This is a genomic window from Terrabacter sp. Ter38 (genome assembly GCF_024519435.1).
Lineage (GTDB): Bacteria > Actinomycetota > Actinomycetes > Actinomycetales > Dermatophilaceae > Terrabacter.
Genome location: NZ_JALJRZ010000010.1, coordinates 112,214 through 169,551 on the forward strand (window position 1 = coordinate 112,214; position 57,338 = coordinate 169,551).

Below are 57,338 nucleotides of genomic sequence, written 5' to 3' on the forward strand. Positions count from 1 at the left end.
TCATGAGCACAGCAGCCACCCACGAGGCGCGATCGGCGCGACCCGAGCAGCCCGGCGCTGCCGGGCGGGCCGGGCTGCGGTCCGTGGGTGCGGGTGCTTGGGAGGGCTCCGACGGGGCCGGCTCGGTCGACGAGCTGGGGCTGGTCGACGCGCTGTCGTCGATGGCCGAGACCTTGCGGCAGCTGACCCGGGACTTCCCGATGTGGTCGCTGCCCGAGGCGCAGGTCGGTGAGGCCGTCGGCCACGTCCACGCCGTGCGCGAGCTGAGCCAGTCCCTGACCGCGGTCCTGGCCCGTGAGGCCGATGCCCGCGGTCTCGGGGCCGCCGACGGGCTGAGCCGTGCCGACTGGCTTCGGGTGCAGGCCGGTGCCGGCGTGGCCGGCGGGGTGCTCGACGGGTCGGGTGCGGCCGCGGTGACGCGCGTCGGTGCAGCGATGAACGAGCCGCGCTGGGCTCGCCTGGCCGAGCGCGTGGCTGCGGCCGAGGTCCCGGTCGCGCATGCGGCCGCGATCATCCGCTTCCACGACGACGTCGCCCGGATCGCCGATCCCGACCACCTCGCCGACATCCTCGACTCGATGGTCGAAGCCTGCGACGTGCTCACCGGACGCGAGCTGGCCCGGCTCGTCGCCCACGCGCGCGCCACGCTGAAGCCGCCCGCCGAGCGCGAGGTCGAGGAGGCGGGTCTGCGGCTCGGGCGCGCGTTCCGCAAGGTCCGGTCCTGTGCCGGGTTCACCGTCTTCGAGCTGCGCCTGGAGCCCGAAGGCGCCGCGATCGTCGAGGCAGCCATCGACCGACTCTCCCGGCCACGCCCCGACCTTGTGCCCGATCTCGGGCTCGACGGCGCCGGCGGTGGGGGCGCGTTGGGCGATTCGGGCCGGCGCTCGGGCACGGGCGCGGGGGAGGTCGATCCGCGCACCCCGGCCACCCGGCGAGCCGACGCGCTCCTCGAGATCATCGGCCGCGGTGTCGCCGCACCCGAAGGCGTCACCCGGTCGCCGCGCACCACGCTCGTGGTCACGATGTCCCTCGACGCGCTGACGGACTCCCTGCGCGGGGTCGGCCTGCTCGACACCGATGCGGCCCTCTCGCCCGGCGCCGTGCGACGGCTCGCGTGCGAGGCAGGCATCGTCCCGATGGTCCTCGGCGGCCGGTCCGAGCTCCTCGACCTCGGCTACACCCAACGGTTGTTCAGCCCCGCGCAGCGTCGGGCGCTGGCCGTCCGTGACGGCGGCTGCAGCTATCCGGGATGCACCGTCCCGCCCATGTGGTGCGAGGCGCACCACGTCACCCACTGGCTCCACGGCGGACCGACCGACCTGTCCAACGGCGCCCTCCTCTGCGGCCGGCACCACACCGTCGTCCACCAGCGGGGCCTGTCTGGCAGCGTCACCACGACCGGCGTGAGCTGGCACCTGTAGGTGGCTCGCCCCACACCCCGGCCACCGCGGCCGGGGCCAGCGGCGTGCCACTCACGTCTGCCACGAATCCCGCTGTGGCTGAGTGCACCACGTGGTCCGCCCGCCCCGCCACGAGGGCGAGGGGGGCGGCATACGTGCTCGTCCGTCGGCGACCGCTGGTAGGCGGTCGGGAGGTCAGTCCTTCGTCATGCCGGTCTTGATGAGGTCCATGACCGAGCTGTCGGCGAGGGTCGTCACGTCGCCGACCTCGCGACCTTCGGCCACATCGCGCAGCAGGCGCCGCATGATCTTGCCGGAGCGGGTCTTCGGCAGCTCGCTGACGATCATGATCGAGCGCGGCTTCGCGATCGGGCCGATCTCCTTGGCCACGTGGTTGCGCAGCTCCTGGACGAGGTCCTTGCCCTCGCCCACCTCGTCGGCCTCCTCGACGAACTCCTGGCGCAGGATGACGAAGGCACACACGGCCTGCCCCGTCGTCTCGTCGTTGGCACCGACCACGGCGGCCTCGGCGACCTTCGGGTGCGACACGAGGGCCGACTCGATCTCGGCCGTCGACAGGCGGTGGCCCGAGACGTTCATGACGTCGTCGACGCGGCCGAGCAGCCAGATGTTGCCGTCGGCGTCGTACTTCGCGCCGTCGCCGGCGAAGTAGTACTTCTCGCCGAACCGCGACCAGTACGTCTCCTTGTAGCGCTCCGGGTCGCCCCAGATGCCGCGCAGCATGGACGGCCACGGCTTCGTCAGCACGAGGTAGCCCACCTGCTCGGGCGTCGTGAACGGCTTGCCCTCGTCGTCGAGGATCTCGGCGCTGATGCCGGGGATCGGCTTCTGCGCCGAGCCGGGCTCGAGGGTCGTGACGCCGGGCAACGGGCTGATCATGATCGCGCCGGTCTCGGTCTGCCACCACGTGTCGACGATCGGGGCACGTCCCCCGCCGATGTGCTTGTGGTACCAGAGCCAGGCCTCGGGGTTGATCGGCTCACCGACCGACCCGAGGAGCCGCAGCGAGCTCATGTCGAACTTCGACGGGATGTCGGAGCCCCACTTCATGAAGGTGCGCACGGCCGTCGGAGCCGTGTAGAGGATCGTGACCTTGTAGTCCTGGATGATCTCCCACCATCGCCCTTGGTGCGGGGTGTCGGGGGTCCCTTCGTACATCACCTGCGTCACGCCGTTGGTGAGCGGCCCGTAGACGATGTACGAGTGACCCGTGACCCAGCCGATGTCGGCGGTGCACCAGTAGACGTCGGTGTCGCGGTGGACGTCGTGGACGACGGCGTTCGTGTAGGCCGCCTGCGTCAGGTAGCCGCCGGTCGTGTGGAAGATGCCCTTCGGCTTCCCCGTCGTACCCGACGTGTAGAGGATGAAGAGCGGGTGCTCGGCCTCGAAGGGCTGCGCCTCATGGGTCGGCGCGGCCTTCTCGAGGGCCTCGTGCCACCAGACGTCGCGGTCGTTCCACGCGGTCTCCTGGCCGGTGCGCTTGACGACGAGCACGTGCTCGACCGACGTGTCGTCGTGGTCGAGGGCCGCGTCGACCGCCGGCTTGAGGGCCGACGGGGCGCCGCGGCGGTATCCGCCGTCCGACGTGATGACGACCTTCGCCTTGGCGTCGTCGATGCGCGAGTGCAGGGCCTCGGCCGAGAAGCCGCCGAAGACGACGGAGTGCGGGGCGCCGAGACGGGCGCAGGCGAGCATCGCGACCGCGGCCTCGGGGATCATCGGCAGGTAGATCGCGACGGTGTCGCCCTTGCCGACGCCGAGGTCGGCGAGGGCGTTGGCTGCGCGCTGCACCTCGACGTGGAGGTCGGCATACGTGATGTCGCGGGTGTCACCCTCGGGCTCACCGACGAAGTGGATCGCGACCTTGTCGCCCCGTCCCGCCTCGACGTGGCGGTCGACGGCGTTGACGCACGCGTTGAGCTCGCCGTCGGCGAACCACTTCGCGAAGGGCGGGTTGCTCCAGTCCAGCGACTGCGTGAACGGCGTGCTCCACGTGAGGTAGGTGCGGGCCTGATCGGCCCAGAATCCGTCGTGGTCGGCGGCGGCCTGCTCGTAGAGGGCGGCCGTGCCGTTCGCCTGCGCGGCGAAGTCGGGCGGCGGTGGGAAGGTCAGTCCCTCATGGACGAGGTTCTCGAGCGGCTCTTCGCTCACGGTGTCACCCTTTCGCATCGACGATGGTGCGGTCGCGCGGCCCGTGCCCGTGTCGGCGGGGCTACGCGCTTGATGCACAACTCAAACGCAGGCTAGTTCGCGCTTCAAGGGTGCAGTGAGCCGGGTCTCATCGCTACCGGCGAGTAGCCCGCCGAGCGGTCCGGGACCGAGGACGAGCGGTCGGGCCCGGGGGCACCCGCGCCGGGCGGACGGCATACGTGGGCCACCCGGGGTGGGGTCGTGTGTCGGAGCCATCCGGGGTGGGTGGTCGTGACGAAGATGGGGTGTGACCGACTGGACCTATCGCCTCGTCATCCGCGCTGCCCTCGGGGTCTTCGCGGCGCTCGGCCTGCGCATCGACGTGCGGGGAGCGGAGCACCTGCCGCGCCAGGGCGGCGCGGTCCTCGCCGGCAACCACGTGGGCTTCCTCGACTTCCTCTTCGTCGGTCTCGTCGGACGGCAGCGGGGACGGTTCGTCCGGTTCCTCGCCAAGCAGGGCGTCTTCACCCCACCGGTCGTCGGGCCGGCGATGCAGGCGATGGGTCACGTGGCCGTGGACCGCCTGCACGGTGAGGTCGCGCTGCGCCACGCTGTCGCCAGGGCCGGCGCCGGGGAGGTCGTCGGGGTCTTCCCCGAGGCCACGATCTCGCACTCGTGGGAGCTGCGGCCGCTCCGTCCCGGTGCGGCCGCCGTCGCGACGTGGTGCCAGGTGCCGCTCGTCCCGGTGGCCGTCTGGGGCAGCCAGCGGATCCTGACGGTGGGCGGCCGGTTCAGCCTCCGACGTGGCACGGCTGTCACCATCGTCGTCGGCGAGCCGCTGACTCCCGCCCCCGATGCCGAGCCGTATGCCGTCTCCGAGCAGCTGCGGGAGCGCCTGCAGGCCGTTCTCACCCAGGCCATGGACGCCTACCCCGACCGCCCCCGCGACGATGCCGACCGCTGGTGGCTCCCCGCCTCCCGTGGCGGCAGCGCGCCCGGTCTCGCGGAAGGCCTGCGCCTCGACGAGGAGGGGATGCGTCAGGCAGACCTCGCCGCCGAGGCGCGGATCCAGCGGTCCCGCAAGGGCGCCCGTCTCACGCCCCTTCGACGCGGTCGCATCGCGACGGGGCGGGCTCACGCGTCACGGTCGGCGATCCGCGACAGCGCCTCGTAGTCCGCCCGGTCCCTGGCCGAATCCTGCTCGTCGTCCATGCGCGGCCGGCTCTTGTCCTCGAGAGGCGTGTGCTGCCGACCGCTTCCGCCACGAGCAGCGTCCAGTGGGGAAGGTCGTCGCCGGTCTCAGTAGCTCATGCCCATCACCGCCCGCACGGTCGCCAGGGTCCGCTCCGCCACCGCGTTGGCCCGCGCGTTTCCCTCGTGCAGCACCGACGTGAGGTATGCCGGGTCGCGCGCGAGGTCGGACCGCCGCGCCCGGTGGCCGGCGAGGGACTCGTTGACAGCGTCGGTGACGACACGCTTGAGCGCCTGGGCGCCGCCGTCGCCGACTCGATCAGCCACCGACTCCGGCGCCTCGTCGAGGAACAGTCCGGCGATCGTCAGCAGGTTGGCCACGGCGGGACGATCCTTGGGGTCGAAGGTGATCCGGCGCTCCGAGTCGGTTCGCGCGGCCCGGACCCGGGCGGCCGTCTCGTCGGCGGTGTCGCGCAGGTTGACGACGTTGCCCTTGCTCTTGCTCATCTTCGTGCCGTCCGTGCCGAGGAGCAGCGGAACCTCGCTGAGCAGGGCCTCGGGCTCCGCGAACACGCTGTGCCCTGCGGCATACCGCTGGTTGAAGCGGCGCGCGATGGCGCGGGTCTGCTCGAGGTGTGGCAGCTGGTCGCGGCCGACCGGCACGATCCTGCTGTGGCAGAAGAGGATGTCGGCCGCCTGGTGCACCGGGTAGGTGAGCAGCAGACCTGACAGCGGCCGCCCGTAGGACAGTGCGAGCTCGTCCTTGACCGTCGGGTTGCGGCGGAGCTCCGCGTCCGTGACGAGGGACAGGAACGGCAGCATGAGCTGGTTGAGGGCCGGCACCGCGCTGTGCGTGAAGATCGTCGTCCGGTCCGGGTCGAGGCCGGCGGCGAGGTAGTCGAGGACGAGTCCCTGGACGTTGGCCCCCATCTCGCCGACCGAGTCGCGGTCGGTGATGACCTGGTAGTCGGCAATGACGACGAAGGTCTCGACTCCCTTGTCCTGCAGCCTGACCCGGTTGCGCAGGCTGGCGAGGTAGTGGCCGATGTGGAGCGGCCCGGTGGGACGGTCACCCGTCAGCATCCGGAAACGAGCGGCACCCTCGGTGCTGTTGCCGTCGCTTCCGGCGGCGTGCTGGTCGATGAGCGCGTCGAGGACGGCGCTGCGCTCCAGCGCCACGGCATACGTCGCGCTCTCGTCGGTGTCGCCCGAGCCGAGCGGAGCGTCGGGGCGGGTCGGGCTGCTGGTCATGCTGCTGGTCATGCTGCTGGTCATGGTCTCTCCTCGTGTGGTGGGTGCCCACAGGAGAGACCTCGCCACACGTCCTGGACATGCGAGGAGCCGCCCGTGGGCGGCTCCGGATCTCGGGTTGGTTCGACGGGCCGCCTCAGATGGGCAGCCACCACGCGCGGATCGGTGCGACGGTCGAACTCATGTCAGTGAGGGTACTCACGCCCCGGAGGGCTGTCGAACGCCGGGATGTCGGCCCGAACGCTCCTACGCTGGGCCGGTGCCTGATGCCCAGCCCTCCCGGACCGAGCTGCTCGACCAGCTCGCCGCGCTGACCGACCTGCCCGACGTGCGCGCCCGCGCCGACGCGGCGCGGGAGGCCTGCACGGCGCTCCGCTTCCACGAGGCCCTGCGCCGGCGCATCCCCGAGGCCTCCGCCGAGTCCCGGGTGCGCGGCGCCCAGGCGAGCGCGGCCCTCGACGGCGCCGAGTTCCCCGTCGACCTCGTGCGCGAGCTGATGAGTGGCGCGCGCGACTGGCCCGACGACCTCGACCCCGGTCTGCGCACCCTCAAGGGCGCCGTCTCGGCCACCGCGGAGAGCGAGCGCGTCGCCGCGCTCGTGCGCACCGCACCGCTCCAGGCGCTGGCTCGACTCCACGTCGCCGCCGCGTCGCCGGTCGTGGGTGGTGACGCCCTCGGCCGTCCGCGCATCGGTGACGAGGGATGCACCGAGCTCGTCGACCTCGGGCCGGCGCCGGCACCGACCGTCGTCGCCGCGCGCCTCGCGTCCCTCTCCGACGTCATCGTCGCCGCGGCCGGCAGCAACCGCGTCCCGGCGTCCGTGGTCGCCGCGCTCGTGCACGCAGAGATCGCCGCGATCCGCCCGTTCGTCCACGGCAACGGGCTCGTGGCGCGGGCCATGGAGCGCGCGCTCGTCCAGGCCCTCGGGCTCGACCCGACCGGAGTCGCCGTCCCCGAAGCCGGCCACGTGGCCAACGGTGGGCCGGCCTACCTCGGTGCGCTGACGGCATACGCCCAGGGTGGCGCCGCAGGCGTCGGCCTCTGGCTCGCCCAGGCGGGGGAGGCCATGGTCCGCGGGGCTTCGGAGGGGGAGCGGATCAGCGACGCGGTGCGCGCTGGTCGACTCAGCTGACCACCACATGAGCCACCTGAGCCCTGGCTGACAGCCCGGAAGCGGCGATTCGTGCGGGATGTCCACAGGGGTGGACAGTTTCTTGGTGCTGCGGCGACGAGGGGGGTGTCGCCACGCCGACGTCGTGGAGTAGAACGGACTCAGGAACCACATCGCCGAGAGGCGTAGATCCGGATCCACGCAGAACAGATGTCTCGAGAAGAGGCCGAGTACCCACGCGAGAGCAGTTCCCTTGGAACAGTCCACCCCCGGGCGCACAACCGGGGCGACACTATCGAGAATGCACGCCTGGTAGCCCGGAGCTTCTCTGGAGGCCCTCCGACCGTTGGTCGGGGGGCCTCCGCCTCGTGTGGGACGTTCTGTCGTCGCCTGCGGATCTCAACGTTCCTGTTTGTGTCGTGACAAATCAGGAGAAATCACTGCGTGTCGTGACTTCTCGGTTTGCAATCCTCAGGACTAACGTCCAGCATTGTTGGTGGTGCTCCCCGCATGGGTTCGAGCGCCGACGCGATCTGGCCCCTCCCCCCCGGTGCCAGTCTCGTGAGGTGGCCTTCGTCTTCCCCCGGACGAAGGCCACCACTCTTTTCGGGGCCAGCGTGTGCCCGGGTTCGTGCGGCTGCGTCGGCTTTTCCACACCCCCGTGCGCGTGGGGACGGGTATCCACCGGCTTGGGTATGCCGCTGGGCCGGCTCCGCCCGGTGCGTGACGGTGGGCGCATGGGAAACGTCATCGCCTTCGTTCCGGCCTCTGGTGGGGTCGGGTCCTCAACCCTCGCGGCCGCCGTTGCCGTGCGCGCCGCCGCGGCCGCGCGCTCGGTCGTGGCCGTCGATCTCGACCGCGTCTCAGGGTCTCTCGACGTCGTCTTCGGCCTCGAGCAGGAGCCGGGGTGGCGCTGGCCGGAGCTGGCCGACGTCGCGGGCGTCGTGGACGGGCTCGGGCTGGCCGACGAGCTCCCGGTCTCGTGCGGTGTGCCCGTGCTCTCGGGGAGCGGCGGCTCGGGCTGGGTCGCACCGCTCGACGAGGAGGGCGACGGCTGGGTGCAGAGCCTGCCCGACGTCGTGGCCGGCCTGGCCGACGCGCACGACCTGACGGTCCTCGACCTGTCCCGAGACCCGTCCGTCCTGGCCCGCGTCGGCCTGCTCGTCGACGCGGTCGTCGTCGTGTCCGGCACCCAGGTGCCGCAGCTCGCGGCCACCTCCGCGGTCGTGTCGGGCGTGCGCGGCCTGCTCGGACGTCTGCGTGACACCGGGCAGGCGTGGGAGCGCAAGCCGCTGCTGCCCATCGAGCCCTGGGTGGTCCTGCGCGGAGGCCGCATCGAGCCCGACCTCGAGGACCTCGTCATGGATGGGCTCGACGTGCCGCTCGTGGCCACGGTCGGCGACGACCGGCGCCTCGTCGCCGAGGTGGCCGAGGGGCTGCCGCCGGGTGCGCGAGGGCGTGGCGAGGTCGTGCGTGCCGCCGACGAGCTGCTGCTGCGTCTCACCGACCAGGCGGTCGCTGCATGAGCGTCCAGTCACGGCCCGGCGGGTCGCTGACGCCGGCGGTGTGGCAGCGCGTCCGTGACGGCATCGGTCCCGACGGCGCAGCGGTGGCCGAGGTGGCGACCCAGGAGCGTGGGGCGCTCGGAGCACACCGCGTCGCCGAGACCCGGTCGGCGCTGGCCTCGCGGGTGCTCGGCGCCGGACCGCTCGACCCCTGGCTCGCCGAGCCGGGCGTCACCGACATCGCCGTCAACGGCGACGGACGCATCTGGGTCGACCGCGGTCACGGCATGGAGTGGGTGGGCGAGCGACTCGATGCCGACGACGCACGGGGTCTCGCCGTCCGACTGGCCGGCATCGCGGGGCGCCGCCTCGACGAGGCCAGTCCCTGGGTCGACGGGCAGCTCCCGTCCGGCGCTCGCCTCCACGCGATGCTGCCGCCGCTCGTCGACGTTGGCCCGCACATCACGATCCGGGTTCCGCCCGGGGAGCCGGTGTCCCTGACCGAGCTGTGCGGACGCGCGATGCTGCCCCCGGAGTGGCTGCCCGTGCTGCGCGCCCTGGTCGCCCGGCGGCTCGCGTTCGTCGTCTCCGGCGGCACGGGGGCGGGCAAGACCACCCTCCTGGCGGCGCTGCTCGGCTGCAGCGACCCGGTCGAGCGGCTGCTCGTCGTCGAGGACGTCCGCGAGCTGACGGTCGACCACCCGCACCTCATCCGGCTCGAGGCACGACCGGCCAACGTCGAAGGCGCAGGCGAGGTCACGTTGACGACGCTCGTACGGCAGGCGCTGCGCATGCGTCCGGACCGGATCGTCGTCGGCGAGGTTCGTGGGGCCGAGGTCCGGGAACTGCTGGCCGCGCTCAACACCGGCCATGAGGGCGGGTGCGGCACGGTCCACGCCAACGCCCCGGCCGACGTCGTGGCCCGGTTCGAGGCGCTCGGTGCCTTGGCGAACCTGGGGCCTGAAGCGGTCCGCGCCCAGCTGGCGGCCGCCATCGACGTCGTCGTGCACGTGACACGCGACCGCGCAGGCCGGCGCGTCGCCTCGGTGGCGGCGCTGTTCCGCCGCGACGGCAACCCCTGCATCGTGCCCGCGCTCGAGTGGGACGGCCCCGGTCAGGAGCCTCGATGCGGTCCGGCGTGGTCAGCGCTCGCGGGTCGGCTCGGGCTGGAGTCGGAGCTCGTTCGCCCGACCCCGGCGACTCCGGCACCAGCTCTGACCCCGACCGCGGCCCCGACCGCGGCCCCGGCCACATCGACCGCCTCGGCCCCACCGGCCGCCTCTGCCCCACCGACCGCCTCTGCCCCACCGGCCGCCTCGACCCCACCGGCGGCCTCGGTCACGGCCTCGATCGCGGAGGCGTCGTGAACGCCGGCGCCGTCGGGGCGCTCGCTGCGGTCCTGCTCGGTCTGGCCGTGCTCGTGTGGCCGGGCGGGGTGTCCGCTCGGGCAACCACGGTGAACATCTGGGGCCGTGAGTCCCCGGTAGGTGAGGAGGGCGCCGGGCTCTCCGGGGGCTCGGCTGGCGGGCCCGGTGGTGGGCCGGGGCGGCGCACCGCTCTCGGCCCGGCCGCCCAGGGGTTCGCAGCGGGCGAAGGTGGAGCAAGCCTGTGGCAGCAGGACCCGGTCGACCTCTACCGTCGCTGGCGTCTTCGCCAGCGGCCGGGAGGGCTGGTCGACGACGTCCTCGACCTGCTGCGCGGCATCGGTCCGGCTCTCGGGGCCGGTCTGACACCGAGCCGCGCCATCGAGCTCGCGGCGACCTCGACGCTCGGTGCCGAGCGGGTCCAGCTGGCCCGCCGGGACCATGCCCGACAGGCCCCACGGTCTCGGGCGCGCAGCAGCCGGCATACAGCCTCGGGCGCGGGTACCGGCCGGCCCTGGTCGTCCGGCGGAACCGCCCGCCGCGATGAGCGGCCGACCGCCGACATCGACCGGCTCGTCGGCAGCCTTCTCGACGCGAGCGACCGTGCCGAGCCGACCTCGCCGGTCTGGGCCGAATGGGCCGCTCGCAGTGCATCTCCCGATCTGGCGCTCGTCGCGGCTGCCTGGCGCCTGTCCGAGACCACCGGCGCTCCGCTCGCCTTCGCGGTCGACCGTGCGGTGGGTGGGCTCCTCGACGCTCGCACCCGTCGGGGCAAGGTCGCGGTCGCCGTGGCCGGGCCCCGTGCCACGGTCACCGTCCTGACCCTCCTGCCGCTGACCGGCCCGATCTTCGGGCTGGCCTGCGGCATCGACCCGGCGACGCTCTACCTCGGGTCGCCGATCGCGACCGTCTCTGTCGTGGCCGGACTGCTCCTCGTCTGGGCCGGTCGGGTCTGGTGCTCCCGGATGGTCCGGCGGGCGGTGCGAGCATGACCGCACTCGTCGCTGCTCCTTCCGTCGCGACTGTCGTCGCTACCGCCGTCGCCGAGGCGATCGCCGAAGCCGGCGCCCTCACCGACGTGGTGCGCAACGCGCCTCTTCTCGGACTCACCGCAGGCTGCCTGGCTGCAGGGTCGGTGCTCGTCCTCCTCGGAGGTCGCGGTGACCGGGCCGCCCCTGGCCACGAGACATCGGGCGTCCCGGTCGGCTCGAGTCCGACAGACCCGAGGGCCCCCACAGCGCCCACGCACTCGACCGGTTCGACGGGCTCGCCGGGTTCGACCGGCTCGACCGGCTCGACCGGCTCGACCGGCTCGACCTCCGCGACCCGCTCCACCGACCCGACCGGTTCGACCCACCCGACCCGTCCGGCCTCCGCGGTTGGCTCGACGGATCGCTCGCCGGCCGCGGACAGCGGCGGCTTGCTGCCGGCTCCGGCCGGCAGCAAGAAGGACGACGGGAGACGGGTCACCGACGCCGAGGTGTCCTCTGCCCTCGCACTGCTGGCCCTGGCCTACCGGTCGGGTCTGCCGACCTGGGACGTGCTCGAGGCGGTGGCCACGGGGCTGACCGGGCGCGCGTCCACAGACCTGCGGCAGGTCGCGGCTGCCCTGAGGTGGGGAGCGACCGAGGCTGACGCCTGGGCCTCCGTCGGGCACGCGTGGTCGCCAGCCGCGCGCGCCGTGGCCATCGCCCACCAGGCAGGCGTGCCTCCCGGCGCGATGCTGCTCGCAGCCTCGGACGACCTGCACTCCGCTGAGCTCGAACGCCTGGAGGTCTCGGCGGCCAAGGTCGGCGTCCGCCTCGTCGCGCCGCTCGGTCTCGTGCTGCTCCCGGCGTTCTGCCTGACCACGGTGGCGCCACTCGTCATCGCTCTCGCGGGCAGCCTGCTCGCTGCCTGACGGAGCTCACCCCATCCCTCCACCAGGGGACACAGCGTCCCGGGCACCCCGTCCGGGCGAGGAGAGGAGAACCCATGACCCATCAGCTGATCCGACGACTCACCCGTCGCCGGGTGATCCCGGGACGCCGCGACCGCGGGATGACGACTGCGGAGTACGCCGTCGGCATCATGGCGGCCTGCACCTTCGCGCTCGTGCTGCTCGGAGTCGTCAAGTCCGACGCGGTGCGAGGAGCCCTGGCCGGCATCGTGCAGAGCGCCCTCGGGATCGCGGGGTGAGGTCGCGACGCCCTCGACCCGCACCGGATCGGGAGCGCGGGATGGTGACGGCGGAGCTCGCCGTCGCCATCCCGTCGGTCGTGCTCCTCCTCGGCTTCTGCCTCGTCGCGATCAACGCCGCCGTCGACCAGATCCGGTGCGTCGACGCTGCCCGGGTCGCCGCACGGGCAGCGGCCCGTGGTGACGACTCGGGACGGGTCCGTGCCCTTGCCGCCGAGACGGCGCCGACGGGCGCTCGCGTGCAGATCTCCGGCGTCGGTGGGGGAGTCCGGGTCGTCGTCTCGGCACGCACCGGCGGCTGGGGTCTGCTGCCCGGCTGGGAGCTCAGCGCCGCAGCCGTGACGCCCGTCGAGTCAGCGTCATGACGACTCCCCACGTCCGTCCATCCCTGCGACCGGTCCCGCCCTCCGAGGTGCCGCGGACCCAGCTGGGGCAGACATGGCACACCCCGCAGGCACGGCCGAGCGTCCCGTCCTGTCCGACTGTGCCGATCGTGCCGACACGTCCGACAGGCGAGCGGGGCGCAGCGAGCATCCTCGCCCTGTCGGTCGTGGCCGTGGTGCTGGTCCTCACCATGGGCGGTCTCGTGGTGGCGTCCGTGGTGGTCGCCAGCCACCGGGCTCGGGTCGCCGCCGACCTCGGCTCCCTGGCCGCCGCATCGGCGATGCAGGACGGTGCGGACTCGGCTCAGGCGTGTACGGTGGCGCAACAGGTGGTTCGGGCGAACGATGCTGCGACACAGTCGTGTTCGTCGTTGGGAGCAGACGTCGATCTGCGTGTCACGGTCCGGGCCCGGTTGTGGCCCGCGCCTGCAAAGGCCCGCGCCCGTGCGGGTCCCCAACGCTGACGGCCCGACGGCTGACGTGCGGCACGATGACGGCAGAAGCCTGACGGCCGAACGACGACGGTCAGACGCCGACGGTCGGACGTCAGCGGTTCTGCCAGGCGTCCGGGGCGGCGAGCAGCTGTCGCACCCGGTCCGGTAGGTCGCCGGTGCGGAGATCCTCGAGGGAGGTGTCGTCGAGCACCTCGCGCAGGCTCGCACGGACGGCCACCCAGAGGCTCGGCAGGTGGGTTGCGACACCTTGGTACTCGGTCTCGTGCGGTCGCAGCCCGCGCACCTCGGCGAGCGGACCGTCGACGGCCCGGAAGACGTCGCCGACGCTGATCTCCCCGCGCGGCCGCCCCAGGACATAGCCGCCGCGAGCACCGCGACGGCTCAGCACGAGGTTGCCGCGGCGAAGGTCGGCGAAGATCGCCTCGAGGAACTTGCGCGGCAGCTCCTGCCGGGTCGAGAGGCTGTCGATGCTGATCGGGCCCGAGCCCTCCGCGTCCGCCTCGGCGAGGATGAGCATCGCGCGGACCGCGTAGTCGACTCGTGCCGAGATGTCCACGCATGCAGTCTGCCGCACCAGCGGTGACCTCCGCTCCAATCGGCTCGACCTGCGACGTGGCGCCGGCGTCCGGAACCGCGGCAGGACGACAGCTGGCTGTGACGGGGTGCGCACTCGATGGTCACGACGGGCCGGGTGTGACTGAGGCGGCGAGGTGTCGTCCCCTCGCCGCCTCAGTTCACTCGGTGACCCGAGCCGCCCGCCCACGCCGCTCGGCGACACGAGGGGCTTCACGGCATACGTTATGCCGTCGTTCACGCCCGTGCGAGATCTGTCCCACGTTGGCCCAGCGGAGCTGGACGTCCGGGCGTCAGATCGCGAGGGCCGGGTCGTGGTCGACGACGCTCGATCGCCCGACGGCGCGGGCGTGGATCGTCTCCCCCTCGCGCAGCTGCAGCTCGGCGGCGTCCCGCCGGGTGATCTGCGCCGCGAACCGCTCGCCAGAGTCAGCGCGCAGGTCGACCCTGACCTCGAAGCCGAGGGGCACGACGCGCTCGACGACGGCGTCGATGACGCCGGGGGAGTCGGGCACCTTGGCGTCGAGGGCGAGAGCCGTCGCGCGGTCGCGCTCGAGAGCGATGTCGTGTGGACGCACGAGCTGGCCGCCGAGGTGCGCCACCGAGCCGAGGAAGCTCATGACGAAGTCGTTGGCGGGGCGCTCGTAGAGCGTGACGGGATCGCCGACCTGCTCGATGCGTCCCTGGTTGAGTACGGCGATGCGGTCTGCGACGTCGAGCGCCTCCTCCTGGTCGTGCGTCACGAGCACCGTCGTCACGTGCACCTCGTCGTGCAGCCGGCGCAGCCACTGACGCAGGTCGGTGCGCACCTTCGCGTCGAGGGCGCCGAACGGTTCGTCGAGCAGCAGCACCTGCGGGTCGACCGCGAGGGCCCGGGCGAGCGCCATCCGCTGGCGCTGTCCGCCGGAGAGCTGCGCCGGATAGCGGTGCTGGAAGCCGTCGAGCCCGACGATCTCGAGCAGCTCGTCGACCTTCTTGGCCGTCTCGGCCTTGGGGCGCTTGCGGATGGTCAGTCCGAAGGCGACGTTGTCGCGGACCGTCATGTGCTTGAAGGCGGCGTAGTGCTGGAAGACGAAGCCGATGCCGCGTCGCTGCGGGGGCTCGTCCGTGACGTCGCGCCCCTCGATCGTCACGGTGCCGGAGTCGAGCTCCTCGAGACCGGCGATCGAGCGCAGCAGCGTCGACTTGCCGGAGCCGCTCGGCCCGAGCAGCGCGGTGAGCGAGCCGCTGGGGATGTCGAGGCTGACGTCGTCGAGAGCAGCGAACGCGCCGTACTGCTTCCGGGCGCTGGTCACGGTGATCATCGGTCGCTCCTCTTGCGGTCGAGCAGGGTCATGAGCAGCAGCACGACGAGCGCGATGCCCATGAGCAGGGTGGCGGCGGCATACGCGCCGTAGGTGTTGTGGTCGTCGATGTAGCGGGAGTGCACGAGGAGCGTCAGGGTCTGCGAGACCCCGGGAAAACCGGAGCTCACCATGATGACCGCGCCGAACTCGCCGAGGGCCCGCGCCACCGTCAGCACGACGCCGTAGGTCAGGCCCCACCGGATGGCGGGGAGGGTGATGCGCCAGAACGTCTGCCACCCGTTGGCCCCGAGCGTCGAGGCCGCCTGCTCCTGCTCCTGGCCGATCTCGTGCAGCACCGGCTCGACCTCGCGCACGACGAACGGCAGGGTCACGAAGATCGTCGCGAGCACCATCCCCGGGATGCCGAAGATGACCTGGAAGCCGGCCCGGTCGAGCGCACCGAACCACCCGTTGACACCCCACAGCATGATGAGGGAGACGCCGACGACGATCGGCGAGACGGCGAACGGCAGGTCGACGACGGCCTGCAGCAGCCCTCGTCCGCGGAAGCGTCCCCGCACGAGGGCCAGGGCGGTCGCGACGCCGAAGACGACGTTGACCGGCACGGTGATCGCCACGATGAGCAGCGACAGGTTGAGCGCCGACTTCGCCGCGGGTGTCGAGATCGAGGCGATGAACTCCGAGAGCCCCGGCTCGAACGTGCGCCAGAGGATGACGCCGATCGGCACGCCGAGCAGGACGAAGAGGTAGCCGAGCGCGACGACGCGCAGGGAAAGGCGGGTGCCCCGGGAGACCCTCATGCGTCACGCTCCTCGCGCCGCTGGCTGCGGCTCGACACGACGCGCAGGAGCAGGAGCGTGACGAACGCGATGGCGAGCAGCGCGACCGAGACCGCGGCCGCGTTGAGCGGGCGGTCGATCTCGATCTGCTGCTGGATGTACTGCGAGGTCACCTGGGTCTCGCGCGGGATGTTGCCGCCGATGAGCACCACCGAGCCGTACTCGCCGATGGCGCGGGCGAAGGCGAGTCCGGTGCCGCTGAGGATCGCCGGCGCCAGGGTCGGCAGCACGATGCGGCGGAACGTCGTCCCGGTCGTGGCTCCGAGCGAGGCCGCGGCCTCCTCGACCTCGCGATCGGCCTCGATGAGGACGGGCTGCACCGAGCGGACGACGAACGGCAGGGTGACGAAGAGCAGCGCGACGACGAGCCCCCAGCGCGTCGCGTTGAGCTCGACCCCGATGGGGCTGTTGGGCCCGTAGAGGGAGAGCAGCACGATGCTCGCGACGATCGTCGGCAGCGCGAACGGAAGGTCGATGACGGCATTGACGAAGCGCTTGCCGCGGAACTCGTCCCGGACGAGCACCCAGGCGACGAGCGTCCCGAGGACGGCATTGACGAGCGCCACGACGGCCGAGGCGAGCACGGTCACCCAGAGGGACGCGAGCGCGGCGGGCGCGGTGACGGCCTCCCAGAACCCGGCGAGGCCTTCGTCGAACGCCGCGACGGTCAGCGCCGCGAGCGGCAGCAGGACGATGACGCTGAGCCACAGCGTGACGATGCCGATGCCGAGCGGTCGGCGGAGCCCTCTGAGGCCCTTGCCGTGGCGTGCGGGTCGTGGGGCGCCTCCGGACCCCTCACCCCGGCCGGCGGCGTCGCCGCCACGAGGGCGTACGCCGTCCGACGCGTCCAGGCCCGGACGCGGCGGCAGGGGCGCCGCGTCCGTCTCCGGACGCGTGCCCCTGCGCTGCTGGTCGGTGTCAGACGTCACTGCGTCGCCTGGTCGTAGATCTTGGCGATGTCACCGACGTCCTTCTTGAAGAGCGTGCTGTCGACGGTCTTCCAGCCGCCGAGGTCGGCGATCGTCCAGAGCTTCGCCGGGGCCGGGAACTTCGACGCGTACTCCTGGGCCACCGTCGTGTCGACCGGCCGGAAGCCGGCCTCGGCGAGGAGCTTCTGCGCCGCCGGCGTGTAGAGGTAGTCGTTGAACGCCGTGGCCGTGGCGAGGTTCTTGCTGCCCTTGAGCACGGCGGCCGGGTTCTCGATCTTGAACGTCGTGGGCGGGGTGACGTGCTCGACGGGGTCGCCGTTCTTCTCGACGAAGAGCGCCTCGTTCTCGTAGCTGAGGAGCACGTCGCCGCTGCCCTGGAGGAAGGTCTCGGTGGCCTCGCGGCCCGACTTGGGCTGGACCTTGACGTGGTCCTTGACGAGCGCCGAGACGTAGGCGAGCCCGGCGGCCTTGTCGACGCCGCCGTTGCTCTTGGCGGCGTAGGGGGCCAGGAGGTTCCACTTGGCCGAGCCCGACGAGAACGGGTTGGGCGTGACGACCTCGATGCCGGGCTTGAGCAGGTCGTCCCAGTCCTTGATGCCCTTGGGGTTGCCCTTGCGCACGACGATCGTCACCACGGAGCCGAAAGGAATCCCTTTGTGCTCGTTGGCATTCCAGTTCGGGTCGACGAGGCCGGCGTCGACGAGGCGGGTGATGTCCGGCTCGACCGAGAAGTTGACGAAGTCGGCCTCGGCTCCGGCGGCGACCTTGCGGCTCTGGTCGCCCGAGGCGCCGTAGCTCTGCTGGAACTGCACGCCCTGACCGGCCTTCGTCTTCTGGAAGGCGGGGATGACGACGTCGAAGCCCACCTTCGGGACGGCGTACGCGTAGAGGTTGATGGTGCTCGTCGCGGCGCCGTCGGCGGCCGCGGTGCCCGGACCCGCGGCGGTGTCGCTGGCCCCGCCGCCGGCACACGCGGTCAGACCGAGGGTCGCGGTGACGGCGATGGCGGCGAGGGCGATCGAGGGGCGGCGCATGTCGGGCTCCTGAGGGGTGCGGTCCGGATCGGGGTCGCGCCGCGGGGTGCGGCGGGCCGGGTCGGTCGGCAGCCGACGGGTGGCTGCTTTCCTATCCGTTGCATGGGAGTTTCGAATAGCGATGCGTTACCGGTCAAATAACTCGACATTATGTCTCAGAGTGTGGTCGGCCACCCCAGGGCGAGCATGGTCGGGACGGGGACGCGGCGTCCGGGCGCTCAGTCGCCGGGCGACAGCGAGCGCACGCGCAGCACCGGGCCGACCATCGACGCCGTGGCCACGTCGGTGGGGGCGTCCCCGCTCACGGTCACTCGCGCGCCGGGCTCGACCTCGAGCACCCACCCGGGCGGGAGCAGCAGCTCCCACGTCGTCCCGTCGTCGGCGTCCAGCACGAGAGGCTGCATCTCGACCTCGACCCGGCGCAGCGTCCCACGCACGACGACCGAGGGGGCAGGCCGGCCGGCGGCGCCCCCCGTGATCCCGACCCACGGTCCGGCGCCGGCGCCCGCCGGAGGACCCTGCGCATCGGACGGGCCGGACGGGCCGGACGACCCAGACGGGCCCGGACGCCCCGGACGCCCCGGACGTCCGGGTCCGGTCGGTGGCCGGTTCACGGCGCGCCCCCGGCCCCTGGGCCCGCGTGACGCAGGACGAGGTCGAGCAGGGCCACGGCGCCGCGCTTGTCGAGGGGCTCGTTGCCGTTGCCGCACTTGGGGGACTGGATGCACGACGGGCAGCCTTCCGGGCACTCGCACGAGGCGATGGCGTCGCGGGTCGCGTTGAGCCACGGGCGGATCCGTCGGTAGCCGCGCTCGGCGAAGCCCGCGCCACCGGGGTGCCCGTCGTAGATGAGGATCGTCGGCAGTCCGGTGTCCGGGTGCAGCGCCGTCGACACGCCGCCGATGTCCCAGCGGTCTGCCGTCGCGAAGAGGGGCAGCATCCCGATGGCGGCGTGCTCGGCCGCGTGCGCGGCTCCGGGTATGCCGTCCTCCGCCACCCCGGCCGCCGTGAGGTCTTCGACGGGCATCGTCCACCACACCGCCTTCGTCGCGAGCGACCGCGGCGGCAGGTCGAGGGGGTGCTCGCCGAGCACCTCTCCGCCGGGCAGGCGTCGCAGGAACGAGGTGACCTGGTGACGCACGGTGACGTGGCCGAACGAGCACCGGAGCGGCCCCCACTGCTCGTGCTCGGTCTCGTGGACGATCTGGAAGTCGCTGACCGACTGTGCCTGGGTCGTCCATCCGGGGTCGCCACGCACCGCGAAGGCCGCGTGGTCGTCGAGGTCGAGCTCGGTGACCACCCACGTCTGGCCCTGGTGGAGGTGCACGGCGCCAGTGTGCACCTGAGAGTGGGCGCTCGCGTCGTCGACGGTGCCGACGACGCGCCCGGTGCGGGTCTCGATGATGCGCACGGGCTCGCCGGCACCGCGCAGCGACAGATGGTCGGCGGGCCGGTCCTCGCGCCCCCAGAACCAGCCCCGCGGTCGCTTCTTGAGGATGCCGCGGGCGACGAGCGCGTCGAGGAGGACGCGGGTCTGTGGCCCGAAGATCTCGACGTCGGCCTCGGTCACGGGCAGCTCAGCGGCCGCCGCGGCCAGGTGCGGACCGAGCACGTGCGGGTTGTCGGGGTCGACGACCGTGGCCTCGATGCCGCGGCCGAAGATCGACTCGGGGTGGTGCACGACGAACGTGTCGAGCGGGTCGTCGGCTGCGACGAGCACGGCCAGCGAGCGCTCTCCGGAGCGGCCGGCGCGCCCGGCCTGCTGCCACAGCGACGACAGCGTGCCGGGCCATCCCGCGAGGATCACGGCGTCGAGGCCGCTGACGTCGACGCCGAGCTCGAGGGCGTTGGTGGCCGCGAGGCCGAGCAGCTCCTTCGCGCGGAGAGACCGCTCGAGGTCGCGTCGCTCCTCCGGGAGGTAGCCGCCGCGGTAGGCGGCGACCCGGTGCTCGTCCGTGACGGACACGCGCTCCTTGGCGATGCGCGCCACGACCTCGACCCCGGCGCGGGACCGGGCGAAGGCCACCGTCTGCACGCGCTCGCGCACGCACCCGGCGAGCAGCTCGCCCGTCTCGGTGATGGTGCTGACCCGCGACGGTTGCCCGGTCTCGTCGACGAGCAGCGGGGGCTCCCAGAGTGCGAAGGTCATCGAGGCGCGAGGCGAGCCGTCCCGCGTCAGCGGGGTCACCGGCATACCGAGGAGCCGGGAGGCGTGCTCCTCCGGGTCGGCCACGGTGGCGGACGCGAAGACGAAGGTCGGCTCGGAGCGGTAGCGCGCGGCCACCCGTCGGAGCCGTCGCAGCACCGCTGCCATGTGGGCGCCGAACACGCCCTTGTAGACGTGGCACTCGTCGACGACGACGTAGCGCAGCGCCCGCAGGAACGAGCTCCACCGCTCGTGCCCGGGCAGCAGGGAGTGGTGGAGCAGGTCGGGGTTGGTGAGCACGAGGTTGGCGTGGTCGCGGATCCAGCGCCGCTCGTCGGTGGGGGTGTCGCCGTCGTACGTCGCGGGGCGCACCGCGGGCAGCGCGAGCCGGTCGATGCGGCTCAGCTGGTCGGCGGCGAGCGCCTTGGTGGGGGAGAGGTAGAGCGCGGTGGCGCCGCGGCCGTTGGGTGCGCCCGCCCCGGTGATGATGTCGCTGAGCATCGGCAGGTGGTAGCCGAGGCTCTTTCCGGAGGCCGTGCCCGTGCTGACGACGACGTGATGTCCGGCGTGGGCGGCCTGTGCCACCTCGACCTGGTGCGACCACGGCGCCTCGATGCCGGAGGCGAGCAGTGAGCCGAGGAGCGTCGGGTCGACCCATTCCGGCCAGGCCCCGAGCACGGCGCGGCGAGCCGGCACCTCGTGCACGTGCACGAGCCGCTCGGGACGGTCGCCGACGAGCGTGCGCAGGAGGTCCTCCGGCACGGGTCCCGCGGGCGCTGACTCCCCGTTCATGTGGAGCAACCGTATGCCGTCGGGGTACGGTAACCGACGAGCGGGGCATGTTACTGCGCGGTCGGTCACGCGGGGGGAACGTGACGGATGGGGAACGGTCAGCACGACGCCAGGACCGGACCCGCGAAACCGCGATCAGAAGCTGTGCACGTGTGGGCACAAGGAAGGGGCACAGGTGGATCTCTCGATCACCCGAGCCGACCATGGCGAGCAGACCGTGGTCCACCTCGGCGGCGAGATCGACGTCTACACCGCGCCGCTCGTGCGCGAGAAGCTCGACGAACAGATCCAGAGCGGCCGCACCAAGCTCGTCGTCGACCTCACGGACGTGACCTTCCTCGACTCGACGGGGCTCGGGGTGCTCGTCGGCCGCCTCAAGCTGACCCGCACGCGAGGCGGGTCGATGCTCCTCGTCGGCACCGACGACCGCGTCCTCAAGGTCTTCTCCATCACGGGCCTCGACAAGGTCTTCGAGATCCACCCGACCCTTGAGGCGGCGCTCGCCTCGAGCGCGGCCGGGGCGGGCACGCCGGGCGAGCAGTCCTGAACGACACCCCTGTCGTCGACGGGTCCCTCGTCGCGCTGCTGCGTGCGGACCTCACGGCGGCCGGTTTCACCGTCGACGGCGTCGCCGAGCGTCTCGGCTCGGTGGCGTCCGATGCGCTGCACCGTGAGCAGCCGCTGCCGGCACTCCTCGCGACGGAGTCCTCGGTCACGTCCGTGGACGACGCGTGCGGCGTCCTCGTGCGCCTCTTCACCCTCGGCCGACCCGTGCGAGCGTCGGCCCTGGGCGCCGCCCTGCCCTCGCTCGGGGTGGACGGGGCCGTGCGCCTCGGACTCGTGCGCCTCGAGGGCGGGCGCGCCGGCTTCGCCGCCGATCGGTGGGCGCCTCCCGAGCGCGACGTCGTCGCGACGTGCGACCTGCGTCCCTACGGCGACGACGCCCACGACTGGTGGGTCGCCTCCGACCTCTCCGAGCTGGTCGTGGGTGGGCCGCTGCGTCCCGACCACGTGCTCGGGATCGGGGGTGCCTCGACCACCCTCGCGTCGTGGACCGTCCGACGTCCCGCCGACCGCGCGCTCGACCTCGGCACGGGCTGCGGCGTGCAGGCCCTGCACCTGACCGGCCACGTCGGAGCGATCGTCGCCACCGACATCTCGGAGCGGGCCCTGGCGTATGCCGGCTTCAACCTCGCGCTCGCTGCCTCCGAAGGCGCCGGGGCCGTCCCCGACGTCCGGCTGCTCTTGGGCGACCTGCTCGATCCCGTTGCGGGGCAACAGTTCTCGCTCGTCGTGAGCAACCCGCCCTTCGTCATCACACCCCGCGACGAGGGTGTGCCGCTCTACGAGTACCGCGACGGCGGTCGAGCCGGTGACACCCTCGTCCGCTCCCTCGTGCGCCAGGTCGGCTCAGTGCTCGAGCCTGGCGGCGTTGCGCAGTTCCTCGGCAACTGGGAGGTCACGGCCGGGCGCACGTGGCGCGACGTCTGGGGCGACTGGCTCGACGAGCAGGCCAGGGACGGGGTCGCCCTCGACGCCTGGGTCATCCAGCGAGAGTCGCAGGACCCCGCCGAGTACGCCGAGCTGTGGGCCCGCGACGGCGGTGCCCAGCCGGGCAGCGAGGCCCACTCCATGATGTATGCCGCGTGGCTGCGCGACTTCGCCTCGCGCGGTGTCGAGCAGGTCGGCTTCGGGGTCGTCACCCTTCAGCGGCCGGCGACCGACCGTGCGACCTGGCGCTCCCTCGACGAGGCCCACGGTCCGGTCGCGGCGCCGATGGGACCGGCCGTCGACGCGGGGCTTCGGGCCCGCACGTGGCTCGCCGAGCACTCCGACGACGGCGTCCTCGACGTCGCGTGGTCGTGCGCCCCCGATGTGACGGAGGAGCGGCACGGGGTCCCGGGCGCCGAGGATCCGAGCGTCATCCTCGTCCGGCAGGGCGGCGGGCTGGGACGCGTCGTCCGCGCCGGGACGCTGCTGGCGGCATACCTCGGCGTGGCCGACGGCGACCTGACGGCCCGGGCGGCTCTCGATGCCATCGCGACGGTGCTCGGCCTCGACGCCGCCGAGGTGCATGCGGAGGTGCTCCCGCAGGTGCGCGACCTCGTGGCAGACGGCCTGCTCGTCTGACGTGCGCAGGCCGACCCCGGGGGCTGGTCTCGCCAAACCACTTGTGAGTGAGCGCTCACTCATTCATGATGGTCTGCGTGTCGACACGTGTGGAGGGCCAGCGCCCCGGTCAGCGGGCGGCCCCGATGAACCCCGACGACCGCCGGGACGCCCTCATCGAGGTCTTCGTCCGGCTCGCCCACCGTGAGGGGCGCAAGCCGACGACGAGCGAGATCGCCCAGGAAGCCGGCGTCGCGGAGGGCACGATCTTCCGGGTCTTCCCGACCAAGGAGGTCCTCGAGAAGGAGGCCGTGCAGGCGGCGTTCTGCCCGGCCCCCGTCCGGCGTCGCATCACGGCCATCGACCCCGAGGCGTCGCTGCGCGACCGGCTCGTCGACTTCACCCGCATCATGCAGCTGCGCTTCACCGAGGTCTTCGGCCTCATGGGTGCCCTGGGCCTGAGCCAGCCGCCCAACCGCGGACCGCACCAGGCCTGCTACGACGCGGGGCGGCACCTTCGCGGCCACGCCGACGAGGAGGAGCACGAGGCCGCCCACCAGCCGCTGCTCGAGGCGATCAACCAGCTGCTCATCCACGACGAGGACCACCTCGTCGTCCCCGGCAGCGACCTCATCCACCGCATCCGGCTGCTCACCTTCTCGGGCAGCCACCCGGGCATCGCCGACGGGCAGGTGCTGACGCCCGAGGAGATCGTCGACACCGTCCTCTTCGGACTCGTACGTCGGCATAGCCCCACCGGGAGCGGCCTGTCCATCGCCGAGCTCCACGCGCAGCTCGGCGGCGACCCGCGGTTGCTCGCCGCCGACGAGGGGTCGCGGCCGTGACAAACCAGTTGACCCTCACCCCACGTGAGTCCCTAGCGTTCCCCAGCGACACCACCCCACCCGTCGCGCACCGAAAGGCACCGACATGCTGATCCGACTGCTCCGCAGTCACCTGCGTCCCTACTCGGGCCAGATCGTGCTCATCTGCCTGGCCCAGCTCGTCAGCACCATGGCCTCGCTCTACCTGCCGAGCCTCAACGGCGAGATCATCGACCAGGGCGTCGCCAAGGGCGACACGGCCTTCATCATCAGCCACGGCGGCATCATGCTCGCGGTCAGCCTCGTGCAGATCGCCGCCTCCGTCGCCGCCACCTTCCTCGCGGCCCGCGTCGCGATGGGGATGGGCCGCGACATCCGCGGCAACGTCTTCGGCACGGTCGTCGACTTCTCGGCGCAGGAGGTGACGCGCTTCGGGGCCCCGACCCTCATCTCGCGCAGCACCAACGACGTGACCCAGGTCCAGATGGTCGTCTTCATGGGCTTCGCCCTGCTCGTCACGACGCCGATCATGATGGTCGGCGGCATCATCATGGCCCTGCGCGAGGACGTCGGGCTGTCCTGGCTCGTCGCCGTCGCGGTGCCCCTGCTCGGCCTCGTCGTCGGCCTCGTCATCTCGCGGATGGTGCCGTGGTTCGGACGGATGCAGACCTCGCTCGACGGCGTCAACCGCGTCATGCGCGAGCAGATCACCGGCATCCGCGTCGTGCGCGCCTTCGTCCGCGAGGAGCACGAGGAGGCCCGCTTCGCCGAGGCCAACGGCCTGCTGACCAACGCCGGGCTCCAGGTCGGCCGCCTCATGGCGCTCGTCTTCCCGATCGTCATGGTCATCTTCAACCTCTCGACCGTGGCCGTCATGTGGTTCGGTGGACACCGCATCGCGTCCGGCGACATGCAGATCGGCGAGCTGACGGCCTTCCTGTCCTACCTCGTCCAGATCCTCATGGCCGTCATGATGGCGACCTTCATGGCCACGATGATCCCGCGTGCCGCCGTCTCGTCCGGCCGCATCCAGGAGGTCCTCGACACCGACTCGTCCGTCGTCGAGTCCGTGCAGCCCCTGAGGATGGCGCCATCCGCCGCGGGCCTCGAGCTCGTCGGTGTCGACTTCCACTACCCGGGGGCCGAGGCGGCCGTCCTCCACGACGTCAGCTTCCGGGCGGACCCGGGGCGGACGACGGCCATCATCGGCTCCACGGGTGCCGGCAAGACGACGCTCCTCGGCCTGATCCCGCGCCTCTTCGACGCGTCCGCAGGCCGCGTTCGGGTCGGCGGCGTCGACGTGCGCGACCTCGAGCTCGACGACCTGTGGAGCAAGATCGGTCTCGTCCCGCAGAAGCCCTACCTCTTCAGCGGCACCGTCGCGACCAACCTGCGCTACGGCAACCCCGAGGCCACCGACGACGAGCTGTGGGACGCCCTGCGCATCGCGCAGGGCCAGGACTTCGTCGAGGCGATGGGCGGCCTCGACTCGGCCATCGCGCAGGGCGGCACCAACGTCTCCGGCGGCCAGCGCCAGCGTCTCGCCATCGCCCGGGCCATCGTCAAGCGCCCCGACATCTACCTCTTCGACGACTCGTTCTCGGCCCTCGACCTGTCGACCGATGCGCGCCTGCGCCGGGCCCTGCGGCCGGCCACCTTGGGCAGCACCGTCGTCATCGTGGCCCAGCGCGTCTCGACCATCGTCGACGCAGACCACATCATCGTGCTGGAGGACGGCCGCGTCGTCGGCCAGGGCACGCACGACCAGCTCCTCGACTCCTGCGTCACCTACCAGGAGATCGTCGAGTCCCAGCGCAGCGCGGAGGAGGCGGCCTGATGGCCGAGGGAGTCAAGACGGCCGAGGAGAAGGCCGCAGAAGTCCGCCGCGGACCCGCACGCCGGGGCGGCCCGCCCCACATGCAGATGGGCCAGCCGGGCGAGAAGTCGCTCAACTTCGGCCCGTCGGCCAAGCGCCTGCTCGGTCGGCTGCGGCCGCACCGCGTCAAGGTCGTCGTCGTCCTCGTGCTGGCCGTCTCGAGCGTCGCGCTCAGCTCGATCGGGCCGAAGATCCTCGGGCGCGCGACCGACCTCATCTTCGCCGGTGCCATCGGCAGCACCATCCAGGCGCCGCCCGGCACCACCAAGGAGCAGGTCGTCGACAGCCTGCGTGCGCAGGGACAGGCGACGTATGCCGACCTGCTGAGCAACGTCGACTTCACCCCGGGCGTGGGCATCGACTTCGACGCCCTCGCTCGCGTGCTGCTGGTCGTCGTCGCGCTCTTCGTCGCCGCGTCGCTGCTCATGTGGATCCAGGGATGGATCCTCCAGGGCGTCCTCCAGCGCACGATGTACGACCTGCGCCAGGAGGTCGAGGCCAAGCTCAACCGGCTGCCCCTCCCGTACTTCGACAACCAGCCCCGCGGTGAGCTGCTGAGCCGCGTCACCAACGACATCGACAACGTCGGCCAGTCCCTGCAGCAGACGATGTCGCAGCTGCTCACGTCGCTGCTCACGGTCGTCGCCGTGCTGGGCATCATGTTCTGGATCTCCTGGGAGCTCGCGCTCATCGCGCTCGTCTCCATCCCGATCTCGATCGTCGTGACCGGCCTCATCGCCAAGCGCTCGCAGAAGCTCTTCATCCAGCAGTGGCGCTACACGGGTGAGCTCAACGGCATCGTCGAGGAGACCTTCACCGGGCACGGGCTCGTCAAGGTCTACGGCCGCCAGAAGGAGACCCAGGCGAACTTCAAGCAGAAGAACGACGAGCTCTTCGAGGCAGCCTTCGGCGCCCAGTTCATCAGCGGCATCATCATGCCGGTCATGATGTTCGTCGGGAACCTCAACTACGTCGCGATCGCCGTCGTGGGCGGCCTCCGCGTCGCGTCCGGCACGATGAGTCTCGGTGACGTCCAGGCCTTCATCCAGTACTCCCGGCAGTTCACGCAGCCGCTGACGCAGGTCGCGTCGATGGCCAACGTGCTCCAGTCCGGCGTGGCCTCGGCCGAGCGCGTCTTCGAGGTGCTCGACGCCGACGAGCAGGAGCCCGACGCCGCCACACCGTCCCGCATCGACGACCCGCACGGAGCCGTCGCCTTCGAGTCGGTCGCCTTCTCCTACACGTCCGAGAAGCCGCTCATCGAGGACCTCGACCTCTCGGTGCAACCCGGTCAGACGGTCGCCATCGTCGGCCCGACCGGCGCCGGCAAGACGACGCTCGTCAACCTCATCATGCGGTTCTACGAGCTCGACGGCGGACGCATCACCCTCGACGGCGTCGACATCCGCGACCTGACCCGCCACGACCTGCGCGCGCGGATCGGCATGGTGCTGCAGGACACGTGGCTCTTCGGCGGCACGATCCGCGACAACATCGCGTACGGCCGTCCCGGTGCCACCGACGAGGAGGTCATCGCGGCCGCCAAGGCGACCTACGTCGACCGCTTCGTGCACTCCTTGCCCGACGGCTACGACACCGTGCTCGACGACGAGGCGTCCAACATCTCGGCCGGGGAGAAGCAGCTCGTCACGATCGCGCGCGCGTTCCTCTCCGACCCGGCGCTGCTCATCCTCGACGAGGCCACGAGCTCGGTCGACACGCGCACCGAGCTGCTCGTCCAGCACGCCATGGCGGCGCTGCGGTCCGACCGGACGAGCTTCGTCATCGCGCACCGTCTGTCGACGATCCGTGACGCCGACCTCATCCTCGTCATGGAGGACGGGCGCATCGTGGAGAAGGGCACGCATGCCGAGCTGCTCGCGACCGGCGGCGCCTACGCGACGTTGTATGCGGCCCAGTTCGCGGGTGCCGCGGCCGACCTCGACGAGACGGCGGGGGTACCCGGCGCTGCGGACGGCATACCGGAGATGGCGACTGTCGGGGCCGGTGCGCCCGGCCCGGCCGGCGGACCCGGCGTCCCGACGCCCGACTCGGCGGTGCCGGCCGAGCCGAAGGGCGACTGAGCCCGGGGCGCCGGACCAAGACGAGCGAACCGCGCGCACGACAGGCCCCGCCGTCCCGATCGGACGGCGGGGCCTCTCGTGCGCCGCTGGGGCCTAGGCCGGGTGGTCCGAGGCTTGTTAGCGGCTGGTTAGGGACGGGATGGATCGTGGCGGCACGCCCTCACGGGCGGGCCGGTCCGATCCAGCGGACCGGCCCGATCACACGCCACCACAAGGAGATCGACGATGAACACCCGAGCTCGAAAGACCACCCTCCGCACCCTCGTCACCACCTTCGCCGTCGCGGCCGCCACCGCCGGCGTCGTCCCGATCGGCGCGGTCTCGTCGGCCGACGCCGCGAGCGCCATGGTCACCCACGCCCGCAACTACATCGGCACCTCGCAGGGCCAGTGCAAGGTCTTCGTCCAGAAGATCTACGCCGAGGTCTACCCCAACACCCTCGGCACGGGGTACTTCCAGGCCTACATCAACGCCGGCTACCACCAGGTCTCCAAGGCCAACGTCGTCCCCGGCGACATCATCCAGGAGACCGACTCCGGCTCGCACACGACCGGCATCCACACGGCCATCGTCTCCGGCGACCCGGCCGGCGCCGACATCCGTGTCATCGACTCGAACTTCGTGGCCCCCAACAAGGTCGGCGAGCACGCCTACAACCCGACGACGCACGCGTCCTCGCACGGCGGCGTCGCGTACTACTGGCACAAGGGCTGACACTCGACGAGCCGGCGCGCGACCGGCGGACCGGTGGTGCCGCGGAGACCGAGCGTCTCCGCGGCACCGCCGTGTTCTCGTCGTGTTCTCGTCGTCCGCGTGTGCCCGGACAGGCAGGAGGCCACGACGCGATGCGTCGTGGCCTCCCGTGTCGTCGGGTCGAGCCGGGTCTCAGAGCCCCGCGACGTACTCGCAGGGACCGTTGGCCGAAGGGGCGCGACGGCACCAGGCGTCGGCCGGGGCGGAGCCGGCGTGGCTGGCCGAGCCGGCCGAGAGACCGAGGATGACCGCGGCAGTGACCGCGGCGGCGATGCGGATGGCATTCTTCATGAGACAGTCCCCTTGGCTCGTCCAGGGCCTGATGGGTGCCCTGCTGATGATCGCCATTCAAGTGGGTCGCGCCAACAAATCCCTAACAACGCGGCGACGAGTTCTCGAACGTGAGTGGCGGGAGGCGCAGGGCCGCGGTGCCGAGCCCGAGCCGGGCCAGGATGGCGTCGGCCTCGCCTTCCGCGTCCTGACCCTCATCGCCGTCCTCCGCGTCGGCAGGCCCCTCCGTCCGGTCGTCCGGCCGCGGGAGGCGCGCCAGGCGTGCCAGGTCGCAGGCGAGCTGCAGCTCGTCGCCGTCCTCACGGCGGCCCTCGACGAGCAGTCGGCCGCGCTTCGTCGCCGACGCCAGGTCACCGGACGCGACGTCGAGGTCGACGGCCAGACGGAGGCAGTCGAGGTCCTCCCCGGCGGGGGCGCGGGCGTCGAGCTGGGGACGGGCCGCTCCCAGCTGCTCGCGGGCGCGGTCGAGGTCGCCCCGGAGCAGGTGCGCGCGGGCGAGCGCGAGCCGGCAGTGCGCCGCGCCGAGCTCGTCCCGCAGGCCGTCAGCGATCGTCACAGCCTCCGTGAGGAGCACCTCCGCCTCGTCGGTGCGGCCGAGATCGAGCAGCCCTTCGGAGCGCGTCACGAGCCAGATGCAGGTGCGCCGCGCCGACCCGCCGTGGCGCGCGGCCTCGACCGTGGCCGCGAGGAGCGGGTCGCCCTCGGCGGGACGGCCCATGTTGCGCAGCACCACGCCGCGTTGGCCGAGGGCTGAGGCCCGGCCCGGCTCGTCCCCGCGCTGCGCGGCGAGGGTGGCCAACGCGGCATACGCCTCGAGCGCCTCGTCGAAGTGGTTGAGCACCATGGCCGCCCAGCCCGCCTGGGCCATCGCGGCCTGTTCGAGCGCCGGGTCACCGAGGGTCTGAGCCGTGGCGAGGCGACGCGCGGCGACCTCGGGCAGCTCGGCGTAGCGCCGCTCCTGGGCGAGCACCCCGAAGAGCGCTCCGAGCAGCTGCGCGAGCAGCCCCTGGTCGCGCGTCTCGGGATAGTCGTCGAGGGCGAGGCGCAGCACTCGCTCGCGTTCGTCGTCGTAGGCACGGATCGTGAGAAAGGTACGCAGCGCGAGGGCAAGGCGGGCGGCGAGCTCGCGCTCCTCGAGGGCGACCGCGCCGAGCACCGCTGCCGTGAGGTTGATCCGCTCGGCCTCGAACCAGTCGCTCGGTGCCCGGACCGGGGCCGAGGTGAGCGGCGCGTCCGGGGTCGTGGTCGTGCCCGACGTGGTGTCCGGCGTGGACCGCGACGTGGTGCCCGTCGTCGCTCCGTCCGGGCTCGGGTGCCCCGCGCCGTCGGACGTCAGTTCGGCCTCCGCGACGCTCGCGAGCTCGAGCCACGCGCGGTAGAGGCGCAGGGCGAGGGCATCGCGCTCGGCCGCCGCCTCCGAGGCGACCAGTCGCTCGCGGGACAGCTCGACGACGAGGCTGTGCACCCGGAAGCGGGCCTGGCCGGCTGCGTCGCGGCCGCTCGGCTCGACGAGGTGGCGGTCGATGAGCTGGTCGAGCGCGTGGCGAGCCGCCGCCCGCGACTCTCCCTCGCCCATGAGCAGACGTGGCACCCACTCGGGCCACTCTCCCGACGTGACGCCGAGCCGGGCGAACAGGCGCGCGGCCGGGGCGGCGAGGTCGCCGACCGAGGCGCCGATGCTGGCCCGGACGTCGATGTCGCCCACCGAGAGCTCGTCGAGCCGCGCGTGCTCGCCCGACAGCCGGTCACGCAGCTCGCCGAGCTCGAGGTCGGCGTTCGTCGCGAGCTTGGCGCCGGCGACGCAGAGGGCGAGCGGAAGGTGGCCGCAGAGGGCGCTGATCTCCGCGACGACGGCGTCGTTCCCGGTGGGGGGACCGGCCGGACGGTCGGGGCCGGCCAGTGCGACGATGAGGCCGGCGGCATCATGCGGCGCGAGCGGGGGCACCGTGTGCCGGCGGACGCCGACGAGCCCGGCCAGCTTGCTGCGTGACGTGACGATGGCGCCCGATCCGGGTCCGGTGGGCAGCAGGCGCAGGACCTGTGCCTCGCTCACGGCGTCGTCGAGCACGACGAGCAGCCGCTTGCGGTCGATGGTGCTGCGGTACAGCGAGATCCGCTCGTCCGGGTCGGCAGGGATCGCCGACGGGTCGACCCCCAGCGCCCGGAGGAAGCGGGCCGCGATGTCGTGCACGTCGGCGGTGCCCCGAGGCCCGTGCCCGAGCGCGGCGTGGAGCGTTCCGTCGGGGTACGAGCCGCCGAGTGCGTGGCCGGCAGCGAGCGCGAGGGCGGTCTTCCCAACACCACCGACGCCGACGAGCACGACGACGGTCGGTCGCCCGGCACCGGGGAGGGAGGCGGTGCTGCCTGCCGTCTCCGCCGGGGCGCTCTCCGTGCCGAGCGAGGTCCCGAGGCGCTCGGTGATGGTCGACAGCAGCTCGTCCCGGCCGACGAGCGTCCAGGCCAGGGCCGGCAGCTCGCGCGGGACCGGCCGGGTCACCGCGGTCACCGCGCCGGTGCTCCGCGGCGTCGCGAGCGCGTGTCCCTCGAGGATCGCCACGTTGAGGACGGCGAGCTCGGCGCCGGGACCCACCCCGAGCTCGTCGATGAACTGGCGCCGCAGCCGGCGGTACTCCTCGCCGGCCTCGCTCCGCCGACCGGTCGCAGCGAGGGCACGGAGCCGATGGGCGTGCAGGCGCTCGTTCCAGGGGTCGAGGTGCAGCTGGCTCGCCGTGGCCGCCAGCACCTGGTCGTGCTGGCCGGTGGCGGCGAGCGACTCCACGAGCAGGTCGATGGCGGCCACCCGCTCGTCGTGCAGCGACTGCACGAGGGTCGCGACCTCGGTGTCGGGGCTCGCCGGGGCCGCGTCGCTGAGCGGCGTGCCCCGCCAGAGGTCGAGAGCTCCCGTCAGCGTCCGGGCGGCGGCGTCGGGGGCGCCGGCCTCGGCAGCGAAGCGCGCGTCGGCGACGAGTCGCCGGAACGTGACGACGTCGAGGTGGTGCCGGGCCATCCGGAGCTGGTAGCCGAACGGCCGCGTTGTCACGAGATCCCGGTCGTGCGCGGACAACCGGCGCCGGAGCCCGGCGATGAGGTTCTGCAGCTGCTGCTTGGCCGTCGGGGGAGGCTCGGTCCACAGGGCGTCGATGAGCCGCTCCGTGGGCACGAGCCGGTCGGCGCCGAGCAGCATCATCGCGAGGACGAGGCGCTCGCGACCGCTGCCCAGCGGCACCTGTGCCCCGGCGTCGGAGAGCACCTCGACAGGCCCCAGCACCCCAAACTCCACGGGTCATTGATACCGGACGCCGAGCGTGGCAGGGCAAGAGCAGCGGCCGCCGGCGCGTGCGGGTGCGGGCGTGCCAGACGACCCCCGGGGCGCAGAGGGCCCGGAAGGGGAGGTCGGCCGCGGTTAGCCGAATGTTAGGGAGGCGCCGAATCGTGTCCGGGGTCAAGCACTTCCGGCTGCGAGCGGCATACGGCTGCTCACACCCACCGACCGACCGGGTCGGCCGACCCGGTAGCGACAAGGAGACACCCATGAAGCCCCAGCCCACCCGCCGGGCCGTCCTGCGCTCGGCGCTCGCGACGGCCGTGCTCTCGACCGCCGTCCTCACGGCCGGCCCTGCCGTGACGGCGCAGGCCGCCCCCAACGACCCGATCAGCCGCGCCGACGTCATCGCGCGCGCCAAGAACTGGTTCGACCGCAACATCCAGTACAGCCAGTCCGGCACGGCCACGGGTCCCGACGGTGTCTACAGCTGGCGCCGCGACTGCTCCGGCTTCATCTCGATGGCGCTCAAGCTCGGCCCCACCGGCCTCAGCGCGCCCAACACCACCGCCCTCGCCGGCTCCACCTACAGCTCCGGCATCAGCAAGGCGAACCTGAAGCCGGGCGACTACCTCGTCGACGCGGGCAACCACGCGGTCCTCTTCGAGAAGTGGGCCAACACGGCGCACACGCAGTTCTGGCTCTACGAGGAGTCCAACCCGACCACCGACATGGAGCACCGGATCGCCAGCCTGAGCACGTACTCCGGCTACCTGGCCCGACGCGCCGACAACATCCGCGACTGACCCCTCCGGGACGAAGCAGCGCGACAGCCCGACGGCGCCCACCCCGATCCACCCGGGGTGGGCGCCGTCGTCGCGCCGCCCGTCGCCGCGGGGCTTGCGGCGTGGCGGCTACCAGCCCGTTCTCTCCAGCGTCTGGCGGATCGAGTCCCGGATCGACACCATGTCCCAGTTGAAGGGGTCGGTGCGTCCCGACGTGCTCGTCTCCTTGTGCGCGCGGACGAAGGTGTGGTCCCCGCCCAGGGCTCCGACGATCCGGGCGGCAGCCAGCACGGCGGCCGACTTCTGGGCGCTCGTGGCGTACTGGGTGGGTTCGGCGGCCGTCGCGGCATACTCGATCTCGAGGCCCACGTAGAGCGCGCTCGCGTCGCCCGCGGGCACCGGGCCGCTCGCGCGCGCCCGGCCGGCGTGGTCGGCACGACCCGCAGCCACGACCCAGCACTCGGCGTTCCGGTCGACGAGCACGTGGCACCTCGGGCCGGGTGACGCCGCGACCGGGCCCTCGCCGCGCAGGGTGGCCAGTGACGGCGCAGGAGCCTCGGGGGACGCCGCGACCCCCGTGTGGTGGAGCAACACGCCCACCGGGGCGAAGTCGCCGGGTCGCGCGCGCGAGCGCCAGCCGTCCGTCTCGTGGACCGTGAGACCCGCGTCGGTGAGCGCCTCAGCCAGCCAGCTCAGGGCGGCGGACGGCGGCCCGAGCAGGGCCGACGGTCGGTCCGTCTCGGGCGACAGCGGTGCGGCCGGAGCTCCGCCGGCTCGCGGCGCAGTGGGCATGGAGGCCTCCTTCGATCGCGGCCGGACTCTCCGGCGACGATCGAAGCCTCTCGACCGCCAGTAACAAGGCCCTAACCGCGTCTGCCGCGCTGCCGCGCTGCGACCCGTGCTGAGCCTCGGACGCTGCGGCCCGGTCAGGGCTCGAGCAGGACGGCCCCCGGGCCGTGTTCAGCCAGCACGTCGGACGGGTTGTTGAGCGCGCACGTGCGCAGGCTGAGGCAGCCGCAGCCGATGCAGGAGTCGAGCTGGTCGCGCAGCTTCTCGATGCGGCGGATCTGCTCGTCGAGCCGGCCGCGCCAGGCGCGTGAGAGGCGGGCCCAGTCCGTCGCCGTGGGGGTGCGCGCGTCCGGGAGCGTGGACAGGGCCGCACCGATCTCCTCGAGCGACAGCCCGACCCGCTGGGCCGCCCGGATGAACGACACCCGGCGGATCGTGGCACGCTCGTAGCGGCGCTGGTTGCCGGTGGTGCGCACCGAGCTGATGAGCCCGAGGTCCTCCCAGTAGCGCAGCGCGGAGGTGGCCGCACCGGTGCGCTCGGCAACCTGCCCGATCGTCAGGCCGGACACCTAGGAGATCCTCGCCTCGGCCAGGCGGGTGAGGATCTCATCGACCGTCTCGTCCGGCGTCTGCTGCGAGCTGTCGAGCCACAGCCCGATGTGCGGCGTCTCGGTGCGCACCTTGTGGTCGAAGTCGCGGATCGACCAGAGGTCGCCGTAGCCGACCTTGACGCGTTCGGACTCGCGCTGCATCACGGTGCCGACGTCGGGCGCGAGCATGACGAGGCTGAGCGGTCGCGCGGTCAGCCGGTCGAGGAAGGGCTGCAGGGTCGTGCCGACGAAGAGGTCCTGGACGACGACGGTGAAGCCGGCCGCGGCGTACTCGTCGGCGGAGTGGCCGCGATGGCATGGCGCAGCGCCAGCTGCCGCTCGGCCTCGGGGTCGCCGTGCGGAGACATGTCGACGCGGCCGCGCACGACGACGCGGCGGAACTCGTCACCGCGCAGGTGCACAGCGCGCGTGAAGCGCTCCGCGAGGAGCTGGGAGACGGTCGACTTGCCGGCAGCCATGACGCCGGTGACGACGATGACCTGCGGGATGTCGACGGCGGTGTGGAGGGGCCGGTCGCTCACACCGCACCACCCTAGGCGCCTCCGGGCGAAAAGTCGTCAGAGTTCATGTGACGTTCAAGTAGCGGGCAGTGCTCAGGCGTAGGCCTCGACCTCGTCGGGCGTGGCACGACGCACGACGACGCGGGTCCACGCGCCGACGTAGAGGCGGTCGTCGTCGCCGAGCTCGGTCTTCGGGCCGACCGCGATGGCGCGACGGGGGAGCGGTCCCGACGCAGGGCCGACGAAGGTCCCGTTGGAGCTGCCGAGGTCCTCGACGAACCAGCGCGAGCCGTCGGTCGTCAGCTGGGCGTGCCGGCGGCTGACGCCGGGGTCGGACGAGAGGTCGATCTCGGGGTTGGTGTTCTTGCTCGTGGACACGCGACCGAGCAGGACGCTGCGGTGGCGCAGCGGCATGATCGTCGGCAGACCGGGTGAGGGACAGGGGTCCTCCGCCTCCTGGGTCTGGTACCAGTCCGGGTCGACCCAGACCTCGGCCAACCACTCGAACGACGTGGTCGCCTGCTCGGCGGCGGCGCCGACCGCGGGGACGCCGGCAGGGCCGGCGGCCGCAGTGGCGACGGCCTCACCGTCGGGCTCGGTGTCGGCGAGGTCGCCCGGACCGGCCGACGGGTCACGCGGCATCGCGCCGGTCGTGAAGTCGTAGCCGCAGGCCTCGCAGAAGAGCGCGCCGTCGGGGTTCTCCGTCTGGCAGTTGGGGCAGACGAGTCCCGCCGGTGCGGCCGGGTCAGCAGGAGCCGGGGCCGCGTGGGCTGCGGCGGCCGGAGGGTCGAGGTCGAGGGAGGAGCCGGACGTCCCCGCGCCGCTCGCTGCCTCGGACGGGGCGCCCGTCGGGTCGGCGGTGCCCGCCCCTACACCGCCGCCTGCGGCCGGCTGGGCGCTCACATCGATGGGTGAGCCGCAGGTGTCGCAGTAGTCCTCGGCCTCGGACGTGTGCCCGTTGGGGCAGACAGCGCTCACCGGCGCACCCTGCTCGTCTTCGTCGAGGCCGTGTCGAGCGACATCTCGTCGATCTTCGAGGCCCCCTTCTTGAGCCGGACGGTCCCGGTGTCGGCGTCGTCGATCTCGACGACCTTCCGCAGGCGCGAGGTCATCTCCTCGTTGCCGGTCTGGTCGGCGAGCTGGACGGCCCGACCGAGCTTCGAGGTCGCGACGTCGTCCTGGCCGGCCGCCTTGGCCGCGAGACCCTCCTGGATGACGGTGGCGAGCTCGGCCTGCCCCGTGTAGGCGGCGACCGCAGGGTCGATGCGGGTCGTCAGGGAGTCGTCGTTGCTCCATTTGGCCTTGACGAGGGCCTGGGCGACAGGGTCGCCGCCCAGCGAGAACTGGACCCGGGCCGCGAGCTGCTCCTGGCCGAGCGTGCGGGCCGGGAGGCGGACAGCCACGTGGTAGTCGCGGCTCTCGTCGGACCACGCCCCGGTCGGGTAGGCGCCGGTGAGCGGGTTGACGACCGTGCGTCGCGACGTGAGGTCCTCGAGCGTCGGCGACACCTGCTTGACGAAGAGCAGCTCGGCACCCTGCGGCACCCACACGCGCAGCTCGGAGTTGGCGACGCCACGAGACATCGAGGCACGCATCATGGCCTCGAACTCCGCGGCCATCTCCTCGGGCGCCGGGATGAGATCGACGGTGCCGAGCAGCGCCGAGGCGATGCCACGCACCTCGTCGACGCGCCACTGGTCGCCCACGCCGCGGCAGTCGCACTGGAACGCGCCGACGCAGCTGCGGACCGCGGCCTGCAGCGACTGGGGCGTCTCGCCCTCGTTGACGCCGTCGGTGAGCAGGATCGCGTGGCGCTTGGTCACGTGTGGCACGGTCTCGAAGATCTGCCGGGCGAGGGTGAGCCACGTGCCCATCGCCGTGCCGCCGTTGGCGCGCAGGCCCTCGATGGCCCGGTTGGCCTCGCCGCGGGTGTGTGCCGACATCGGCACGAGCGCGCCCTGGTGGCTGTAGGGGTAGACGATCTGCGCCGTGCCGTTGCCGGACACGATCGAGAAGAGCGTGCCGTCGACGATCTCGGCGAGCGCTGCCTTTGCGGCCTCGCCGGCGGCCTGGACGCCGCGGCGGCCCATCGAGCCGGAGGTGTCGATGAGGATGACCTCCGCCGCCGAGCCGGGGTCGGCGAGCCCGGCCGAGGCGCCGGCCGACGCACCTGCCGAGGCGCCGGTGGAGGTGACGCGGACGATCGCGTGCACGTCGGTGCCCCCGTCGGGCAGGAACTCGTTCTGGAACACCTCTGCCGTGAAGTCAGCCATCGGTCGGGTCCCCTTCCACCGGCGCCGCCGCTGCGGTCGCCTCGGTCGTCGTCGTGCTCGATCCTCGCCCAGCCAGTCTGGCGAGGGCAACCGTGATGTTGTCGCGTCCACCCTGCTCGTTCGCGAAGTCGACGAGGGCCTGGGCCACCGTCGTGGGGGTGGCGTCGTCGAGTCGTGCCGCGGCGTCGGTCAGCAGGGTGCGCAGCGCCTCGGCCTCGGAGCAGTAGTTCCACAGCCCGTCGGAGCAGACCATGAGCCAGCCGGGCGTCGCCGTCAGCGTCGTCAGGTGCGGCGTGAGGTCGTCGGGGGCGTCCTTGCCGAGCCACCGTGTGATCGAGTGCGCGTGCGGTCCGGTCTCGGCCGTGAGCCTCGGGACGCCTGCCGCCATCTGCTCCTGGGCGAAGGAGTCGTCGCGGCCGAGCTGACGCGCGGGCTCAGCAGTGTCGTCGGGCAGCCAGTAGACACGGCTGTCGCCGACGTTGCCCGCGACGATGACGTCGTCCTCGACGACAGCGGCCGCGAAGGTGCACGACGGCGGGTTGGGGACGTCCTCGACGACGGAGGCCGCGACGGCCTCGTTGGCGCGGGTGACGGCGCTCGTCAGCGCCCGCCCGGCACCGGCCGCCCAGGCGTCAGGGGTGCCGACGCCCTTGGGAAAGGGTTGGTCGAGGACCGCCCGGGCGGCCGTCGCGGCCGCGAGCGAGGCGATGTGCGAGTCGGTGGCCATCGAGACGCCGTCGCAGACGACGAGGACCGCGCGCGACCCCGCCGGCTCCCTGGCGCTGAGGGACATGGCGTCCTCGTTGCGGGCGTGGCGCTTGCCGATGTCGCAGACGCCGCCGACCCAGGCCGTCGGGGACTCGACGAGGTGGTCGCGCGGGTTGGGCGGCGGGGTGCCGCAGTGGTCGCAGTAGCCGTCGACGATGTGGCCCTCGCCGCAGGCGTGGCACGCGAGGTCGTCCGCCACGGGGGCGACGGCGGCCGACGGGACCGCCCCGGTCCAGCCGACGTCGAGTGGGGACTCCTCGCCGGCGGGCGCGGTCTGCGGTGTCGCCGAGGCGAGGACGGTGCCGTCCGAGACGTCGGCCGGGGGCTGCGGCCCGTTCGAGGCGCGGGCCGCGACGACGAGGTCGGCACCGCACGCCTCGCAGAAGGTCGAGTCGGCCGGGTTGGCGGCGCCGCAGGCGGGACAGTCCCGCGATGCGGCGGCACCGGACGAGGCCGCTGACGAGGCCGCTGACGAGGCCGCGGACGAGGTCGTGGGCGAGTCCGTGGGCGAGTCCGTGGGCAGCGGAGCGGGCCCTGCTGCTCCCGTGGTCGGGATGTCGGTCACCAGAGGCTCCAGGGTCGGATGGCGTTGGCCTCGTCCACGAGGGGGACGCGCTCGGACAGGTCGGGGGTGCGCTTGGCCAGCTCGCGCAGGGCCTCCTCGAGCCCGACACGCAGGCCGTTCGGGGTGCCCTTGTGCTCGCCAAGGCGGACGTCGGCCTTGTTGCCACTCTTCTCCACGGTGACGAGCGCCTCACGGTAGATCAGCGTCGTGAGCTCGGCTCGGCGCCGCGCCGACAAGGAGGTGTCGTCGAGCGTGCGCAGCGCCTCGGCGAGGTCGGGCAACCCCCGGTTCGCCTTGGTGAGCAGCTCGGCGAGGCCGGCGCGTGCCGTGCGGTAGGCGCTCGACTGGACCGGGACGAGGCGGTATGCCGCCACGGCCCCCTCGACGTCGGACCGCGCGGCCCGGATGCGAGCGAGGCCGAAGGCCGACATGGGGACGTAGGTGGCGTCGGTGCGCGCGCACGCGACGTAGAGGTTCTCGGCCACGGCGGCGTCACCGGCCTGCTCCGACGCCTGCGCCAGCGCGAGCTTGGGCGCGAGCTCCCCGGGCACCTGTCCGTAGACGGCGTTGAACGCGGCCTGCGCGGCGCGTGAGTCACCCCGCTCGAGCGCGGCCAGGCCCTGGATCCACACGGCCCGCCACTCCCACGGGTCGGCGCTCAGCAGCTCGCCGGCCGTCGACTCGGCGACGTCGGGCTGACCGGCGTCGAGCGCGGTGCGGGCCTGCTCGAGGAGCACCTCCGTCGTGCGCACGGCAGCCCGCTTGAGCGTCGCGAGGCGTTCCTGCGGTGAGCCGGAGACCGTGGTCAGCCAGCCGGTCTGCGGGTCGTGCGGGTCGCGGCGCATGGCCGGGAGGTTGCGCCAGTCGTCGGGCTCGACGCCCGGCGTCGGCACGTCGAAGAGCAGGGAGCTGACGGTGGTCGTCGCGGCGCCGGACCCCCGGTCGAGGGCCACTACCTCACGGAGCACGCCGACCATCTGGGAGCGCAGCTCGTCGGCCGACACGAAGCGGTCGTCACGGTTGGGCGCGCACGCCTTGGCGACGAGTCGGTAGAAGGAGTCGTAGCGCTGGAAGACCGGCACGGTGTCCTGGGCCGGGAGGGTGTTGAGGAAGGTCGTCTGGTAGCCACGGAACTCCATCGTCAGCACGACGAGCGTGCGTCCGATCGTGTAGATGTCGGAGGCGGCGGAGACGCCGAGCTCGGCCACCTCGGGGGCCTGGTAGCCGACGGTGCCGAAGATCGCCGAGTCGTCGTCGTCGGCGCGGCGCACGCCACCGAGGTCGATGAGCTTGACCTCGTCGCCGACCTGGATGATGTTGTCGGGCTTGAAGTCGCAGTAGACGAGCCCGAGGTCGTGGAGGTACTGGAACGACGGCAGGATCTCGAGGATGTAGGCGAGGGCCTGGTCGACGGGCAGCGGGTCGTACGTCCCGGCGGCCTGGAGGCGCTGCTTGAGGATCGACTTGAGCGACGTGCCGCCGACGTACTCCATGACGATGTAGCCGGCGTCGTCGTGCGTGACGAAGTTGTAGATCTCGACGATGCTCGGGTGCGACACCTGCGCGAGGAAGCGCTGCTCGGCGATCGCGGCCGCGAGGGCGTCGGGGTCGGCCGAGTTGAGCAGGCCCTTGAGCACGACCCACCGGTCCGAGACGTTCTTGTCGCGCGCGAGATAGATCCAGCCGAGGCCGCCGTGGGCGAGGCAGCCGGCCACCTCGTACTGGCCCGCGACGAGGTCGCCCGCCTTGAGCTTGGGATCGAAGGAGAACGGGTGGCGGCAGTTGGCGCAGAAGCCGGTGGTCCGACCCGGCTTGCCCTCGCGGCCGCGGCCGACGGGCTCGCCGCACTTTGGGCAGAAGCGCTTGTTCTCGGGCACGGACGGGTTGGTGAGCAGGGCCTTCTCGGCGTCGATCTCGGGTGCCGGGCGCACCGACGTGATGCCGCCACCGAGGCGGGCCGAGCGCAGGCGCTGCGAGCCCCCGGTGCGGCGCGTCGCGATGGACCCGGCCTCGCGGGCACGCTTGGAGCCCAACGCTGCCGACGCGAGGTTGCTCGAGGCAGCCGAGCGCGTGGAGATCTCGGGGCCGACACCACCGGTGGCCGCTGTCGCCGCGGTGGCCCCGGCCGTGGGGGCGGCGGCCGACGGCGCGGAGGGGGCGGCATACCCGGCGACACCGAGCTGGTCGGCCGGGGTGCCGCAGACGTTGCAGTAGCCCGCGTCGATGGTGCCCGTGCATCCGGGCTGCTGGCAGGCGCCACCCTCGGGGATGGACGGCCCGGGGACGGCGGCCACGACCCGGGCCGGTGCGCTGACGGCGGTGGCGGGGTTGGAGCCGGCCGCCATGCCGCACACGTCGCAGTAGCCGTCGACGATCGTTCCGGTGCAGCCCGGCTGCGTGCAGTTCATGGGCGGGGCCTCTGGGGTCGGGGTGCGGAGGGACGGGGGGCGGCGCGACCGGCACGGGGCTGCGGGCGGGTGGCCGCGTCGACGTAGGCCGAGAAGGCCGCGGCGAGGGCGCGGGCACGGGAGATCGGCAGCGGGCGGGCGGCGAGCGTCTCGTCGAGGCGGCGACGGAGCTCGGCCACGTCGGCTCCCGCCTCGGGAGTCAGCGTCGCCGCGGCGGCCATGGCGCCGACCGCACCCACGAGCCCGACGACCTCGTCGCGCTCGGCCAGCCCGGCGGCATACGTCTCGTGGGCGAGGTCGAGCGCCCGGGAGACCCGCTCGAGCTTGTCGCGGTATGCCGTCAGCTCGGCTGCCGCCTGCGGCACGGGTCCGAGCGCACGGACGTTGGGGATCGCGAGGTGTGGTGCCGGCGTGATCGCCTCGAGGCAGGCCCGTTCGAGGGCCCGGATGGCGGCGGCGCGCGCGTCGAGCTCCTCGACCTGCTGCTGGGTGCGCACCCGGCTGCGCGCGGCGGAGGCACGTTCGGCGGCGGCCACGATGAGGTCGCGCTCGAGCACGGCCACGTCGATCTCGAGGGGGCCGATGATCCCGCCGACGTCGGCGCCACGACGGGCGCGTTCCACGAGGTCGTCCATCCGGCGGTCGAGCCGCGCGAGCTTCTCGGTGGCGTCGTCACGCTGCGTGCCGGCCGGGACCAGCGGTATCTGGTCGCGGGTGCGCTCGATCCCGGCACGCACCACGGTGATCCGTTGCGTCGCCTCCGCGGCCCCGGGGGCGAGTGAGGCTCGCGCCTGGAGGGTGCGGGTCAACGAGTCGAGCAGCCGGCACGCTTCCGGGAGGCTCACCGCGAGCGAGCCGCTCGACGGCAGCGCGAGGTGCTCGGTCGTGTTGGAGTCGAGCCGTCCGTGGATGAGGGTCGAGAGCCGCTCGGCCTCGACGGGACCGACGCGGCCGCCGTCGAAGGTCGTCTCGAGGAGGGTGAGGCGGTCGCTGACGGCCTTCCAGAAGGTCAGCGCCACCGTGAGGTCGGTGGTGATCGCGACCTGCTCGGCCTGCGAGAGCTTGAGGACCGCGCGGTCGACCTCGCCGAGGTCGGCGCGACGCTGGGCGACCCACTCGCGCAACGCGTTGAGGTAGGTCTGGGCCTCGGCGGCCTGGACGGGCACGCCGAGCCTCCCGGGTGCCGTCGGTGCGACGGTGCCCGGGTCGGGGTGGCTCTGCGGCACTGCGCTCATCGTCCGTAGACCGGGGTCGGGGGTGCGGGCGCGGGCCCGAGCGGCCCGGCGAGCCAGCGGTTGTAGATCGTCTTCCACTCGCCGTCGGCCTCGAGGTCGGCGATGACGCGGTTGACGTAGCGGGCGAGGTAGACGTCGGCCTTGTTGAGGCCCAGGCCGTAGGGCTCGACGGTGATGGCCTTGGCACTCGTGACGACAGTGTTGGGGTCCTGGGCCGCGAGGCCGGCGAGCACCGTGTCGTCACCCGTGATGGCGTCGGCCTTGCCCTGCTGGAGCAGCACGAGGCACCCGGTGTGCGTGCCCGCCGTCACGACGACCGGGCCCTTGACCTCCTGGAGCTTGGTCAGGGATGTCGTGCCGGTCGGAGCGCAGACCCGCTTGCCCTTGAGGTCGGCGAGGCCGAGGTCCTTGGCGCCGGGCAGGGCCTTGCTGACGAGGACCTTCTGGCCGGAGTGGTAGTACTCGGCCGAGAAGCCGATGTCGTTCCAGCGGCCGCACGTCATCGACATGTTGCGCGCGACCATGTCGATCGGGCGGTCGGGATCCTTGAGCAGCGGGATGCGGTCACCGGCGGTGATGACGCGCAGCTGCACCTTGTTCGGGTCGCCGAAGATCGCCTTGGCGACGGCCCGGGCCATGTCGATGTCGAAGCCCTCGATGCCGCCGGTGAAGGCGTTGCGGGCGCCGAAGAGGTAGGTGTCGGCCGAGACGCCGACGGTGATGAAGCCCTTGCTGATGATCCGGCGCATCGACGCGTCGGTGATGTCGCCCCTGCTGGGAAGGCTCGGCAAGGGGTCGTAGGACTGAGTCGCGTTGGTGCACGTCGCCGCGGGCACGGCGGGCGCGCTGCTCGACGGCTTCGGTGCAGGGGTCGTCGGCAGCTGGGTCTCCGCGTACGTGACGCCGGAGCATCCGGCGAGGGCGCCCAGCCCGGCCACGGTGACGAGGACGGAGAGGCGACGCCGCAGCGTCGAGAGCATGGTGGTCATCGGTACTCCTCGATCCGCTGGCCGACTCCTCGGATGATGAGCCACGATGCGACGAGGGCCGCGAGGGCGACGACGACGGCGATGAGGGGCGCGGCGCCCCCGAGCTCCTCCAAGGTCGTGACGGTCGCCTTGCCGGCGCTGTCGCGGGCCTGTGTCACGCTCACGTCGAAGGTCCCGAAGGTCTTGGCGGCGCCTCCGTCGGCCGTGCTCGTCGACAGCTTGACCGCGTCGTCCCAGCGACCGCCGTTGTCGAGGGAGCGGACCTCGACGTGCGCATCGACGTACTCGCCCCACTGGTCCTGCAGGGTGGCGCTGTCGTTGAGCGTGGCGAGTGTCGCGTCGACGGTGTTGCGGTCGGCGACCCAGGCCTGCTCGTTGGATGCTCCCGAGCCCCGGCGGATCAGTGTCAGGCTCTCGTTGGCGCGGGCGTCGTTGGCCGCCGTCGTCACGTTCGCGAGGGCGACGGCACGCTGGTAGTTGCCGTTGGAGACGTCGCGGGCCGCGCTGCCGACCCCGGTGATGACGGTCGCGGTGACGAAGAGCGCGACGAGGAGCAGGGCGATGGCACCCGTGAGGGACGGGTTGAGGTAGCGGTGCGTGCGCTTGGCGAGCCAGACCGCGAGCGCGACGAGCCCGATGAGCGACACGAGGCCCACGAGCAGCTGCAGGCTCGAGTTGCTGCGGTCGAACTCCTTCTTCGCGCGGTCCTCGTTGGCCTTGACGACCTGCGTCACGATCGGGATCGCATCGGCGCGCAGACCCGCGCTCGCCTGGGTGAGGTACTGCGCTCCGACCGGCAGGCCGAGGCGGTTGTTGGAGCGGGCCTGCTCGACGAGGGCGGCATACGTCTGCACGCGCTCGGCGAGGACCCCGAGGGCGTTCCCGTCGGCGGGCTGCGCGGCGGCGGCCTCCGCGATCCCCGAGGCCACCCTGCCCATCGCGCCCTCGTAGCTGGCCCGCGACTCGGGCGACTCGAGTCCGCCGACGAGGAAGGCGTTGGTGGCGACGGCGTCGGCGCGCAGCAGGTCCACGTGGATCGACTGGTTGCGGACCACCTGGGCGCTGTTGTTGGCGGCGCGCTCGACCGCGGACTGCGACGCGAGCAGCGCGTTGACGCTGATGGCACCGAGCAGGACCGCGGCCAGGACGCCGAGCAGCCCGAAGAGACGCATCCGGCCGGGCGTGCCGTGGAGCAGCCGGCTCGCGACGCCCCGGGCGCCGGGAATGCCGCCGGACAGGCTACCGGCGATGGTGCGCGGAGCCTGGCGCGCGGGCGCGCCGGACGACGCACCCGCCGGGATGGCGACGGGGATGTTCGTCGTCGGTGCGCTCATGCGGTGTCCTCGTGCTCGGTCGCGCTCGTGTCGTGCGGCTCGTCGTGCTCGTTCGAGACTGCCTCATCGGTGACCACTCGACCATCAGGGTCTGCCCTGACCGCCGCCGGATCCGTGGACGTCGCCTCGGGTGCAACCGGTGCCTGGCCCGTCGGCTCGGCCGGCGCCCCCGCGGCATCGTCGCTGGGCCGGTCGTCGAGCTGGTCGTCGGGTTCGTCGTCGGGTTCGTCGGGTTCGTCGGGCTGGTCGGTGAGGTCGTCTGCTGTGAGTAGACGCAGGTCGTCGCGCGTCGGCTCCGTCGCGTCCTTGAGTCGCCAGGCGTGCCGCCCGACCGCTTGCTCGAAGAGGTTGCGGGAGAAGCGGCCGTTGCCGAAGGCCGAGGTGCGCGGCGTGGCCTGCAGGATGTGGCGCACGCGGGTGTGGGCCTCGGTGGTCAGCTCGTAGTCGGAGCCCTCGGCGATCGAGTCGAGGATGGCGAGCAGCTCGTCGTCGGAGTAGTCGTCGAACTCGATGGTCGTCCTGAACCGGCTGGCCAGGCCCGGGTTCTGGGAGATGAAGCGGACCATCGGGTCGGGGTATCCGGCGACGATGACGACGAGGTCCTCGCGGTGGTCCTCCATCTCCTTGACGAGGGTGTTGACGGCCTCTTCGGCGTACTGGTCGCCGGTCAGGGCGTACGCCTCGTCGATGAAGAGCACGCCGCCGGTGGCCTTGGCGCAGACCTCGGCGGTCTTCATCGCGGTCTGCCCGACGTAGCCCGCGACGAGCTCGCTGCGGTCGACCTCGATGAGCTGGCCGGTGGGGAGCAGGCCGAGTGCCTTGTAGATCCCGCCGACGAGTCGGGCGACGGTCGTCTTCCCGGTGCCGGGGTTGCCGACGAAGATGAGGTGCCGGCTCATCTTCGGCGCCTTGAGGCCGGCGTGGGTGCGCATCTTCTCGACGGACAGCAGGGCGACCTGGCGGTGGATCTCCTTCTTGACCCGCTCGAGGCCGATCATCGCGTCGAGCTCGGCGAGGAGCTCCTCGACCGACTTCTCGGGCTCGGCGGCCTTGTCGGGTCGGGCCGGCGCATCGGTGGGTGCGGCCGTCGCCGTCGCGCCGGGGGCTGGGGCTCCGGCCGGGTCGCCTTGAGCCGCAGGGCTGCCGGGCGGGCGCACCAGCTCGAGGAGGCGCGGGTCGATCGGACCGGGGACGTTCGGACGCATCGCATCGGGGGAGCCGAAGCCCATCGCGGGCGCGCCGCCGAGAGGGCCACCGGGCAGGCCGGGAAGGCCGTGCGAGGGGAGGCGTGCCGCGGCGAGGTACGCGCCGGAGGCGGCGGACGCGTTGGCGATGACCCAGATCGGCGCCGTGCCGAGCATGACGGCGGACGAGGCCACCTCGGTCAGCGCCTCGGCGTACTCGGCGGCGAGGGTGTGTCGGGAGGCGACGAGGGCGTCGAGCAGGTCGGTCGGGGCGCCGCGCCAGCGACGCCCCGACGAGGCGGCGTCGAAGAACGCCTCGTTGATGCGGGCGGGATCGGTCAGGCCGGGGTGGGCGACCTCGGCCCAGGCGGGCGCCGCCCCGGGCACGGCCTCGGCCAGCGCGGCCGCGACGCGCAGCCCCTCGTCGCGGGCGGCGGCCGGGTCGAGGCCGGCCTCCGCCGCGACGTCGCTCAGCTGCTCCAGGCTCTCGGCGAGGCGTGACTCGTCAGTGGTGGTCATGGTCCGCACTCAGGTCGGCACTGGGGTCGGCGTTCACGGTCGACGTTCATGCATCACTCCGGCGGGGCCAGCGGGTGGGGGGACGGTGACGTGCTGACGGCGCCGGGCGGGTCCGCGGTTCCCGACGAGCCCGAGGTGTCCGAGGAGCCCGAGGAGTCCGAGGAGCCCGTGCCGGGGGGTGGGGCGACGCGCACGGGGTCCGGCCCGAGCCCGAGCACGCCGCCCTCCGACGCCTGACCGAACTTCTGCTCGAGGAACGCCCCGTGCACGATGATCGCCTCGGCGTCGGCACGGCATACGGCGTCGTAGACCTTGTCCATCGTCGTGCCGAGCAGGTCGAGCTGGTCGACGAGGAGCATGACCGAGCTCTTGCCCGCCGCGATGGGGCGCGTGTCGGCCCAGTCGCGCGGGAGGCGCAGGTAGTTGCCGATGGCGACCGGCAGGTAGTCGGTGGCGGTGGCCATGACGCTGAAGCCCTGACTGCTGCCGAGACCGAGGTTGGACAGGCGCGGCAGGGTCTGGCGCACGATCCGGGTGACGCGCAGCAGGCGTGAGAGCACGACGCCGGGCACCTTGCCCTCGCGGGCCTGGGCCTCGATGGCGTCCAGCGCCCCGAGGAGCTGCTCGGTGGTCGGCGGCCCCGAGCGCACGGGCTCGGGTGCCTCGGGCCTGTCCAACCCGAACCACGACCGGATTCCCACTGCGTTGTCCCCTCTGGTGTGTCACGCGCGCCGACGTCGGCCGGCCACGCACATCCTGCTCCACGGGTCGCGCCACGGCGATCCCGCCTCACCTCACCCGCGTCGCCGGCCCGTCACCGGCTCCCGGTCGGGCTGGCATGCGCAGCCACCCTCACCGGCCGGAGCCGAGGTCGAGCAGCCCGGGAGCGGCGTTCTCGGCGCGGCGGGCGTCCTGCTTGGACACGCGCTCGAGGTAGGTGCGCGACTTGGCCACCTCGGTCTCGAGCGTGCCGATCGTCGCGGCCATGTTGTCGAGCGCCCGCACCTTGAACTGGTCGATGGTGTCCATCGTCTCGTAGATGTTGGCGAACGCCTTCTGCAGCGACTCGATCGACAGCGTCGAGCTCGCGGACTGCTCCTGGATGCGGGCGGAGTTCTGCTTGAGGGCCTCCGACGTGCGCTCGATGATGCCCGAGGTCGTCGTGTTGAGGGCCGTGATCTGGTCGAGCACGAGCTGCTGGTTGTTGAGCGCCTGGGCCACGATGACGGCGGTCCGCAGGGCCGAGACCGTGGTCGTCGTCGCCCGGTCGACGCCCTTGATGAGCTCGATGTTGTTCTTGATGATGATGTCGATCGCGAGGTAGTTCTGGATCGACACGGCCAGCTGGGTCAGCAGGTCCTGGTGCTTCTGGCGGACGTAGAAGAGGACGTCCTCGCGCAGCGCCTTGGCGCGCTCGGGGTCGGTCGACTCGAGGGTCGCGACCTGGGCGGCGAGCTTGGCGTCGAGCCGCTCGGCGACGTAGACGTACTGGTTGAGCCGGCCCATCGACTCCCAGAGGTTCTTCTTCTCGAGGTTGAGGGCGACGTTGTCCTTGACGAGCTCGTCCTGCCCCGACTGGAGCGAGTGGAGGATGCCGTTGAGGTGGCTCTGCGCCGACTGGTACTTGCGGAAGTAGTCGTTGACCTTGTCGCCGAACGGGACCATGCCGAGGAACTTCTTGGCGCCCTTCGCCTGGCCCGGGTCGAGGTCCTCGACCGTGCGCCGCAGGTCGAGCAGCGTCTTGCCGACCTTGGAGTTGCCCGACAGGCCGCCCTCGTTGAGCGCCTTGACGGGCATCTGGAGCATCCGGTTGGACGACTCGGCGGCGAACCGCACCTCGTCGTTGCCCATGGTGCGCACGTCGGCGGCCTTGGTCTCCCACTCGGGCGAGCGGGCCGCGGCCTTCGTGAGGGAGTCGAGGTAGGTGTCGACCTTGGCGTCGAGGCCGGGCAGGGCCGCCTCGGGGACGGCCGGTGCCATCTTCGGCGCGGCGGTCTCGGCGACGGCGGCCGTCGGTGCGGGGGCCGTGAGGATGAACGCGTCGCCGGGCGGCGGCTCGAGGGGGGCGACCTGGGCGGGCGCGGCTGCCTGGGCGGCGGGCTGGTCAGTCATGTGGAGCGGGTCCTTCCCTCGCGTGCCGGCCGCGTCGGCGACGCGACCGAAGTCCCTCGCCCGTCGGCACCGCGGACGGCGCACGAATCACGCCTGCGGCGCGCTCGTCGGGCGTACGGCCACTCTACGTGCCGTGCGCCTGCGACGGGTGGGCGAACGCGTGGGTTCCGTCGCCCGGAAGTCCCTCTCCGGAGAGCGAGCGGCCGCGGCTCGGAGTCAGGGGAGGTTACGAGCCGCGACCGCGTGCGTGGGGCACCCACGCCCGGAGAACGGATGGGGTTACCCGCCGGTTCCCCGGCCCTGCGTCCGGGCGTCGGGCGACTCGGTCTGGCTCAGTCGAACTGCCAGGACCGCTTGCTCAGCCCGAACCAGAAGCCGTCGATGACGCTCGTGTTGTCGAGACCGCCGGACTCGTAGGCGGCGCCGAGGGTGACGAAGAGCGGGGCGAAGTGCTCCGTGCGGGGGTGGGCCTCGTGGGCGGCCGGGGCCTTGTCGAGGAAGTCGAGCAGGCTGTCGACGTCCTGGGCCCGCATGGCCTCCTGGGCCCAGTGGTCGAACTCGGCGCTGGCGCGTGGGGGCAGGCCGTCGGCGCCGGCGTGCGGGTTGAACCAGCGCAGGTTGTGGGTCGTGAAGCCGGAGCCGATGATCATCGTGCCCTGGTCGCGCAGGGGTGCGAGGCGCCGGCCGATCTCGAAGAGCCCTCGCGGGTCCAGCGTCGGCATCGACATCTGGAGCACCGGCACGTCGGCGTCGGGGAACATCTCCTTGAGCGGGACGTATGCGCCGTGGTCGAGGCCGCGTGCCTCGTCGCGGTGCACCTGGTGGCCCGGCCAGGTGAGCAGCCTCGTCACGTCGTCGGCGAGCCCGGGGGCGGCGGGGGCGTCGTAGGTCACCTCGTAGTACTTCTGCGGGAAGCCCCAGAAGTCGTAGGTCAGCGGTGCGCCGGTCGTCGAGCCGAGCGTCGTCGGTGCGTCCTCCCAGTGCGCGGACACCATGAGGACGTTCGTGGGCTTGGGCAGGTCCGCGGACCATCCGGCCAGCTCGGCGGTCCAGCGCTCGTCGTCGGCGAGCGGCGGCGCACCGTGGCTGAGGTACAGGACCGGGGCGGACATGGCGGTTCCTTCCGAAGTTGTTGAAGTCTAAACTACCATGAGGAACGAGCGTTGGCTCGCCATCATTCCCGAGGCCGTATGCCGCGGGCCCCCTTTTCGACGAACCCCAGCGCCCCACCCGCGCCCACCCCCAACGTCGAGAGGCCACTTCCGGCCCACCCCCAACCGTCGAGAGGCCACCTCTGGCCGCTTCCGCACGGTCGAGAGGCCAGCCCTCAGTGGCCACTTCTGGCCTCTCGACGGGTGCGAGGGGGCCACACGTGGCCTCTCGACGTTTCGATGCGATGCGGGGCGCGGTGGGTGCGGGGCGAGCGGGTCGCGAGGGGACGGCATACGCCCTCTCGGGTGGATGTCGTGAGACCGCACTCGGCGCGGGCTGTTACGGTCGGTCCGCGTCCACGTCGGGGCAGCGACGAATCCGCTGCACGTGAGATGCGGGAAGTTGAAGGTGCACCATGGCCGCAGGCAAGGGCCGCAAGCTCGTCATCGTCGAGTCGCCCGCCAAGGCGAAGACCATCGCCGGCTACCTCGGAGGGGACTTCGAGGTCGAGGCGTCGGTCGGTCACATCCGTGACCTGCCGAACCCGTCCGAGCTTCCGGCGGACATGAAGAAGGGCCCGTTCGGCAAGTTTGCCGTCGACGTCGACAACGGCTTCGAGCCGTACTACGTCGTCGACCCGGACAAGAAGAAGAAGGTCGCCGAGCTCAAGCGGCTCCTCAAGGACGCCAGCGAGCTCTACCTCGCCACCGATGAGGACCGCGAGGGCGAGGCCATCGCGTGGCACCTGCTCGAGGCGCTCAAGCCGCGAGTCCCCGTCAAGCGCATGGTGTTCCACGAGATCACCCGCGAGGCGATCCAGCGGGCCGTCAACGACACCCGCGAGATCGACACCGCGATGGTCGACGCCCAGGAGACCCGCCGCATCCTCGACCGCCTCTACGGCTACGAGGTCAGCCCGGTCCTGTGGCGCAAGGTCCGCCAGGGACTGTCGGCCGGCCGCGTCCAGTCCGTCGCGACCCGCATGGTCGTCGAGCGCGAGCGCGAGCGCATGGCGTTCGTCCGCTCCTCCTACTGGGACGTCGAGGGTGACTTCACCCCCGACAGCGCGAGCCAGCAGTTCACGGCGCGCCTCTCGTCCGTCGACGGTGTGCGCGTCGCCTCCGGTCGCGACTTCGCCGACGACGGCCGCCTCACCGGCAAGAGCGTCGTCCACCTCGACGAGGCGCTCGCGACGCGCATCGCCGAGGCGTGCCTGCCCCTGAGGGCGCGGGTCACCGACGTCCAGGAGAAGCCCTACACCCGCCGCCCGTCGGCACCGTTCACGACCTCGACCCTCCAGCAGGAGGCGTCCCGCAAGCTGCGGATGTCGTCCAAGAACGCGATGCGCGTGGCGCAGCGGCTCTACGAGAACGGCTACATCACCTACATGCGTACCGACAGCACGACGCTGTCGGACGCCGCGATGACCGCGGCGCGCAGCCAGGCCCGCGACATGTACGGCGCCGAGTACGTCCCGGACAGCCCGCGCCGCTACGAGAAGAAGGTCAAGAACGCGCAGGAGGCCCACGAGGCCATCCGTCCCGCCGGTGACCGCTTCCGCAGCCCGGCCCAGGTCGCCGGGTCGCTGCGCGGCGAGGAGTTCGCGCTCTACGAGCTGATCTGGAAGCGCACCGTCGCCTCGCAGATGGCCGATGCCCGCGGCTCGACGGCCACCGTCAAACTCGCCGTCGACACGGCGCTCGAGGGTGCGCAGTCCGTCGAGTTCAGCGCCAGCGGCACCGTCATCACCTTCAAGGGCTTCCTCGCCGCGTACGAGGAGGGCCGCGACGACGAGTCCGCCGCCCGTGCCGACGCCGCCGCCGAAGAGCGCCGCCTGCCCAAGCTGAGTGCCGGCGTCCCGCTCGAGGTCGTCCGCGCCGAGGCCGACGGCCACGAGACCAGCCCGCCGGCCCGCTTCACCGAGGCCACCCTCGTCAAGGCGATGGAGGAGCGCGGCATCGGCCGCCCCTCGACGTACGCCTCGACCATCGGCACCATCCAGGACCGCGGCTACGTCTTCACCAAGGGCCAGGCCCTCGTGCCGACGTGGCTCGCCTTCGCCGTGACCCGGCTGCTCGAGGAGCACTTCGGCAACCTCGTCGACTACGAGTTCACCGCCTCGATGGAGGAGGACCTCGACCGCATCGCCAATGGCGACGAGGGTCGCGTCGCGTGGCTGAAGCGCTTCTACTTCGGCGAGGAGGCAACCTCGGCCGCCGGCCTGCGCAACCTCGTCGAGGACCTCGGCGAGATCGACGCGAAGGAGATCAGCACCATCCCGATCGGCGACGGCATGGTCGTGCGCGTCGGCCGCTACGGCCCCTACGTCGAGGAGCTCGTGCCTGCGGGTGTCGACCTCGCGACGGGCGAGGTCGCCGACGGCGCCGAGGTGGCCGCGACGCCGCGCCGCGCGACGATCACCGACGACATCGCGCCCGACGAGATGACGCCCGAGAAGGCGCGGGAGCTGCTCGAGGTCGCCGCCGACGACGGCAAGGTCCTGGGCAAGGACCCCGACACCGGCCGCGAGATCATCGCCCGCGCCGGGCGCTACGGGCCCTATGTCACCGAGGTCATCGAGGACGACGAGGGTGCGACCGGCGCGACCGGTGCCGACAAGCCCAAGGCCAAGAAGCCCGCCAAGGTCAAGCCGCGCACGGCCTCGCTCTTCAAGGACATGGAGCTGGCCACGCTCGACCTCGAGTCGGCCCTCAAGCTCCTCTCGCTGCCGCGGGTCGTCGGCTCCGATACCGAGGGCGTCGAGATCACCGCGCAGAACGGTCGTTACGGCCCGTACCTCAAGAAGGGCACCGACTCACGGTCGCTGACGACAGAGCAGCAGCTCTTCGACATCACCCTCGACGAGGCGCTCGCCATCTACGCCCAGCCCAAGCAGCGCGGTCGGGCCGCGGCCGCCCCGCCGCTCAAGGAGCTCGGCGCCGACCCCGTCAGTGGCAAGCCCGTCGTCGTCAAGGACGGCCGCTTCGGTCCGTACGTCACCGACGGCGAGACCAACGCGACGCTGCGGAAGGATGACGACCCCGAGGCGATCACGCCGGATCGGGGCTTCGAGCTGCTCGCCGAGAAGCGCGCCAAGGGCCCGACGACCCGCAAGCGCGCCGTGAAGAAGACGGCGAAGAAGACCGCGAAGAAGGCGACGACGCGCACGACGAAGAAGGCCGCCGCCAAGAAGGCCTGACCCGCCCCGTCGAGCGAGCACCCGTCCCACTCGAGTGGTTCATTGCGTATGCCGAGAGGTGGCCCTGCCGGGGAGGGTGCCGTCACGCTAGCGTCGGGTCGTGATCGAGACCCGACGTCTGGAACCCGCCGACCGGGACCGGTGGGAGATGCTCTTCCGCGCGTACATCCGCTTCTACGAGCGCGAGCTCGGCCAGGCGGCATACTACAAGGCCTGGCGCGAGATCATCTCTGACACAAGGCTGCACGGGCTCGGGGCGTGGCTTGATGGTGAGCTCGTCGGGATCACTCACTTCCTCGTTCACCCCAGCTCGAGCGAGGCCGACCTCTGCTACCTCGAGGATCTCTTCACCGACCCCGTGGTGCGTGGTCGCGGCGTGGCGAGCGCCCTCGTCGCGGCCGTGCGTGACTGGGCGCGCGAGCACGGCTGCGGCAGCGTCTACTGGCAGACCCACGAGTCGAACGTCGTCGCGCGCCGGCTCTACGACGAGGTCGCGACGTTCGGGGGCTATGTCGTCTACACGCTGCCGGTCGCGCCCGACGGCGCGGGTGACGGGAACGTCGGCCCGCGGTGAGAGGCTGATCCCATGTCAACCGTTGTCTTCGTCCACGCCCACCCCGACGACGAGGCCTCGCAGTCCGCCGGCTCGATGGCGCGGGCCGTCAGCGAGGGCCACCGCGTCGTGCTCGTCGTTGCCACCAACGGTGACCACGGCGACGCCCCCGATGACCTGGCCGACGGCGAGACCGTCGTCGAGCGGCGTCGCGCCGAGGCAGCTGCCTCCAACGCGGTCATCGGCACCCACCGCGTCGAGTTCCTCGGCTACGCCGACTCCGGCATGACCGGGTGGGCTCAGAACGACCACGAGGAGAGCTTCGCCCGGGCCGACACGGAGGAGGCGGCTCAGCGCCTCGCGGCGGTCCTGCGCGAGGAGGCGGCCGACGTCGTCGTCGGCTACGACTGGCACGGTGGTTACGGCCACCCCGACCACGTCAAGGTGCACGCCGTGACGAAACGGGCCGCCGAGCTCGCCGCCACGCCCCGCTACCTCGAGGGCTCGATGAACCGCGACGCGATGATCCGGTCGCACCAGGCCGCGATGGCGGCGGGACTCGACGTGGGGGAGTGGGACCCCAGCCAGCCCATGGACGACGGCAACCCGCTCGGCAGCCTCGAGAGCGAGCTGCACTGGGCGTGCGACGTCGGCGAGTTCCTCGAGGTCAAGCGCTCGGCGCTCAAGGCGCACGCGAGCCAGTCCGACGCGCAGGGGATGCTCCAGATGCCGGTCGAGATGTTCGCCGTGGCCTTCGCGTGGGAGCACTACATCGAGCCCGGCCGCCCCGACGGGATGGTTGCCGGCTGGTTCCTCGACGGGTGACCGTCCGGTAACCTACTCGCGGTAACCATGCCGTTTCCTCCGGAGGGACACCCGATGCCCGAGATCGACTTCACGACCGCCACCGCCGAGGAGCTCGCCGCCGTCGAGCCCGGCGAGTTCATCCGCATCGTCAAGGAGATGTCCGGCAAGGACGTCAAGGAGGTCATGGACAGTGCCAACCGCGGCCCGATCGTCGATGCGATCTTCCGTCGCATGCCCGAGCTCTTCCGCCCCGACCGGGCGGGCTCGACGACCGCGACGACGCACTGGAGCATCACCGGCCGCCCCGATGGCGGCGCCGACGAGTGGACCGTGCGCTTCACCGACGGCACGTGCACGTCGGTGCCCGGCCACGACGGTGACTCGACACTGTCTCTCGCCATGTCGCCCGTCGACTTCACCAAGGTCATCACCAAGAGCGGCAACCCGGTCATGATGTTCATGACCGGCAAGATCAAGGCCAAGGGCGACCTCGGGCTCGCAGCCAACATCGCGAACTACTTCGACATCCCCCAGGCCTGAGGCTCGTCGTGGTGGAGTTCTCGCTCGCCCTGAACGACGACCAGACCGAGCTGCGCGACTGGGTGCACCAGTTTGCCGCCGATGTCGTGCGCCCGGCCGCCTCCGAGTGGGACGCGAGGGAGGAGACGCCCTGGCCGGTCATCCAGGAGGCGGCCAGGAACGGTCTCTACGGCTTCGAGTTCCTGGCCCAGTGCTGGTCCGACCCGACCGGCATCTCGATCAACCTCGCCAACGAGGAGCTCTTCTGGGGTGACGCGGGCATCGGCATGTCGATCTTCGGCACGACCCTCGCGGTGGCCGCGATCTACGGCTCGGGCACCCCCGACCAGATGGTCGAGTGGCTGCCGCAGTGCTACGGCGACGCCGACGACCCGAAGCTCGGGGCCTTCGCGACGACCGAGCCGCAGGCCGGCTCCGACGTCGGCGCCATGCGCACGCGGGCTCGCTACGACGAGGCCACGGACGAGTGGATCCTCAACGGGCAGAAGGCCTACATCACCAACGGCGGCATCGCCAACGTCCACGTCGTGACGGCCGTCGTCGACCCCGACCTCGGCTCTCGCGGGCAGGCCGCCTTCGTCGTCCCGCCGGGCGCGCAGGGTCTCGAGGGCGCCAAGAAGCTGCGCAAGCTCGGGCTGCGCGCCTCGCACACGGCCGACGTCTTCCTCGACGACGTGCGCGTGCCCGGCTCGTGCCTGCTCGGCGGCAAGGACAAGCTCGACGAACGCCTCGCCCGCGCCCGCGAGGGCACGTCGTCCAGCGGCCAGGCGGCGATGCGGACGTTCGAGATCTCACGCCCCACGGTCGGCGCCCAGGCGCTCGGGATCGCCAGGGCGGCATACGAGTACGCCCTCGACTATGCCAAGGACCGCGTCGCGTTCGGGCGGCCGATCATCGAGAACCAGGCGATCGCCTTCGCCCTCGCCGACATGCGCACCGAGATCGACGCCGCACGTCTGCTCGTCTGGCGGGCGTCGTGGATGGGGCGCACCAACCAGCCGTTCACCGCGGCCGAGGGCTCGATGAGCAAGCTCAAGGCCGGCGAGGTCGCGGTCGCCGTGACCGACAAGGCCGTCCAGATCCTCGGCGGGGCCGGCTACGTCACCGACCACCCCGTCGAGCGGTGGTCGCGCGACGCGAAGATCTACACGATCTTCGAGGGCACGTCCGAGATCCAGCGCCTCGTCATCGCGCGGGCCATCAGCGGCGTCCGCATCCGCTGACCCGGGCATCACCCCACCCCACCCCGCCCTCCCGCCCGGCCCCCTCCCGACGCGGCGCGCATCGTCGAAAGGCCAAAGGTGGCCGCCCCCGACACCTCGAAAGGCCAGTTCTCGTCGCGAGAGCTGGCCTCTCGACTGGTGCGAGGGGGCCAGACGTGGCCTCTCGACGGTTGAGGGAGCTAGGCGACGAGGTCCAGGAGCAGCACGAGGACGAGGCCGGTCACCGACAGGATCGGCTCCATGACCGACCATGACTTGGTGGTCTGGCGCCGACCTCGAGCCCGAAGTACTCCCTGACGAGCCAGAAGCCGGCGTCGTTGACGTGCGAGAAGAAGACCGAGCCCGCCCGACTCCGGGAGTCGGGCGGGCTCGTGCGGTCGTGACGGGTGCGGTCAGGCGAGGGCGTCGATGATCTCGTTGAAGGTCCTCGACGGGCGCATGATCGAGGCGACCTTGGCTGCATCGGGACGGTAGTAGCCGCCGATGTCGACCGGGTGGCCCTGGGCGTCGACGAGCTCCTGGGAGATCGTGCCGATGTTGTCGGCGAGGGCCTGGGCCACGGGGCCGAACGTCTCGGCCAGCGCTGCGTCGTCGGTCTGCCGGGCGAGCTCCTGGGCCCAGTAGAGGGCCAGCCACACGTGGCTGCCGCGGTTGTCGATCTGGCCGACCTTGCGCGCCGGTCCCTTGTTCTCGTCGAGGAGCGTGCCGGTGGCCCGGTCGAGGGTCTCGCCGAGCACCCGCGCGCGGGCGTTGTCGGTGACGTCGGCGAGGTGCTCGAAGCTGACGGCCAGAGCGAGGAACTCGCCGAGGCTGTCCCAGCGGAGGTAGTTCTCCTGGACGAGCTGCTGCACGTGCTTCGGGGCCGAGCCGCCGGCGCCGGTCTCGAAGAGGCCACCGCCGTTGATGAGCGGGACGACCGACAGCATCTTGGCCGAGGTGCCGAGCTCGAGGATCGGGAAGAGGTCGGTGAGGTAGTCACGCAGCACGTTTCCGGTGACCGAGATCGTGTCCTCGCCCTTGCGGATACGCCCGAGGGAGTAGGCGATCGCGTCGGTCGGCTTCATGATCTCGATCGTCAGGCCGTCGGTGTCGTGCTCGGTGAGGTACTCGTTCACCTTGCTGATGAGGTTCGCGTCGTGGGCGCGGTCGGCGTCGAGCCAGAAGATCGCCGGCGTTCCCGTGGCGCGGGCCCGCGTGACGGCGAGCTTGACCCAGTCGCGGACCGGCACGTCCTTGGTCTGGCAGGCGCGCCAGATGTCACCCGTCGAGACGGCGTGCTCGAGCAGCGTCGTGCCGGACGAGTCGACGACGCGCACGGTGCCGTCTGACGGGATCTCGAAGGTCTTGTCGTGGCTGCCGTACTCCTCGGCGGCCTGCGCCATGAGCCCGACGTTGGACACCGAGCCCATCGTCGACGGGTCGTAGGCGCCGTTCGTGCGGCAGTCGTCGAGGACGACCTGGTAGATGCCGGCGTACGAGCTGTCCGGCAGCACAGCGAGGGTGTCCTGCTCGCCGCCCTCACGGTTCCACATGTGACCCGACGTGCGGATCATCGCCGGCATCGATGCGTCGACGATGACGTCGCTCGGGACGTGGAGGTTGGTGATGCCCTTGTTCGAGTCGACCATCGCGATGGCCGGGCCGTCCTCGAAACCCTTGGCGACGGCGGCCTCGACCTCGGCGCGCTCGTCGGCGGGCAGGCCTTCGACGGCCTTGAGCACGGCGCCCAGCCCGTCGTTGGGGGACGCTCCCACGGAGGCCAGTGCCCCGGCATGCGTCTCGAAGACGTCGGGGAAGAAGGCGCGCACGACGTGACCGAAGATGATCGGGTCGGAGACCTTCATCATCGTGGCCTTGAGGTGCACCGAGAAGAGGACGCCCTCGGCCTTGGCGCGGGCGACCTGCTCGGACAGGAAGTCACGCAGTTTCGCGACGTCCATGAACGTCGCGTCGACGACCTCGCCGGCGAGGACCGGGATCGACT

At 72.1% G+C, this 57,338-nt stretch carries 49 protein-coding genes and 1 pseudogene (1 of these 50 cut by a window edge); 22 read left to right on the forward strand and 28 right to left on the reverse strand.

Features of this window, described 5'->3' with window-relative positions:
• Positions 1-2 precede the first annotated feature (2 nt).
• Positions 3-1,421: an HNH endonuclease signature motif containing protein gene (locus NR112_RS18535; protein WP_256795767.1), complete on the forward strand. Its 1,419-nt coding sequence runs from the start codon at positions 3-5 to the stop codon at positions 1,419-1,421.
• Positions 1,422-1,595: 174 nt separating this feature from the next.
• Here the strand turns inward: NR112_RS18535 and acs are convergent, their stop codons facing one another.
• The gene (acs, locus tag NR112_RS18540; protein WP_256795768.1) at positions 1,596-3,590 is read right to left on the reverse strand and encodes an acetate--CoA ligase; all 1,995 of its coding nucleotides are present in this window, start codon (positions 3,588-3,590) and stop codon (positions 1,596-1,598) included.
• Between the two features lie 268 nt (positions 3,591-3,858).
• Here acs and NR112_RS18545 point away from each other — a divergent pair, with 268 nt between their 5' ends.
• Positions 3,859-4,725 carry a lysophospholipid acyltransferase family protein gene (locus tag NR112_RS18545; RefSeq protein WP_256795769.1) on the forward strand — a complete coding sequence of 289 codons (867 nt, stop codon included), beginning with the start codon at positions 3,859-3,861 and terminating at the stop codon, positions 4,723-4,725.
• Between the two features lie 125 nt (positions 4,726-4,850).
• Here NR112_RS18545 and trpS read toward each other — a convergent pair whose 3' ends face one another.
• Positions 4,851-6,017 (reverse strand): tryptophan--tRNA ligase, encoded by a 1,167-nt coding sequence (gene trpS / locus NR112_RS18550; RefSeq protein ID WP_374513063.1) that lies wholly within the window; start codon positions 6,015-6,017, stop codon positions 4,851-4,853.
• Between the two features lie 235 nt (positions 6,018-6,252).
• Between trpS and NR112_RS18555 the strand changes: the two genes are divergently transcribed.
• The 8 genes from NR112_RS18555 (at position 6,253) to NR112_RS23215 (ending at position 12,998) form a co-directional block, all read left to right on the forward strand.
• The gene (locus tag NR112_RS18555; protein WP_256795770.1) at positions 6,253-7,125 is read left to right on the forward strand and encodes a Fic family protein; all 873 of its coding nucleotides are present in this window, start codon (positions 6,253-6,255) and stop codon (positions 7,123-7,125) included.
• Positions 7,126-7,841: 716 nt separating this feature from the next.
• On the forward strand, positions 7,842-8,630 hold the full coding sequence (locus NR112_RS18560) for a hypothetical protein (protein WP_256795771.1): 789 nt from the start codon (positions 7,842-7,844) through the stop codon (positions 8,628-8,630).
• On the forward strand, positions 8,627-9,976 hold the full coding sequence (locus tag NR112_RS18565; RefSeq protein ID WP_256795772.1) for a TadA family conjugal transfer-associated ATPase: 1,350 nt from the start codon (positions 8,627-8,629) through the stop codon (positions 9,974-9,976). Before NR112_RS18560 ends, NR112_RS18565 begins: the two co-directional genes overlap by 4 nt.
• Complete coding sequence (locus NR112_RS18570; RefSeq protein WP_256795773.1) at positions 9,973-10,965, forward strand: type II secretion system F family protein; 993 nt, start codon at positions 9,973-9,975, stop codon at positions 10,963-10,965. Before NR112_RS18565 ends, NR112_RS18570 begins: the two co-directional genes overlap by 4 nt.
• Complete coding sequence (locus NR112_RS18575) at positions 10,962-11,873, forward strand: type II secretion system F family protein (RefSeq protein ID WP_256795774.1); 912 nt, start codon at positions 10,962-10,964, stop codon at positions 11,871-11,873. The genes NR112_RS18570 and NR112_RS18575 overlap by 4 nt, the downstream gene beginning before the upstream one ends.
• Positions 11,874-11,947: 74 nt before the next feature.
• On the forward strand, positions 11,948-12,151 hold the full coding sequence (locus NR112_RS18580) for a DUF4244 domain-containing protein (RefSeq protein WP_256795775.1): 204 nt from the start codon (positions 11,948-11,950) through the stop codon (positions 12,149-12,151).
• A gap of 41 nt (positions 12,152-12,192) precedes the next feature.
• The gene (locus NR112_RS18585; protein WP_256795776.1) at positions 12,193-12,516 is read left to right on the forward strand and encodes a TadE family type IV pilus minor pilin; all 324 of its coding nucleotides are present in this window, start codon (positions 12,193-12,195) and stop codon (positions 12,514-12,516) included.
• A complete protein-coding gene (locus NR112_RS23215) occupies positions 12,513-12,998 on the forward strand; it encodes an Rv3654c family TadE-like protein (protein WP_374513071.1) in 486 nt (161 codons plus the stop codon). The genes NR112_RS18585 and NR112_RS23215 overlap by 4 nt, the downstream gene beginning before the upstream one ends.
• A gap of 82 nt (positions 12,999-13,080) precedes the next feature.
• Here the strand turns inward: NR112_RS23215 and NR112_RS18590 are convergent, their stop codons facing one another.
• From NR112_RS18590 to NR112_RS18620, 7 genes are all read right to left on the reverse strand, one after another.
• Positions 13,081-13,545: an Rrf2 family transcriptional regulator gene (locus NR112_RS18590; RefSeq protein ID WP_256795777.1), complete on the reverse strand. Its 465-nt coding sequence runs from the start codon at positions 13,543-13,545 to the stop codon at positions 13,081-13,083.
• Between the two features lie 310 nt (positions 13,546-13,855).
• The gene (locus NR112_RS18595; protein ID WP_256795778.1) at positions 13,856-14,866 is read right to left on the reverse strand and encodes a sulfate/molybdate ABC transporter ATP-binding protein; all 1,011 of its coding nucleotides are present in this window, start codon (positions 14,864-14,866) and stop codon (positions 13,856-13,858) included.
• Positions 14,863-15,669: a sulfate ABC transporter permease subunit CysW gene (gene cysW / locus NR112_RS18600; protein ID WP_256795779.1), complete on the reverse strand. Its 807-nt coding sequence runs from the start codon at positions 15,667-15,669 to the stop codon at positions 14,863-14,865. Before cysW ends, NR112_RS18595 begins: the two co-directional genes overlap by 4 nt.
• Entirely contained in the window at positions 15,666-16,637 is a 972-nt protein-coding gene (gene cysT / locus NR112_RS18605; RefSeq protein ID WP_256795780.1) for a sulfate ABC transporter permease subunit CysT, read from the reverse strand. Before cysT ends, cysW begins: the two co-directional genes overlap by 4 nt.
• Positions 16,634-17,671, reverse strand: coding sequence for a sulfate ABC transporter substrate-binding protein (locus NR112_RS18610; RefSeq protein ID WP_256795781.1), 1,038 nt, complete (start codon positions 17,669-17,671; stop codon positions 16,634-16,636). The genes cysT and NR112_RS18610 overlap by 4 nt, the downstream gene beginning before the upstream one ends.
• 218 nt (positions 17,672-17,889) lie before the next feature.
• Positions 17,890-18,108, reverse strand: coding sequence for a hypothetical protein (locus NR112_RS18615; protein WP_256795782.1), 219 nt, complete (start codon positions 18,106-18,108; stop codon positions 17,890-17,892).
• Between the two features lie 173 nt (positions 18,109-18,281).
• Positions 18,282-20,609, reverse strand: coding sequence for a DEAD/DEAH box helicase (locus tag NR112_RS18620; RefSeq protein ID WP_256795783.1), 2,328 nt, complete (start codon positions 20,607-20,609; stop codon positions 18,282-18,284).
• Positions 20,610-20,784: 175 nt separating this feature from the next.
• On the opposite strand from NR112_RS18620, the gene NR112_RS18625 reads away from it, so the two are divergent.
• From NR112_RS18625 to NR112_RS18650, 6 genes are all read left to right on the forward strand, one after another.
• Entirely contained in the window at positions 20,785-21,156 is a 372-nt protein-coding gene (locus NR112_RS18625) for an anti-sigma factor antagonist (RefSeq protein WP_256795784.1), read from the forward strand.
• On the forward strand, positions 21,153-22,739 hold the full coding sequence (locus NR112_RS18630) for a methyltransferase (RefSeq protein WP_306217435.1): 1,587 nt from the start codon (positions 21,153-21,155) through the stop codon (positions 22,737-22,739). The genes NR112_RS18625 and NR112_RS18630 overlap by 4 nt, the downstream gene beginning before the upstream one ends.
• 77 nt (positions 22,740-22,816) lie before the next feature.
• Entirely contained in the window at positions 22,817-23,563 is a 747-nt protein-coding gene (locus tag NR112_RS18635) for a TetR/AcrR family transcriptional regulator (protein WP_256795785.1), read from the forward strand.
• Positions 23,564-23,648: 85 nt separating this feature from the next.
• On the forward strand, positions 23,649-25,379 hold the full coding sequence (locus NR112_RS18640) for an ABC transporter ATP-binding protein (RefSeq protein ID WP_256795786.1): 1,731 nt from the start codon (positions 23,649-23,651) through the stop codon (positions 25,377-25,379).
• Positions 25,379-27,502, forward strand: coding sequence for an ABC transporter ATP-binding protein (locus NR112_RS18645; protein WP_306217409.1), 2,124 nt, complete (start codon positions 25,379-25,381; stop codon positions 27,500-27,502). The genes NR112_RS18640 and NR112_RS18645 overlap by 1 nt, the downstream gene beginning before the upstream one ends.
• A 225-nt stretch (positions 27,503-27,727) precedes the next feature.
• Positions 27,728-28,216: a CHAP domain-containing protein gene (locus NR112_RS18650; RefSeq protein ID WP_256795787.1), complete on the forward strand. Its 489-nt coding sequence runs from the start codon at positions 27,728-27,730 to the stop codon at positions 28,214-28,216.
• A 171-nt stretch (positions 28,217-28,387) separates the two neighbouring features.
• Here NR112_RS18650 and NR112_RS18655 read toward each other — a convergent pair whose 3' ends face one another.
• Entirely contained in the window at positions 28,388-28,546 is a 159-nt protein-coding gene (locus NR112_RS18655) for a hypothetical protein (protein WP_256795788.1), read from the reverse strand.
• Between the two features lie 82 nt (positions 28,547-28,628).
• On the reverse strand, positions 28,629-31,814 hold the full coding sequence (locus NR112_RS18660; RefSeq protein ID WP_256795789.1) for a BTAD domain-containing putative transcriptional regulator: 3,186 nt from the start codon (positions 31,812-31,814) through the stop codon (positions 28,629-28,631).
• Positions 31,815-32,077: 263 nt separating this feature from the next.
• On the opposite strand from NR112_RS18660, the gene NR112_RS18665 reads away from it, so the two are divergent.
• Positions 32,078-32,614 carry a hypothetical protein gene (locus tag NR112_RS18665; RefSeq protein ID WP_256795790.1) on the forward strand — a complete coding sequence of 179 codons (537 nt, stop codon included), beginning with the start codon at positions 32,078-32,080 and terminating at the stop codon, positions 32,612-32,614.
• A gap of 108 nt (positions 32,615-32,722) precedes the next feature.
• Here the strand turns inward: NR112_RS18665 and NR112_RS18670 are convergent, their stop codons facing one another.
• The 15 genes from NR112_RS18670 to NR112_RS18740 all read right to left on the reverse strand — a co-directional run bounded on the left by NR112_RS18670 (position 32,723) and on the right by NR112_RS18740 (position 48,992).
• Positions 32,723-33,385, reverse strand: coding sequence for an N-acetylmuramoyl-L-alanine amidase (locus NR112_RS18670; protein ID WP_256795791.1), 663 nt, complete (start codon positions 33,383-33,385; stop codon positions 32,723-32,725).
• Positions 33,386-33,519: 134 nt separating this feature from the next.
• Complete coding sequence (gene soxR, locus NR112_RS18675) at positions 33,520-33,951, reverse strand: redox-sensitive transcriptional activator SoxR (RefSeq protein ID WP_256795792.1); 432 nt, start codon at positions 33,949-33,951, stop codon at positions 33,520-33,522.
• Positions 33,952-34,161 (reverse strand): hypothetical protein, encoded by a 210-nt coding sequence (locus tag NR112_RS18680; protein WP_256795793.1) that lies wholly within the window; start codon positions 34,159-34,161, stop codon positions 33,952-33,954.
• A gap of 23 nt (positions 34,162-34,184) precedes the next feature.
• Positions 34,185-34,514 carry a zeta toxin family protein gene (locus NR112_RS18685; protein ID WP_256795794.1) on the reverse strand — a complete coding sequence of 110 codons (330 nt, stop codon included), beginning with the start codon at positions 34,512-34,514 and terminating at the stop codon, positions 34,185-34,187.
• A 72-nt stretch (positions 34,515-34,586) separates the two neighbouring features.
• Positions 34,587-35,471 (reverse strand): FHA domain-containing protein, encoded by an 885-nt coding sequence (locus tag NR112_RS23025; RefSeq protein WP_256795795.1) that lies wholly within the window; start codon positions 35,469-35,471, stop codon positions 34,587-34,589.
• Positions 35,468-36,766, reverse strand: a complete 1,299-nt coding sequence (locus NR112_RS18695) for a VWA domain-containing protein (protein WP_020145179.1) — start codon at positions 36,764-36,766, stop codon at positions 35,468-35,470. The genes NR112_RS23025 and NR112_RS18695 overlap by 4 nt, the downstream gene beginning before the upstream one ends.
• The gene (locus tag NR112_RS18700) at positions 36,759-38,099 is read right to left on the reverse strand and encodes a protein phosphatase 2C domain-containing protein (protein WP_256795796.1); all 1,341 of its coding nucleotides are present in this window, start codon (positions 38,097-38,099) and stop codon (positions 36,759-36,761) included. The genes NR112_RS18695 and NR112_RS18700 overlap by 8 nt, the downstream gene beginning before the upstream one ends.
• Positions 38,096-40,507, reverse strand: coding sequence for a serine/threonine-protein kinase (locus NR112_RS18705; protein ID WP_256795797.1), 2,412 nt, complete (start codon positions 40,505-40,507; stop codon positions 38,096-38,098). The genes NR112_RS18700 and NR112_RS18705 overlap by 4 nt, the downstream gene beginning before the upstream one ends.
• On the reverse strand, positions 40,504-41,742 hold the full coding sequence (locus NR112_RS18710) for a hypothetical protein (protein ID WP_256795798.1): 1,239 nt from the start codon (positions 41,740-41,742) through the stop codon (positions 40,504-40,506). Before NR112_RS18710 ends, NR112_RS18705 begins: the two co-directional genes overlap by 4 nt.
• Positions 41,739-42,731, reverse strand: a complete 993-nt coding sequence (locus tag NR112_RS18715; RefSeq protein WP_256795799.1) for a glutamate ABC transporter substrate-binding protein — start codon at positions 42,729-42,731, stop codon at positions 41,739-41,741. The genes NR112_RS18710 and NR112_RS18715 overlap by 4 nt, the downstream gene beginning before the upstream one ends.
• Positions 42,728-44,065 carry a hypothetical protein gene (locus NR112_RS18720; RefSeq protein ID WP_256795800.1) on the reverse strand — a complete coding sequence of 446 codons (1,338 nt, stop codon included), beginning with the start codon at positions 44,063-44,065 and terminating at the stop codon, positions 42,728-42,730. Before NR112_RS18720 ends, NR112_RS18715 begins: the two co-directional genes overlap by 4 nt.
• The gene (locus tag NR112_RS18725) at positions 44,062-45,768 is read right to left on the reverse strand and encodes an AAA family ATPase (protein ID WP_256795801.1); all 1,707 of its coding nucleotides are present in this window, start codon (positions 45,766-45,768) and stop codon (positions 44,062-44,064) included. The genes NR112_RS18720 and NR112_RS18725 overlap by 4 nt, the downstream gene beginning before the upstream one ends.
• A gap of 53 nt (positions 45,769-45,821) precedes the next feature.
• Entirely contained in the window at positions 45,822-46,418 is a 597-nt protein-coding gene (locus NR112_RS18730) for a hypothetical protein (protein WP_256795802.1), read from the reverse strand.
• Positions 46,419-46,620: 202 nt separating this feature from the next.
• Positions 46,621-47,880, reverse strand: coding sequence for a toxic anion resistance protein (locus NR112_RS18735; RefSeq protein WP_256795803.1), 1,260 nt, complete (start codon positions 47,878-47,880; stop codon positions 46,621-46,623).
• Positions 47,881-48,212: 332 nt separating this feature from the next.
• Complete coding sequence (locus NR112_RS18740; RefSeq protein ID WP_256795804.1) at positions 48,213-48,992, reverse strand: dioxygenase; 780 nt, start codon at positions 48,990-48,992, stop codon at positions 48,213-48,215.
• 455 nt (positions 48,993-49,447) lie between these two features.
• On the opposite strand from NR112_RS18740, the gene topA reads away from it, so the two are divergent.
• From topA to NR112_RS18765, 5 genes are all read left to right on the forward strand, one after another.
• Entirely contained in the window at positions 49,448-52,231 is a 2,784-nt protein-coding gene (gene topA, locus NR112_RS18745) for a type I DNA topoisomerase (RefSeq protein WP_256795805.1), read from the forward strand.
• Positions 52,232-52,331: 100 nt separating this feature from the next.
• Positions 52,332-52,805, forward strand: a complete 474-nt coding sequence (locus NR112_RS18750; RefSeq protein WP_256795806.1) for a GNAT family N-acetyltransferase — start codon at positions 52,332-52,334, stop codon at positions 52,803-52,805.
• Positions 52,806-52,817: 12 nt separating this feature from the next.
• Entirely contained in the window at positions 52,818-53,609 is a 792-nt protein-coding gene (locus NR112_RS18755) for a PIG-L deacetylase family protein (RefSeq protein WP_256795807.1), read from the forward strand.
• A 54-nt stretch (positions 53,610-53,663) separates the two neighbouring features.
• The gene (locus NR112_RS18760) at positions 53,664-54,131 is read left to right on the forward strand and encodes an SCP2 sterol-binding domain-containing protein (protein ID WP_256795808.1); all 468 of its coding nucleotides are present in this window, start codon (positions 53,664-53,666) and stop codon (positions 54,129-54,131) included.
• Positions 54,132-54,142: 11 nt separating this feature from the next.
• A complete protein-coding gene (locus NR112_RS18765) occupies positions 54,143-55,354 on the forward strand; it encodes an acyl-CoA dehydrogenase family protein (protein WP_256795809.1) in 1,212 nt (403 codons plus the stop codon).
• A gap of 179 nt (positions 55,355-55,533) precedes the next feature.
• Here the strand turns inward: NR112_RS18765 and NR112_RS18770 are convergent.
• Positions 55,534-55,700, reverse strand: a pseudogene (locus tag NR112_RS18770) (gluconate transporter); the annotation flags it as partial.
• Between the two features lie 46 nt (positions 55,701-55,746).
• Positions 55,747-57,338 carry the 3' portion of an NADP-dependent isocitrate dehydrogenase gene (locus NR112_RS18775; protein ID WP_256795810.1) on the reverse strand. 631 nt of this gene lie beyond the right edge of the window, so 1,592 of the gene's 2,223 nt are visible here — the last part of the coding sequence; its start codon lies off the right edge, out of view — the gene reads right to left on this strand; it ends in the stop codon at positions 55,747-55,749.

Excerpts from the sequence above, each read along its gene's own strand:
- NR112_RS18535 (WP_256795767.1), top strand. The coding sequence starts at position 3 with ATGAGCACAGCAGCCACCCACGAGGCGCGATCGGCGCGACCCGAGCAG.
- acs (WP_256795768.1), bottom strand. The coding sequence starts at position 3,590 with ATGCGAAAGGGTGACACCGTGAGCGAAGAGCCGCTCGAGAACCTCGTC.
- trpS (WP_374513063.1), bottom strand. The coding sequence starts at position 6,017 with ATGACCAGCAGCATGACCAGCAGCATGACCAGCAGCCCGACCCGCCCC.
- NR112_RS18560 (WP_256795771.1), top strand. The coding sequence starts at position 7,842 with ATGGGAAACGTCATCGCCTTCGTTCCGGCCTCTGGTGGGGTCGGGTCC.
- NR112_RS18565 (WP_256795772.1), top strand. The coding sequence starts at position 8,627 with ATGAGCGTCCAGTCACGGCCCGGCGGGTCGCTGACGCCGGCGGTGTGG.
- NR112_RS18575 (WP_256795774.1), top strand. The coding sequence starts at position 10,962 with ATGACCGCACTCGTCGCTGCTCCTTCCGTCGCGACTGTCGTCGCTACC.
- NR112_RS18580 (WP_256795775.1), top strand. The coding sequence starts at position 11,948 with ATGACCCATCAGCTGATCCGACGACTCACCCGTCGCCGGGTGATCCCG.
- NR112_RS18585 (WP_256795776.1), top strand. The coding sequence starts at position 12,193 with ATGGTGACGGCGGAGCTCGCCGTCGCCATCCCGTCGGTCGTGCTCCTC.
- NR112_RS23215 (WP_374513071.1), top strand. The coding sequence starts at position 12,513 with ATGACGACTCCCCACGTCCGTCCATCCCTGCGACCGGTCCCGCCCTCC.
- NR112_RS18595 (WP_256795778.1), bottom strand. The coding sequence starts at position 14,866 with ATGATCACCGTGACCAGCGCCCGGAAGCAGTACGGCGCGTTCGCTGCT.
- cysW (WP_256795779.1), bottom strand. The coding sequence starts at position 15,669 with ATGAGGGTCTCCCGGGGCACCCGCCTTTCCCTGCGCGTCGTCGCGCTC.
- NR112_RS18610 (WP_256795781.1), bottom strand. The coding sequence starts at position 17,671 with ATGCGCCGCCCCTCGATCGCCCTCGCCGCCATCGCCGTCACCGCGACC.
- NR112_RS18620 (WP_256795783.1), bottom strand. The coding sequence starts at position 20,609 with ATGAACGGGGAGTCAGCGCCCGCGGGACCCGTGCCGGAGGACCTCCTG.
- NR112_RS18640 (WP_256795786.1), top strand. The coding sequence starts at position 23,649 with ATGCTGATCCGACTGCTCCGCAGTCACCTGCGTCCCTACTCGGGCCAG.
- NR112_RS18645 (WP_306217409.1), top strand. The coding sequence starts at position 25,379 with ATGGCCGAGGGAGTCAAGACGGCCGAGGAGAAGGCCGCAGAAGTCCGC.
- NR112_RS18650 (WP_256795787.1), top strand. The coding sequence starts at position 27,728 with ATGAACACCCGAGCTCGAAAGACCACCCTCCGCACCCTCGTCACCACC.
- NR112_RS18655 (WP_256795788.1), bottom strand. The coding sequence starts at position 28,546 with ATGAAGAATGCCATCCGCATCGCCGCCGCGGTCACTGCCGCGGTCATC.
- NR112_RS18665 (WP_256795790.1), top strand. The coding sequence starts at position 32,078 with ATGAAGCCCCAGCCCACCCGCCGGGCCGTCCTGCGCTCGGCGCTCGCG.
- NR112_RS18670 (WP_256795791.1), bottom strand. The coding sequence starts at position 33,385 with ATGCCCACTGCGCCGCGAGCCGGCGGAGCTCCGGCCGCACCGCTGTCG.
- NR112_RS18680 (WP_256795793.1), bottom strand. The coding sequence starts at position 34,161 with ATGCTCGCGCCCGACGTCGGCACCGTGATGCAGCGCGAGTCCGAACGC.
- NR112_RS18695 (WP_020145179.1), bottom strand. The coding sequence starts at position 36,766 with ATGGCTGACTTCACGGCAGAGGTGTTCCAGAACGAGTTCCTGCCCGAC.
- NR112_RS18705 (WP_256795797.1), bottom strand. The coding sequence starts at position 40,507 with ATGAACTGCACGCAGCCGGGCTGCACCGGAACGATCGTCGACGGCTAC.
- NR112_RS18710 (WP_256795798.1), bottom strand. The coding sequence starts at position 41,742 with ATGAGCGCAGTGCCGCAGAGCCACCCCGACCCGGGCACCGTCGCACCG.
- NR112_RS18715 (WP_256795799.1), bottom strand. The coding sequence starts at position 42,731 with ATGACCACCATGCTCTCGACGCTGCGGCGTCGCCTCTCCGTCCTCGTC.
- NR112_RS18720 (WP_256795800.1), bottom strand. The coding sequence starts at position 44,065 with ATGAGCGCACCGACGACGAACATCCCCGTCGCCATCCCGGCGGGTGCG.
- NR112_RS18725 (WP_256795801.1), bottom strand. The coding sequence starts at position 45,768 with ATGACCACCACTGACGAGTCACGCCTCGCCGAGAGCCTGGAGCAGCTG.
- NR112_RS18735 (WP_256795803.1), bottom strand. The coding sequence starts at position 47,880 with ATGACTGACCAGCCCGCCGCCCAGGCAGCCGCGCCCGCCCAGGTCGCC.
- NR112_RS18740 (WP_256795804.1), bottom strand. The coding sequence starts at position 48,992 with ATGTCCGCCCCGGTCCTGTACCTCAGCCACGGTGCGCCGCCGCTCGCC.
- topA (WP_256795805.1), top strand. The coding sequence starts at position 49,448 with ATGGCCGCAGGCAAGGGCCGCAAGCTCGTCATCGTCGAGTCGCCCGCC.
- NR112_RS18755 (WP_256795807.1), top strand. The coding sequence starts at position 52,818 with ATGTCAACCGTTGTCTTCGTCCACGCCCACCCCGACGACGAGGCCTCG.
- NR112_RS18760 (WP_256795808.1), top strand. The coding sequence starts at position 53,664 with ATGCCCGAGATCGACTTCACGACCGCCACCGCCGAGGAGCTCGCCGCC.